Annotated in this window: 52 protein-coding genes, 5 tRNA genes and 1 other RNA gene (2 of these 58 running past the window's edge); 24 read left to right on the top strand and 34 right to left on the bottom strand. The window is 69.9% G+C overall.

The features are described 5' to 3' along the window. A protein-coding gene (locus tag ACQEVY_RS24435) for a hypothetical protein (RefSeq protein WP_432951605.1) crosses the window boundary here: on the bottom strand, positions 1-237 show its 5' portion. 153 nt of this gene lie to the left of the window's left edge; the window shows 237 of its 390 coding nt (coding positions 1-237); its start codon is at positions 235-237; its stop codon lies off the left edge, out of view. An 8-nt stretch (positions 238-245) separates the two neighbouring features. After that, entirely contained in the window at positions 246-1373 is a 1128-nt protein-coding gene (locus ACQEVY_RS24430; RefSeq protein ID WP_432951604.1) for a saccharopine dehydrogenase family protein, read from the bottom strand. A 29-nt stretch (positions 1374-1402) separates the two neighbouring features. Between ACQEVY_RS24430 and ACQEVY_RS24425 the strand changes: the two genes are divergently transcribed. Then, complete coding sequence (locus ACQEVY_RS24425; RefSeq protein WP_432951603.1) at positions 1403-1828, top strand: hypothetical protein; 426 nt, start codon at positions 1403-1405, stop codon at positions 1826-1828. Positions 1829-1982: 154 nt separating this feature from the next. Beyond that, a complete protein-coding gene (locus ACQEVY_RS24420) occupies positions 1983-2624 on the top strand; it encodes a lysophospholipid acyltransferase family protein (protein WP_432951602.1) in 642 nt (213 codons plus the stop codon). A gap of 16 nt (positions 2625-2640) precedes the next feature. Here ACQEVY_RS24420 and ACQEVY_RS24415 read toward each other — a convergent pair whose 3' ends face one another. Beyond that, the gene (locus ACQEVY_RS24415) at positions 2641-3075 is read right to left on the bottom strand and encodes a hypothetical protein (RefSeq protein WP_432951601.1); all 435 of its coding nucleotides are present in this window, start codon (positions 3073-3075) and stop codon (positions 2641-2643) included. A gap of 161 nt (positions 3076-3236) precedes the next feature. On the opposite strand from ACQEVY_RS24415, the gene ACQEVY_RS24410 reads away from it, so the two are divergent. Next, on the top strand, positions 3237-3551 hold the full coding sequence (locus ACQEVY_RS24410; RefSeq protein ID WP_432951600.1) for a hypothetical protein: 315 nt from the start codon (positions 3237-3239) through the stop codon (positions 3549-3551). 636 nt (positions 3552-4187) lie between these two features. Here the strand turns inward: ACQEVY_RS24410 and ACQEVY_RS24405 are convergent. The 3 genes from ACQEVY_RS24405 to ACQEVY_RS24395 all read right to left on the bottom strand — a co-directional run bounded on the left by ACQEVY_RS24405 (position 4188) and on the right by ACQEVY_RS24395 (position 5116). After that, a complete protein-coding gene (locus tag ACQEVY_RS24405) occupies positions 4188-4613 on the bottom strand; it encodes a hypothetical protein (protein WP_432951599.1) in 426 nt (141 codons plus the stop codon). Continuing rightward, the gene (locus tag ACQEVY_RS24400) at positions 4610-4891 is read right to left on the bottom strand and encodes a CopG family transcriptional regulator (RefSeq protein WP_432951598.1); all 282 of its coding nucleotides are present in this window, start codon (positions 4889-4891) and stop codon (positions 4610-4612) included. The genes ACQEVY_RS24405 and ACQEVY_RS24400 overlap by 4 nt, the downstream gene beginning before the upstream one ends. A gap of 137 nt (positions 4892-5028) precedes the next feature. Next, a tRNA-Ser gene (locus ACQEVY_RS24395) sits at positions 5029-5116 on the bottom strand. Positions 5117-5187: 71 nt separating this feature from the next. Between ACQEVY_RS24395 and ffs the strand changes: the two genes are divergently transcribed. Beyond that, positions 5188-5286: signal recognition particle sRNA small type (ffs, locus tag ACQEVY_RS24390), an RNA gene on the top strand. Positions 5287-5378: 92 nt separating this feature from the next. Then, positions 5379-7778, top strand: a complete 2400-nt coding sequence (locus ACQEVY_RS24385; RefSeq protein WP_432951597.1) for a DNA polymerase III subunit gamma and tau — start codon at positions 5379-5381, stop codon at positions 7776-7778. A 499-nt stretch (positions 7779-8277) separates the two neighbouring features. Here ACQEVY_RS24385 and grpE read toward each other — a convergent pair whose 3' ends face one another. From grpE to ACQEVY_RS24360, 5 genes are all read right to left on the bottom strand, one after another. Further along, positions 8278-8751, bottom strand: a complete 474-nt coding sequence (gene grpE / locus ACQEVY_RS24380) for a nucleotide exchange factor GrpE (protein WP_432951596.1) — start codon at positions 8749-8751, stop codon at positions 8278-8280. A gap of 2 nt (positions 8752-8753) precedes the next feature. Beyond that, a complete protein-coding gene (gene dnaK / locus ACQEVY_RS24375; protein ID WP_432951595.1) occupies positions 8754-10652 on the bottom strand; it encodes a molecular chaperone DnaK in 1899 nt (632 codons plus the stop codon). 162 nt (positions 10653-10814) lie between these two features. Further along, positions 10815-12755 carry a copper resistance CopC/CopD family protein gene (locus ACQEVY_RS24370; RefSeq protein WP_432951594.1) on the bottom strand — a complete coding sequence of 647 codons (1941 nt, stop codon included), beginning with the start codon at positions 12753-12755 and terminating at the stop codon, positions 10815-10817. Positions 12756-12890: 135 nt separating this feature from the next. Then, positions 12891-13679 (bottom strand): SDR family NAD(P)-dependent oxidoreductase, encoded by a 789-nt coding sequence (locus ACQEVY_RS24365; protein ID WP_432951593.1) that lies wholly within the window; start codon positions 13677-13679, stop codon positions 12891-12893. 26 nt (positions 13680-13705) lie between these two features. Further along, positions 13706-14197, bottom strand: a complete 492-nt coding sequence (locus ACQEVY_RS24360; protein ID WP_432951592.1) for a cupin domain-containing protein — start codon at positions 14195-14197, stop codon at positions 13706-13708. Between the two features lie 209 nt (positions 14198-14406). On the opposite strand from ACQEVY_RS24360, the gene ACQEVY_RS24355 reads away from it, so the two are divergent. The 4 genes from ACQEVY_RS24355 (at position 14407) to ACQEVY_RS24340 (ending at position 17157) form a co-directional block, all read left to right on the top strand. After that, entirely contained in the window at positions 14407-15024 is a 618-nt protein-coding gene (locus tag ACQEVY_RS24355) for an HhH-GPD-type base excision DNA repair protein (RefSeq protein ID WP_432951591.1), read from the top strand. A gap of 36 nt (positions 15025-15060) precedes the next feature. Then, on the top strand, positions 15061-15921 hold the full coding sequence (locus tag ACQEVY_RS24350; RefSeq protein WP_432951590.1) for a maleylpyruvate isomerase family mycothiol-dependent enzyme: 861 nt from the start codon (positions 15061-15063) through the stop codon (positions 15919-15921). A gap of 189 nt (positions 15922-16110) precedes the next feature. Further along, positions 16111-16407, top strand: coding sequence for a type II toxin-antitoxin system VapB family antitoxin (locus tag ACQEVY_RS24345; RefSeq protein ID WP_003999914.1), 297 nt, complete (start codon positions 16111-16113; stop codon positions 16405-16407). Between the two features lie 102 nt (positions 16408-16509). Continuing rightward, positions 16510-17157, top strand: coding sequence for a LytR C-terminal domain-containing protein (locus ACQEVY_RS24340; RefSeq protein ID WP_432951589.1), 648 nt, complete (start codon positions 16510-16512; stop codon positions 17155-17157). A 39-nt stretch (positions 17158-17196) separates the two neighbouring features. Here the strand turns inward: ACQEVY_RS24340 and upp are convergent, their stop codons facing one another. Beyond that, complete coding sequence (upp, locus tag ACQEVY_RS24335) at positions 17197-17832, bottom strand: uracil phosphoribosyltransferase (protein WP_165339337.1); 636 nt, start codon at positions 17830-17832, stop codon at positions 17197-17199. Between the two features lie 531 nt (positions 17833-18363). Between upp and ACQEVY_RS24330 the strand changes: the two genes are divergently transcribed. The 7 genes from ACQEVY_RS24330 to ACQEVY_RS24300 all read left to right on the top strand — a co-directional run bounded on the left by ACQEVY_RS24330 (position 18364) and on the right by ACQEVY_RS24300 (position 22708). After that, positions 18364-18516 carry a hypothetical protein gene (locus tag ACQEVY_RS24330; RefSeq protein WP_432951588.1) on the top strand — a complete coding sequence of 51 codons (153 nt, stop codon included), beginning with the start codon at positions 18364-18366 and terminating at the stop codon, positions 18514-18516. A gap of 330 nt (positions 18517-18846) precedes the next feature. Continuing rightward, positions 18847-19395: a hypothetical protein gene (locus tag ACQEVY_RS24325; protein ID WP_432955376.1), complete on the top strand. Its 549-nt coding sequence runs from the start codon at positions 18847-18849 to the stop codon at positions 19393-19395. A 59-nt stretch (positions 19396-19454) separates the two neighbouring features. Continuing rightward, on the top strand, positions 19455-19886 hold the full coding sequence (gene tadA, locus ACQEVY_RS24320) for a tRNA adenosine(34) deaminase TadA (RefSeq protein ID WP_432951587.1): 432 nt from the start codon (positions 19455-19457) through the stop codon (positions 19884-19886). An 84-nt stretch (positions 19887-19970) separates the two neighbouring features. Next, positions 19971-20055, top strand: a tRNA-Ser gene (locus ACQEVY_RS24315). 185 nt (positions 20056-20240) lie between these two features. Then, entirely contained in the window at positions 20241-20420 is a 180-nt protein-coding gene (locus tag ACQEVY_RS24310) for a hypothetical protein (protein ID WP_328770439.1), read from the top strand. Positions 20421-20685: 265 nt separating this feature from the next. Beyond that, on the top strand, positions 20686-21558 hold the full coding sequence (locus tag ACQEVY_RS24305; protein ID WP_328770438.1) for an RNA polymerase sigma factor SigF: 873 nt from the start codon (positions 20686-20688) through the stop codon (positions 21556-21558). A gap of 244 nt (positions 21559-21802) precedes the next feature. After that, the gene (locus tag ACQEVY_RS24300) at positions 21803-22708 is read left to right on the top strand and encodes an RNA polymerase sigma factor SigF (protein WP_432951586.1); all 906 of its coding nucleotides are present in this window, start codon (positions 21803-21805) and stop codon (positions 22706-22708) included. A 198-nt stretch (positions 22709-22906) separates the two neighbouring features. Here ACQEVY_RS24300 and ACQEVY_RS24295 read toward each other — a convergent pair whose 3' ends face one another. Further along, entirely contained in the window at positions 22907-23809 is a 903-nt protein-coding gene (locus ACQEVY_RS24295) for a S1 family peptidase (RefSeq protein ID WP_432951585.1), read from the bottom strand. A 213-nt stretch (positions 23810-24022) separates the two neighbouring features. On the opposite strand from ACQEVY_RS24295, the gene ACQEVY_RS24290 reads away from it, so the two are divergent. After that, the gene (locus tag ACQEVY_RS24290; RefSeq protein ID WP_432951584.1) at positions 24023-24793 is read left to right on the top strand and encodes a hypothetical protein; all 771 of its coding nucleotides are present in this window, start codon (positions 24023-24025) and stop codon (positions 24791-24793) included. A gap of 60 nt (positions 24794-24853) precedes the next feature. Here the strand turns inward: ACQEVY_RS24290 and ACQEVY_RS24285 are convergent, their stop codons facing one another. Beyond that, complete coding sequence (locus ACQEVY_RS24285) at positions 24854-25048, bottom strand: hypothetical protein (protein ID WP_432951583.1); 195 nt, start codon at positions 25046-25048, stop codon at positions 24854-24856. Between the two features lie 188 nt (positions 25049-25236). On the opposite strand from ACQEVY_RS24285, the gene ACQEVY_RS24280 reads away from it, so the two are divergent. Together ACQEVY_RS24280 and ACQEVY_RS24275 are read left to right on the top strand one after the other, a co-directional pair. Then, complete coding sequence (locus tag ACQEVY_RS24280; protein ID WP_432951582.1) at positions 25237-25704, top strand: MarR family winged helix-turn-helix transcriptional regulator; 468 nt, start codon at positions 25237-25239, stop codon at positions 25702-25704. A gap of 26 nt (positions 25705-25730) precedes the next feature. After that, complete coding sequence (locus ACQEVY_RS24275) at positions 25731-28196, top strand: MFS transporter (protein WP_432951581.1); 2466 nt, start codon at positions 25731-25733, stop codon at positions 28194-28196. 18 nt (positions 28197-28214) lie between these two features. Here ACQEVY_RS24275 and ACQEVY_RS24270 read toward each other — a convergent pair whose 3' ends face one another. Next, complete coding sequence (locus tag ACQEVY_RS24270; RefSeq protein ID WP_432951580.1) at positions 28215-28604, bottom strand: hypothetical protein; 390 nt, start codon at positions 28602-28604, stop codon at positions 28215-28217. 69 nt (positions 28605-28673) lie between these two features. Between ACQEVY_RS24270 and ACQEVY_RS24265 the strand changes: the two genes are divergently transcribed. Continuing rightward, positions 28674-29144 (top strand): PPOX class F420-dependent oxidoreductase, encoded by a 471-nt coding sequence (locus ACQEVY_RS24265; protein WP_432951579.1) that lies wholly within the window; start codon positions 28674-28676, stop codon positions 29142-29144. A gap of 469 nt (positions 29145-29613) precedes the next feature. Here ACQEVY_RS24265 and ACQEVY_RS24260 read toward each other — a convergent pair whose 3' ends face one another. From ACQEVY_RS24260 to ACQEVY_RS24225, 8 genes are all read right to left on the bottom strand, one after another. Beyond that, the gene (locus ACQEVY_RS24260) at positions 29614-30396 is read right to left on the bottom strand and encodes a TetR/AcrR family transcriptional regulator (protein WP_432951578.1); all 783 of its coding nucleotides are present in this window, start codon (positions 30394-30396) and stop codon (positions 29614-29616) included. Positions 30397-30478: 82 nt separating this feature from the next. After that, the gene (locus ACQEVY_RS24255) at positions 30479-32038 is read right to left on the bottom strand and encodes a DHA2 family efflux MFS transporter permease subunit (protein WP_432951577.1); all 1560 of its coding nucleotides are present in this window, start codon (positions 32036-32038) and stop codon (positions 30479-30481) included. A 154-nt stretch (positions 32039-32192) separates the two neighbouring features. After that, positions 32193-34322 (bottom strand): ArnT family glycosyltransferase, encoded by a 2130-nt coding sequence (locus ACQEVY_RS24250; protein ID WP_432951576.1) that lies wholly within the window; start codon positions 34320-34322, stop codon positions 32193-32195. Then, on the bottom strand, positions 34319-35746 hold the full coding sequence (locus ACQEVY_RS24245; protein ID WP_432951575.1) for a glycosyltransferase: 1428 nt from the start codon (positions 35744-35746) through the stop codon (positions 34319-34321). The genes ACQEVY_RS24250 and ACQEVY_RS24245 overlap by 4 nt, the downstream gene beginning before the upstream one ends. Positions 35747-35796: 50 nt before the next feature. Next, positions 35797-37380, bottom strand: coding sequence for an ATP-binding protein (locus tag ACQEVY_RS24240; protein WP_432951574.1), 1584 nt, complete (start codon positions 37378-37380; stop codon positions 35797-35799). Beyond that, entirely contained in the window at positions 37377-38117 is a 741-nt protein-coding gene (locus tag ACQEVY_RS24235) for a response regulator transcription factor (RefSeq protein WP_328770423.1), read from the bottom strand. The genes ACQEVY_RS24240 and ACQEVY_RS24235 overlap by 4 nt, the downstream gene beginning before the upstream one ends. A 407-nt stretch (positions 38118-38524) precedes the next feature. Then, entirely contained in the window at positions 38525-39409 is an 885-nt protein-coding gene (locus tag ACQEVY_RS24230) for a DUF2797 domain-containing protein (protein WP_432951573.1), read from the bottom strand. A 99-nt stretch (positions 39410-39508) separates the two neighbouring features. After that, positions 39509-39841 (bottom strand): GYD domain-containing protein, encoded by a 333-nt coding sequence (locus ACQEVY_RS24225; protein ID WP_432951572.1) that lies wholly within the window; start codon positions 39839-39841, stop codon positions 39509-39511. 162 nt (positions 39842-40003) lie between these two features. Here ACQEVY_RS24225 and ACQEVY_RS24220 point away from each other — a divergent pair, with 162 nt between their 5' ends. Next, positions 40004-40426, top strand: a complete 423-nt coding sequence (locus ACQEVY_RS24220; RefSeq protein WP_432951571.1) for a hypothetical protein — start codon at positions 40004-40006, stop codon at positions 40424-40426. An 89-nt stretch (positions 40427-40515) separates the two neighbouring features. Here ACQEVY_RS24220 and ACQEVY_RS24215 read toward each other — a convergent pair. After that, a tRNA-Arg gene (locus ACQEVY_RS24215) sits at positions 40516-40588 on the bottom strand. Positions 40589-40785: 197 nt separating this feature from the next. Beyond that, positions 40786-40876: transfer RNA gene (locus ACQEVY_RS24210), tRNA-Ser, on the bottom strand. 225 nt (positions 40877-41101) lie between these two features. On the opposite strand from ACQEVY_RS24210, the gene ACQEVY_RS24205 reads away from it, so the two are divergent. Continuing rightward, positions 41102-41566, top strand: coding sequence for an SSI family serine proteinase inhibitor (locus ACQEVY_RS24205; protein ID WP_432951570.1), 465 nt, complete (start codon positions 41102-41104; stop codon positions 41564-41566). A gap of 240 nt (positions 41567-41806) precedes the next feature. Then, positions 41807-46294, top strand: a complete 4488-nt coding sequence (locus ACQEVY_RS24200) for a PAS domain-containing protein (RefSeq protein WP_432951569.1) — start codon at positions 41807-41809, stop codon at positions 46292-46294. Positions 46295-46409: 115 nt separating this feature from the next. On the opposite strand, the gene ACQEVY_RS24195 is transcribed toward ACQEVY_RS24200, so the two are convergent. From ACQEVY_RS24195 to ACQEVY_RS24165, 7 genes are all read right to left on the bottom strand, one after another. After that, entirely contained in the window at positions 46410-48086 is a 1677-nt protein-coding gene (locus ACQEVY_RS24195; RefSeq protein WP_328770400.1) for a long-chain fatty acid--CoA ligase, read from the bottom strand. Positions 48087-48323: 237 nt separating this feature from the next. Next, a complete protein-coding gene (locus ACQEVY_RS24190; RefSeq protein WP_328770399.1) occupies positions 48324-48878 on the bottom strand; it encodes a SigE family RNA polymerase sigma factor in 555 nt (184 codons plus the stop codon). Between the two features lie 269 nt (positions 48879-49147). Beyond that, positions 49148-50320 (bottom strand): lipid-transfer protein, encoded by a 1173-nt coding sequence (locus ACQEVY_RS24185; protein WP_432951568.1) that lies wholly within the window; start codon positions 50318-50320, stop codon positions 49148-49150. Continuing rightward, positions 50317-50799 (bottom strand): MaoC family dehydratase, encoded by a 483-nt coding sequence (locus ACQEVY_RS24180; protein ID WP_432955375.1) that lies wholly within the window; start codon positions 50797-50799, stop codon positions 50317-50319. The genes ACQEVY_RS24185 and ACQEVY_RS24180 overlap by 4 nt, the downstream gene beginning before the upstream one ends. A gap of 20 nt (positions 50800-50819) precedes the next feature. Next, on the bottom strand, positions 50820-51983 hold the full coding sequence (locus ACQEVY_RS24175; RefSeq protein ID WP_432951567.1) for an acyl-CoA dehydrogenase family protein: 1164 nt from the start codon (positions 51981-51983) through the stop codon (positions 50820-50822). Position 51984: 1 nt separating this feature from the next. Further along, positions 51985-53004 carry an OB-fold domain-containing protein gene (locus ACQEVY_RS24170; protein ID WP_432951566.1) on the bottom strand — a complete coding sequence of 340 codons (1020 nt, stop codon included), beginning with the start codon at positions 53002-53004 and terminating at the stop codon, positions 51985-51987. Beyond that, positions 53001-54164, bottom strand: a complete 1164-nt coding sequence (locus ACQEVY_RS24165; protein ID WP_432951565.1) for an acyl-CoA dehydrogenase family protein — start codon at positions 54162-54164, stop codon at positions 53001-53003. Before ACQEVY_RS24165 ends, ACQEVY_RS24170 begins: the two co-directional genes overlap by 4 nt. 169 nt (positions 54165-54333) lie before the next feature. Here ACQEVY_RS24165 and ACQEVY_RS24160 point away from each other — a divergent pair, with 169 nt between their 5' ends. After that, positions 54334-55203, top strand: coding sequence for a bifunctional DNA primase/polymerase (locus ACQEVY_RS24160; RefSeq protein WP_432951564.1), 870 nt, complete (start codon positions 54334-54336; stop codon positions 55201-55203). A gap of 137 nt (positions 55204-55340) precedes the next feature. Here ACQEVY_RS24160 and ACQEVY_RS24155 read toward each other — a convergent pair. Continuing rightward, positions 55341-55427 (bottom strand) — tRNA-Ser (locus ACQEVY_RS24155). Between the two features lie 58 nt (positions 55428-55485). Beyond that, positions 55486-56742, bottom strand: the 3' portion of a protein-coding gene (locus ACQEVY_RS24150) for a S1C family serine protease (protein ID WP_432951563.1). 195 nt of this gene lie beyond the right edge of the window; only the last 1257 of its 1452 coding nucleotides appear in the window; the start codon falls outside the window, past its right edge; its stop codon occupies positions 55486-55488.

Raw genomic sequence — 56742 nt, 5'->3', positions numbered from 1 at the left:
AAGAAACTCGAGAAAGCGCGTGATGCGCCCGTCGTCGGTCAGGTACTCCTCATTGCCCACGTCACTGAGACCGTTTCCCTGGTTGCCCCGGCTCTCGATCCAGAAGGTGCGCCAGTCGCGCAGCCACTCGATCTCCCGGTAGACCGGGTTGGCTTCGACGTACATCGCGGCGAACGCCATGAACGCGTCCTGGGTCTGGTCGTGCGCGAAGGCGCAGTGCGTGCGATGGATGAACATCGACCAACTCACCTCAGCGGCTCCCAGTCCCCGTCCCCGGTCGCGGTCCACAGGTCGATCCCGCGGTCGGTCAGGGCCGTACGGAGCTCGTCGGCGGTCAGCCATGAGTCCAGCGGGACGAGGCCGGGCGCTTGCAGTCTCCCCGACAGCAACTGTTCGGCGGCGATCCCGGCGAGCAGGGAGGGGATCCGGCCGCCGTCCCGCGCCGCCGTCATTCCGAGCCGTCGGGTCACGGTTCGCCCTTCGCGTTGCCCGGTCACCGAGACGGTGAAGCCGCCCGCCTCGTCGCCGAACCGCCCCACGAACCAGGAGAGGCCTCGCACCAGCGGTATCCAGCGTTGCGGCGTCCGAGGACGGCCGGTGCGTGCGCGCAGGGTGGCGAACAGGCCCAACGCCCGGTTGACGACGGTGAATTCGGTGCCGGCCTTGAAGCTGACCGTGCCGGCAGCGTGGAGTTCGGTGAGGACGTCCAGATCGGCCATCTCGTACACCTGGTGGACGAGCCGGCGGCCGACGGGCGGTGGGAAGCGAGTCCATTCCGGTTCGGACCAGCCATGCACCATGGTCGGCACGCCCCCTCGGGGAGCGGAGAACCGGAGCCCCGCACCGTGCAGCATCGCCTCGAACATGGCCGGTCCCCGGTGCCGCCGGGTGTCGGGAGCCGCACAGCACGCGATCGTGTCGACGCGGTCCAGGCCGGCGGCGAGGTCGGCGACGATCAGCGCTTGGAGCCCGGGTACCACCGAGGCGCCGCTGAGCACCGGCGCCTTCGCCGAACGGGCCAGGTCGGATACGCCGTACCGGAAGGTGTGGTCCTCCGAGATGTCCACGTACGGAACACCGGCGGCCACGGCGGCCCTCAGCGGACCCCACGGGTGGGAGGCGTGGTCACCGACCGCCTGGAAAGGGCCGGCGCAGTGGATGACCGCCGCCGCCCCTTCGACGACGGGGCGCAACCGGTCCTCGTCGCTGTGGTCGCAGCCGACCCAGGTGACGCGGTCGGAGGCGAACTCCGGGTCGGGGCGGTGGCGTGAGACCACGGTGACGCGCACCGCCGGCAGCCGCAGGAGATCAGCGACGACGTACCGCCCGTAGAACCCGCTGCCGCCAATGACCACAATGTTCGCATCAGTCATGTGATCGAATGCTAGAGCAGGATGAAACGGTGCCTATTCCCCATGAACGACTGCACCGCCGCGTCTTCTTGGCCGCCGGCATCTACAACATCGCCTGGGGCTGCTACGCGGCCCTCGATCCCCAATGGCTGTTCCGGTTCGCCGACCTGCCCCCGCAGAACCATCCGCAGATCTTCATGACCCTCGGCATGGTGCTCGGCCTGTACGGCGTGCTCTATCTCGCCATCGCCCACCGCCCGAGCGAGGGCTTTCTCATCGCGGCGGTCGGACTGGCGGGCAAAGTCCTGGGCCCCCTGGGCTGGTTGTGGCTCTACCTCACCGGCCAGTGGCCCCTGGCGACCGGCATCATCCTGCTCACCAACGACCTGATCTGGTGGATCCCCTTCGCGCTCTACCTCCGCGACTCCTGGCCACGGTGGCGGGCAGACGCGGTGGGGGCGGCGTCCCGCGCATAGCGGCTACGGACGGCGGACGCGGGCCGAGCCGTTGACTGCGGCGGGTCTGAGCTGAGCACCAGCAGGCGGGAACATGAGTACGGCGACTCAAGCCGGACGGACGCCCCGCCTTCGACGATGGTGGTCAACGTCGTCGAGACCTGGAGACCGCCCCGTGCTCAGCCGCATAGCCGACCTCCTGGTGCCCGCCTTCGGCCGCTTGACCGTGACCACCGACCCCGGCGCCGACCTGCCACCGGGCAGCATCATCGCCCCGAACCACACCTCGCTCGCCGACCCCGCCGTCGTGATCGCCGCGCTGCACCGCCTCGGCGTCGAACCGGTCATCATGGCCACCGCCGGTCTGTGGCGCGTGCCCGTACTCGGTCGCTCCCTCACCCGCGAAGGACATATCCCCGTACACCGCGGCGATCCACGGGCCTCGGCCGCACTCGACCTGGCCGCCCAGGCCCTTGAACAGGGCAGGTACCTGCTCATCTACGCCGAGGGCGGCCTGCCCGGCCGCAAGGACGCCGCGGAGGCGCCCCCCGGCGACTTCCGCACCGGCCTGGCCCGCCTCGCCGAACGTACCGGCGCCCCCATCGTGCCCGTCGGCCAGGCCGGTTCCCGCCGCGTCACCTCTGGCAGCACGATCAAGCAGATCGCCGGCCTCGCCACAGCCCCGCTGCGCCGACCCAGCCTCCATGTCCACGTGGGCGCCCCGATCGTGCTGACCGGCGACAGCTCCGCAGGCACGGCGCGGGCCCGAGCGGCGGTGACCACCGCGTGGCGTACGGCGGCCACATTCGCCGCATAACGACCCCGCCGCACGCCTACCGGTCGACGTCCGCCCCCAGCACCTGGTCGTGGCGCCCCAGAAAGCGGAACGTGCCGTCGCTGACCTGGTAGAGGAAGCGGGTTCCGTCCGGTTTCAGGGTGTGCGAGTTGTCCTGGGCGAAGCGGATCGGCTTGGCCAGCCCGTCGTAGCCGGTGCGGAAGATGTGTTCGGCGACCTGGCCGGGGTCGATCGCGGCGCCGGTGCCCACAGCGGTGCGGGCGCGGGCGATCAGGCCGACAGCGTCGTACGCCTCGGCGGCCCATCGGCCGGGTGCCGAGCCGTGGCGTTCCCGGTAGGCGGCGGTGAACGCCTTCGCGGCCTTCGTGCCGGCCGACTGCGGTTCGGTGTACGGGGCTTCGACCACCCAGCCCGCGGCCGCATCGCCCGCCTCCTCGAGGAAGGCCGGCCGCAGCACGGGCTCGAAGCCCACGCGTGGACCGGTGAATCCCGCCGCCGAGAGCGCACGGGCGCAGGCCGCGGCGCGGGTGGGGGAGGTCCCGGCGTAGACGACGGCACCCGGGCGGGTGGCCAGGGCCTCGGTGCGATGTCAGGAGGGTGCGGTTGGAGTGCGCCTGCTGGCACCATGCGCACGTGGTTGACCTCGCGCGCATCAAGGCAGAGACCGTGGCGTACTTCCGAACACTCGATGAGGAAGCCACCCTGCGGCATCACTTCCGCCATACCGACGAGGAAGGCGGCTTGTGGTACTTCGAGGCTGTGCCCGACGGCAGCGAGTTGACTGTCGTCAAGCAGGCCGAGTTCACACCGGACGGTGCGCTCCACCGATACAGCTGGGAGCACCTGGAGGACGAACACGGCTTCCTGACGGACCAGGCGCTCAATCCCAAGGAAGACCAACTGGAGTCCATAACAGCCGAGGAGTTCCAACGGCTGTGGGCCCGATGAACGCCCGAGCACCCTGCAGAAGAGAGGCTGGGACGTAGCACGAGTGACCCGCGGTTTGTCGCATGGCCGGACTGCTGCGAACTTGCCCGCCTGCACCGCCGCTGACCCTAGGTGACTGCTGTATCCGGCATGACGTGGCACGGGGCGCTGCACTGGCTGAGCCTGGCGACGCTAGTGCTCACGACTTGCCGGGTACCCGTACCGTCAATCTGGCGCTCGGCGCGGGGGCATGCAGCCATCATCCCGTTCGGTGTCTCATAGCTGCTGGTCGGCTGTTCCGCACAGTCCTTCTCGCCATGCCACGAACAGCCGCCTCGCCTTCCCACCGTGCCCTTGCTGTGCAGCATCGCGTCGTAGGTGTGCTTCACGATGGACACGAGAGCTCCTGAGGTGAGCAGGGCCTGAGGATGCAACGGTAGCCAGAGCCGGGGGATCGGAACAGGACTTGTCACATACAAGAGGGCGGAGACCAAGGAGATGAAGGTCTCCGAATGTCCTTCGCGCTCTCAGCTTGGGAAGCTCGGTTCACCCGGCGTCCGCGGCAGGGCTGACCTGCGACGGAGCTGCGATGCAAACATTTGGCCCGTCGGCCTGGCCCCGTGATTCCCCGTGGTCCTCGCAGATCAGAGCGTGGGGTTACACCTTCTTGACGACGATCGAGTCCGGGACCAGTTGCTCCAGGTCGTCCACGTCCGAGGTGAAGACGGTGACCTGCCCCTTCTGCTGGCGGGCGATGACGGCGAGTACCGCGTCGATCGCGTACTTGTGGCCGTGCAACTTCACGTCGGCCAGGAGCCGGCGGGCCTGGCGGGCCTCGTCCTTTCCGATCTCGGCGACCTTGAGCCGAGAGAGCACCCAGTCCCAGCGCTGCTCGGTGGTCCTGCCGTCGTACGCCTCGACCAGCGTCATCGGAGACGTCACCACCTCGGCTTCGCCTCGAGCCGCGAGGTCGATCCAGGCGATCATCTTGCGGTCGCCTCGCACGGCCAGGGACAGCGCTTCGCAGTCGAGTACGAAGACGCGCAGTGGCCGCTGCTTGTGCTCACCGGCCCGCTTCTTCACGCGGCCTCTCCGGCGTCGCGCTTGCCGACTGCGCGGCGGCGCTCGTGCTCGGCGTCGAGATCCTCCAGGTCCTCGAACGCTGCCGTGCGCTCCTCCTCGCTGAGCGGGCCGTGTTCCTCCTGCAGCCAGTCGGACAGTTCCCGCAGCCGGTCGCGGTCGCGCTTGAAGCGAAGCGCCTCGGCGACGTACGCCGACAGGCCCCGTTCCGCCGCCTCCCCGCGGATCTCGTCCAGGAGATCCTCGGGGATCGTCACCGTCACCTTCTTGGTAGTCGCCATACAGCAGACCATACTCTTGGTGTTGTCACCCATACCAGGGCCCGACTGCGAACTGAGGACGACCGACTGAGACGGACAACGTCGAAGGGCCCCACCGCGAACGGTGGGGCCCTTCGACTTCGTGCCCGGTGAGGCACTGGCGGAGGATACGAGATTCGAACTCGTGAGGGGTTGCCCCCAACACGCTTTCCAAGCGTGCGCCCTAGGCCTCTAGGCGAATCCTCCGCCGGAAACATTACAGGACTCCGGGGAGTGGTCGCGAACTCGTTCGTGCCGGTCAGATCCTGTACCCTGTGCGGAGCCCCTCACGCGGCGCTATCTGACTGAACTCCCCCAGGGCCGGAAGGCAGCAAGGGTAGGTTGGCTCTGGCGGGTGCGTGGGGGGCGCTTGCGTTCCGGGGGAATCCAGAGGGTCCGTACGGGGCTGGCGCCGGGGTTGTTCCGCGGGCGGTCCGGGTTGTCAGTGGGCGCCTATAACCTCGTATGCGTGTCGTCTCTCGCGCTGTACCGCCGTTATCGCCCGGAGTCGTTCGCCGAGGTCATCGGGCAGGAGCATGTAACCGACCCGTTGCAGCAGGCGCTGCGGAACAACCGGGTCAATCACGCGTACCTGTTCAGTGGGCCGCGCGGCTGCGGAAAGACGACCAGTGCGCGCATCCTGGCCCGCTGTCTGAACTGCGAGCAGGGGCCTACGCCCACGCCCTGCGGGGAGTGCCAGTCCTGCCGGGACCTGGCCAGGAACGGGCCGGGGTCCATCGACGTCATCGAGATCGACGCCGCCTCGCACGGCGGTGTGGACGACGCCCGTGACCTGCGGGAGAAGGCCTTCTTCGGGCCGGCAAGCAGCCGGTACAAGATCTACATCATCGACGAGGCGCACATGGTCACCTCGGCGGGCTTCAACGCCCTGCTGAAGGTGGTCGAGGAGCCGCCGGAGCATCTCAAGTTCATCTTCGCCACGACCGAGCCCGAGAAGGTCATCGGAACCATCCGGTCGCGGACGCACCACTACCCGTTCCGGCTCGTGCCGCCGGGGACCCTGAGGGAGTATCTGGCCGAGGTTTGCGGGCGTGAGGGCGTTTCCGTCGAGGACGGGGTCCTTCCGCTTGTCGTGCGGGCCGGGGCCGGGTCCGTACGTGACTCCATGTCCGTCATGGATCAGCTGCTGGCCGCGGTCGGTACGGATGGTGTGACGTATGCCATGGCGACCTCGCTGCTGGGGTATACGGACGGGTCCTTGCTGGACTCCGTTGTCGAGGCCTTCGCGGCGGGGGACGGGGCCGCTGCCTTCGAGGTCGTGGACCAGATCATCGAAGGGGGCAATGATCCTCGGCGGTTCGTAGCCGATCTGCTGGAGCGGCTCAGGGACCTGGTGATTCTGGCGGCGGTGCCCGATGCCGCGGAGAAGGGGCTCATCGATGCTCCCTCCGATGTGGTGGAGCGGATGCAGGCCCAGGCCGGGGTTTTCGGCGCGGCCGAGCTGAGCCGGGCCGCCGACATCGTCAATGACGGGCTTACGGAGATGAGGGGGGCGACCGCGCCCCGGCTCCAGCTTGAGTTGATCTGCGCTCGGGTGCTGCTGCCCGCCGCGTATGGCGATGAGCGGTCTGTCATGGCTCGGCTCGACCGGTTGGAGCGGGGGATCAACTTCACGGGGGCGGGGGCCGGGCCTGCCATGGGGTACGTGCCTGGGCCCGAGGTGCATGGGGGTGCGGTTCAGGGGGGTCCGGTTCACGGGGGTGCGCAGGGCGGCCCGGCGGGGGTGCCTGCTGGTCCGCAGGGGAGCGGGCCGGAGGCGGCTCGGGCGGCGGTGCGGGGGGCGGGGGCTCCGGGATCCGGGGCCGGTGCGGGTGGTGCGGTTGCCGGTGCAGGTGCAGGTGGGGCGGCTGGAAGGGCGCAGGAAGCGGGGTCCGGGCCGGCGGCTCAGGGCGCCGCCGGCCAGCCTCCGGCCGCGCCGGCAGCTCCGTCCCCTCAGCAGCCCCCCGCTCAAGCACCGCCCGCTCAGGCGCCGACGGGCGCTCCCCCGGCTGCATCCTCGGGCGCTTCCTCCACCGGGCAAGCGCCCGGTGCCTGGCCCACCGCGACGGCCGCGGGCAGCGGTCGGCGTCCCGGTGGGTGGCCGACGGCGGCGCCTGCGGGCGGCGGGCAGACTCCGGCCGCGTCGTCACCGCCCCCCACGGCTCCGCCGCCTACGGGCCGACCCGCACCATCCGCCCCTGCGGGCCCTTCCGGCCCTACCGCCCCTTCCGCTCCGGCGGCTCCCGTGAGCGGCGGCCCCGACCCTCGCATGCTGTGGCCGAACATCCTTGAGGCGGTGAAGAACCGGCGCCGTTTCACGTGGATCCTGCTCAGTCAGAACGCGCAGGTCGCGGGCTTCGACGGTACGACGCTCCAGCTCGGCTTCGTCAACGCGGGTGCGCGCGACAACTTCCTGAGCAGCGGCAGCGAGGAGGTGCTGCGCCAGGCATTGGTCGAGCAGTTCCAGGTGCAGTGGAAGATCGAGGCGATCGTCGATGCGTCCGGGGGTTCAGCGGCAGCACCTCCGACGGCCGGGCCCGGGACCGGCGGAGGTTACGCATCCGGCGGGGGTTACGGCTCCCCGAGCGCCGCCAATCCGCCCGCGTCCAGGCCCTCCGCGCCACAGCAACCCGCTGCCTCGACGCCCGGGCCGAGCGCACCCCAGGCTCCGGCCACCCCCGCTCCGGCCCCCGCCGCATCGACGACGCCTCCGCCGCGCCCCTCGGCTCCGGAGCCGCCACCCGTATCCCCGGAGGACGACACCCCGGAGGACGATGATCCCGACCTCGACGAGTCGGCGTTGTCGGGGCATGAGCTGATCGTGCGGGAGCTAGGAGCGACAGTGGTGGAGGAGTTCTCGAACGAGTAGCGAGTCGCCTGTAGCGAGTAGTAGGCAGGCGCAAGCTGTCGGAGGAGGTGACTTCGATGGCGCGGCTGGTTGTCGACGGAGAGGACGTCGTGGTCCGGCCGACCGGGCTGGAAAGGTTCCTTGGTCTGCGCCAAGAGGTCCGGATACCGCTGGCGGCCGTCAGCGACGTACGGATCGAACGGGACTGGTGGCGCACGCTGCGTGGCCGGCGGCGCCACGGCCGGTCGAGCCCCGGCCGCTACTGCCTGGGCGAGTGGCAGCACGCGCAGGGCTGGGACTACGTCGCGGTACGCGCGAACAGTCCCGCGGTCCTCGTCGACCTGCGGCCCTCCGCGCCGTACGCCCGCCTCGCCGTCTCCGTACCCGACCCCGAACCTGTCGCCGAGGCGATCCGGCAGCGACGGGACGAGCACGCCAGGAACCAGCCGAGAGCGCCAGAAGCGGCCCCGACAGCGCCGTCATCGGACCAGGCACCACCGGCGAAACCGCACACCCGAGGTCACCGTTCAGGATCCCCCGGCCCCGTGACAGGCCCTGTCACCTCCACAAAGGCGGGCCGCAGGAGTCGGTCGCCCACGCGGTAGCCGGGCCGGAGGATCTCCGTGCAGGTCAGACCGGGCGCGTCCGGGGAGACGTGGTGCCGGGCCGCTTCGTGGCGCGTGGGGTCGAAGGGGTCGCCCTCCTCGCCGAAGGACTCGAGGCCCAGCGAACCGAGTTGGGTCTCCAGGGTCTCGGCGATGTCCTTCATGCCGGGTGTCAGGGGCTCGTACTTGCGTGTTCGGTCGACGGCGTCCAGTACGGGCAGAAGGGCACGCAGGACGTTGGCCGCCGCGATCTGACGTATGGCCATCCGGTCCCTGCGTACCCGCTTGCGGTAGTTGTCGTACTCGGCCTTCACCCGCTGGAGGTCGGCGGTGCGCTCCTCCAGCAGGCGCTCCAGCTCCTCCTGCGTCCGCGGCCGGGTTCGGTTCATCGTCAGCCTGCCCGTGAACTGTCGCCTGCCCGTGAACTGTCGCCCGTCCGTGAGCTGTCATCGTCGACGATCTCGGCGTCCACCACCTCGTCGTCCCCGCTCGCTCCGGCCTGACCGGCCTGCCCATCCTGCCCAGGCTGCTCACTGCCCGCGCGGGGCTGCTCGTACATCGCCGTGCCGATCTTCTGCGCGGCCGTCGCCGCCTTCTCCATCGACTGCCGGATGGCGGCGGTGTCCTCGCCCTTGAGCTGCTCCTTCAGGTCCACGAGCGCGGCCTCGGTCTCGCTCCGCGCGTCGGCCGGGATCTTCTCCTCGTTGTCCTTGATGAGCCGCTCCGTCTGGTAGACGAGCTGCTCCGCCTGGTTACGGGTCTCGGCGGCCTCGCGGCGCCTGCGGTCCTCCTCCGCGTGCTGTTCGGCCTCGCGGACCATGCGGTCGATGTCGTCCTTCGGCAGCGCGGAGCCACCGGTGACGGTCATCTTCTGCTCCTTGCCCGTACCGAGGTCCTTCGCGGAGACGTGCATGATTCCGTTGGCGTCGATGTCGAAGGCCACCTCGATCTGCGGCACACCGCGCGGCGCGGGCGCGATGCCCGTCAGCTCGAACATGCCGAGCTTCTTGTTGTACGCCGCGATCTCCCGCTCGCCCTGGAAAACCTGCACGGTCACGGACGGCTGGTTGTCCTCCGCGGTCGTGAAGATCTCCGAACGACGCGTCGGGATCGTCGTGTTGCGCTCGATGAGCTTGGTCATGATGCCGCCCTTGGTCTCGATACCGAGGGACAGCGGTGTGACATCCAGCAGCAGTACGTCCTTGACCTCGCCCTTGAGCACACCCGCCTGGAGCGAGGCACCGACGGCCACCACCTCGTCCGGGTTGACGCCCTTGTGCGGCTCCTTGCCCGTCAGCTCCTTGACCAGCGAGGTTACGGCAGGCATCCGGGTCGAACCGCCCACCAGGATCACGTGGTTGATGTCGGACAGCTTGATTCCGGCGTCCTTGACCGCCTGGTGGAAGGGCCCCTTGCAGCGGTCGAGCAGATCACTTGTCAGCTGCTCGAACTGGGCGCGCGTCAGCTTCTCGTCCAGGTGCAGCGGACCCTCCGCGGAGGCCGTGATGTACGGCAGGTTAATGTTGGTCTCCGACGAGCTGGACAGCTCGATCTTCGCCTTCTCCGCCGCCTCGCGCAGCCGCTGCACGGCCATCTTGTCCTTGGCCAGATCCACGCCGTACGCGTTCTTGAACTGCTTGACCAGGTGGTCGACGATCCGCTGGTCCCAGTCGTCACCGCCGAGATGCGTATCGCCGTTGGTCGCCTTCACCTCGATGACGCCCTCGCCCATCTCGAGCAGCGACACGTCGAAGGTGCCGCCGCCGAGGTCGAAGACCAGGACCGTCTGGTCGTTCTCCTTGTCCAGTCCGTACGCGAGGGCCGCGGCCGTCGGCTCGTTGATGATGCGCAGGACGTTGAGACCGGCGATCTCACCGGCTTCCTTGGTCGCCTGGCGCTGGGTGTCGTCGAAGTACGCGGGTACGGTGATCACCGCGTCCGTCACGTCCTCGCCCAGGTACGCCTCGGCGTCGCGCTTGAGCTTCTGCAGGACTCGCGCGGAGATCTCCTGCGGGGTGTAACGCTTCCCGTCGATGCTGCCCTTGTCGGGGAAACGCCACGCGTGGTCCCCCATGTGCCGCTTGACGGACCGCGCGGTGCGCTCGACGTTCGTCACCGCCTGGCGCTTGGCGATCTCGCCGACCAGCACCTCGTTGCTCTTGGCGAACGCCACGACCGACGGGGTCGTCCTGGCGCCCTCCGTGTTCGTGATGACGGTGGGCTCGCCGCCTTCGAGGACCGAGACCACCGAGTTCGTCGTGCCGAGGTCAATACCGACCGAGCGTGCCATCTCTCCCTCCTCGTACGCTGCGGGTTTGGCACAACCTGCCTCACTCTTTGAGATAAAACTTGAGTGCTCTCTTGTCAAGGTGAGGACGCGCTCGGGGGACACTGCGGGTACGTTGTGGCTGGTCGCGCGGTACCGCCCAGCAAACCGGCGGAGCCAACCCGCTCAGGGCGAGATCTGCACCTTCTTCGACACCGTCACCTGGTCGATGTCCGACGTACGGACCGTGACGTTCATGGTCCAGGTTCCGGGGAGCGGAAGGTTGAGGGAGTTGGTGCCCCAGTAGCCGCCCTGGTCGGTGAGTTCGGCGTCGATGGGGCCGATCTTCTCGGCGGGCAGGGTGAAGGTGAGGCGGAGTTCGGGAACCGTGGCGATGACTCCGTCGGAGCGTATGACCACCGCCTGGACCGTGTTCTCGTTGACACGACCCGGCTCCAGAACGATCTGGACCTTGCCCTTGCCGTTCGGAGTGCCGACGTCGAAGGGGATCAGGGTCATCGAGGTCGTGGGCTGACCGGCCGGAGCCGTAGGCGTGTCCGGGGTCTCGGTCGCGGCCCGGCCCGGCTGGGTGCCGGTGAGAACCGTCGTGAGCAGCAACACCATGACGCCTACGACGACTTCGGCCAGTACGGAACGGCGCAGGGCCTGGTGAGGGGGCGGGCTCGCGGCGTGTTCGCCGCCTTCGCCAATGTCGACGGGCTTGCCGGGCTCATCGCGACCGTCGTGCTCCTCAACCCCCTCGGCCTTGCCGGTCTCGTCCCCCGCACCCCCACCCCCGGCACTCGTACTCGCCGCTCCCACCGCCTCCAACTCCCGCACCCGCACCGGCTCTTGAGCCGCGAGCAGCCCCGCCGTCCAGCGCCGCGAGTACGCCGCCGCCCCCAGCAGCAGCACCACCGCGCACACCTTGGCGGCCAGGATCCGCCCGTACGACGTACCGGTGAGCGCCTCCCAGGAACCGAGCCCCCGCCACGACTGGTAGACCCCCGTGATCACCAGGACCACCACGGACGCGAAAGCGAGCCGCGAGAAACGGGCCACCGACGCCGCCGAGGGCAGGGTCTCGTCCCGGCGCAGCGTGGTGAGCAGCGCAACGAGGCCGCCCATCCAGACCGCCATCGCGAGCAGATGCAGTACGGAGGAGACGATCGCCACGGGAACCTGGATCCCCGCGGACGCGTGCTCGGCGGCAGCCCAGGTGACCGCCAGCGCCACGGCGAGCACCCCGCCCGATACGACGACGGCGAGCTTCGGCCGCTCATCCACAAGCACGTCCGTCCGATCGTCCGCCCGCTCATCCGTCCGCACGTCCGCCCGTGACGCATCACGCGCACCCCACAGTCGTACGAGAAAGACCCCCGCCAACCCCACCAGCACCAGCCTCGCCAACAGCGCCCAGCCCGGCCTGCTGCTCAGCGTGTCCTTGAGGAGGGAGAGGTCGAGGAGGGTCGTGGGGCCGGTCCCGCGGGCGTACGGGCCGCGGAGGAACAGGAGCGCGACGGTGGACAGGAGCAGGGTCCACCAGGCGAGGCGGAACAGTTTCCGGAGGGGGCGTACGGCGGGCGGGCGGCAGGCGAGGACGAAGGTGGCGGCGCCGATGAGCAGTGCGCCGGCGGTGTATGCGGCGTACCGGGCCAGGTCGTAGAGCAGACCGGAGGCGGGGTCCACGGCGGGCTCGGCGGAGGCGTTCGCGGTGGTCGCCGAGGGTGCGCCGATGGAGAACGTGAACGCGCCCGAGATGGGGTGGCTATCCGCCGAGACCACCCGCCAGGCCACGGTGAACGTGCCCTCCGGCAGATCGTCCCGGAGCCGTACGCGCACGGTGTCGGAGCCGCCGGCGTGCTCGGCGGGGCCCGCGTTCATGCGTACGTTGTCGGGGCTGAGGACCCGGATCGAGTCGTCGGAGATACCGACCGACTCGGTGAAGGTCATGGTGACCTGCTTCGGGGCGGTCTTGAGAACGGTGCCCTCGCGGGGGTCGGTGTCGCGCACGGAGGAATGCGCGGACGCGGTTCCGGCCCCGCCCAGTAGGAGCAGGGTGCCCAGCATCAGCACGAGGGCCACCGCCCGTCGCGGCGCCGCCACCATCCGCGGTATTCGGCCCACGTTGCCTCTTCCTCTCCCTGCGCCTGCTGCGTATCAGTCCTCCGATGGGGATACGAATGTACGCAGCACCGTGCTCACCTCCGAGCCCCGCGCGCCCCGGCTGTCCTCACGGCACCCGCGCGCCTCCGCCCGACCTCACCACGTAGGTCGCGCCGACACCCCGCCGTCCACGACCAGGTCGTGTCCCGTGATCCACGAGGCCAGCGGGGAGGCGAGGAACACGCAGGCGTCGCCGACGTCTTCCGGGCGGCCCAACCGGCCGGTGGGTACGGCCTGTTGCCAGCGCTGTACGCCGTCCGGCCAGGCCTCCGCGAGGCCTTCGCGGTCGATCAAGCCTGGTGAGACGGTGTTGACGCGGATCCCGTACGGACCGTACTCCAGAGCCGCCGACCGTGCGTGCATGATGACGGCCGCCTTGGACGCGGAGTAGTGGGCGTGCATCGGGGCGGGGTGCGTGCCCTCGATGGAGGCGATATGGGTGATGCTCCCGCGGCTGCCGTCCTTACGGACCCTGCCGTCGCCCTCGCGCATCACCTCCACCGCGGCCTGTGTGCACGCGAACACGCTCGACAGGTTCGCGTCGACCACCGCCCGCCAGTCGGCCAGGGTCATGCCGGGCAGTTGCTGGACCGGCTGTGCGCCCGCGTTGTCGACCAGTGCCGTCAGGGTGCCGCCGCCCCAGTCCGCGGCCTCGCGCACCAGGCGCCGGCACTCGACCTCGTCGGTGAGTTCGGCGTGCATGGCTACGGCGCTGCCGCCCGCGTCCTCGATGAGCCCGACGACCTCGCGGGCCCCCTCCGCGTCCGTACGGTAATGAACGGCCACCGCCGCTCCCGCCTCGGCGAACCGCAACGCGATTCCCCGTCCGATGCCGCCAGAAGCCCCGGTCACCAGCGCAACCTGCCCGTCGAGCAGCCCGCTCACAGCCGCCCCATTCACAGCCGACCCGCTCACGACCGGCTCAGCGCGGAGATCCGCGCCGCCTCCGCCGGGTACCGCGTGGTCAACTCGGCCGCGTCCCCGTGCTCGTACCCGCCGTATGTGAACCCGGGCGCCATCGTGCACCCGAAGAACGACCAGGCCCCGCCCGCCACGACCCGCGCGCCCATCCAGGTCCCCGCGGGCACCGTGAACTGGACGTATTGCCCACCGAGCACATCGGGACCGAGGACAACGGTGCGGGACGTACCGTCCGGGTCGAGCAGCAGCATCTCCAGCGGATCACCGAGGTAGAAGTGCCACACCTCGTCGGTGGGAAGCCGGTGCATCGCGGAGAAATCCCCCGGCTCCGAGGTCAGCAGCACAACGATCGAGGTCCCCTCGGGCCGCCCGTCCGCCCGCTCGGGCCCGGCCCAGAGCTCCCGGAACCGCCCGCCTTCCTTGGGGATCGGCTCCAACTGATAGTGATCGACGAGGTCTTCGGGAGTGATGTCACTGGCCATCCTCCGACCCTAAGGGCCCGCAGGCACCGCAGCACCCACCGCCCGAACGCCTAGTCCACGTCGGCGACTTGGCGAGCCCGGAGCAGCGGTTGCACACCCTGGGGTACTGGTGCGACGGACTGGCGGGACGGGTGAGCGTGGTGTTCAGCGAGTGTGGAGGGCTGGGCGCCGGGCGGGCGTGAAGAGGTGCATGGGGCGATGCTCGAAGTATGGACGTGACCCTTCACCTCGCTCAGCAGCCCGAAGCCGACGAACTCCTCGGGCGCAGTCCGCTGGCCGCGCTGGTCGGCATGCTGCTGGACCAGCAAATCCCGATGGAGTGGGCGTTCGCAGGCCCGTACACCATCGCCCAGCGGCTGGGCGCGGACGACCTCGACGCACACGAGATCGCGGCATACGACCCCGAGGCCTTCGCCACCCTCCTCGCCACCAAACCGGCCGTGCACCGCTACCCCGGCTCGATGGCCACGCGGATCCAGCAGCTGTGCCAGTACCTGGTGGAGCACTACGACGGCGACGCCGCCGCACTCTGGAAGGACGCGGCCAGCGGCACGGAACTCCTCAACCGCCTGAACTCCCTCCCCGGCTTCGGCACCCAGAAGTCCCAGATCTTCCTGGCCCTCCTGGGCAAACAACTCGGCGTACGCCCAGACGGCTGGCGCGAGGCCGCCGGCGCATACGGCGCCCCCGAGTCCTTCCGCTCGGTAGCCGACATCACGGGCCCCGAGTCCCTGGCGAAGGTACGGGCCCACAAGCAGGAGCTGAAAGCGGCGGCCAAGGCGGCAAAGGGATCGGGCAAGCCCTCGGGCAAGTCCCCCAATAAGTAGGGGACTTCCGGCCGCGTGACGCCTAGCGTCGCCCGTATGACCACCCCCTTCGGGCCTGCCATCGACACCCGCCCCCTGTTCGCGCCTGAGCGCCGGGCGCTACTCGACCTGCTCGGCTCGCTGGAGGCCGGGGACTGGGGGCGGCCGACGGTCTGCCCGGGGTGGGACGTGCACGATGTGGTCGGCCATGTCCTCAACGACTACATGCGCCGCCTCTCGGGCCTCCGGGACGGCTGGAGCGGGGCCGTGTTCGCCGACGACGAGACGCTGCCCGCGTACGTGGCGCGCATGAACGGTGTCTTCGTCGAGGCGACCCGCCAGTGCAGCCCGCGCCTGATGACCGAGCTGCTCGCACACCTCGGCCCGCAGCTCGACGAGGTCTGGGCCGGCGCCCGGCTCGACGCCCCCGCCCCCGTCGATGTGTCGTGGGCCTCCACGAACGAGCCGAGTCCCGCCTGGCTGGACATCGCCCGCGAGTACACGGAGTTCTGGGTGCACCAGCAGCAGATCCGCGACGCCGTCGAACGCCCCGGTGCCGACGAGCCGGAGCTGCTCGGCCCGGTGATCGACACGTTCCTGCGCGCCCTGCCGCACACGCTTCGTACCGTGGACCGGCCGCGGGGAACGACCGTACGTTTCGACGTCACCGGCCCCGCGGGCGGCACCTGGTGGGTCATCCGGGACGCCGACCGCTGGCTTCCCAGCGCGTCCGGCGTGCCCGGCGCGTCCGGCGCGTCCGGCGGGGAGGCCGCCGCACGGGTGACGATGGACCAGGACACCCTCTGGCGGCTGGCCAGCCGCGGCATCCTTCCCGAAGAGGCCCGGCGCCGTTCCGTACGGGCGGGGGACGAGGCCCTGACCGCGGCGGCGACCACACTCCTCGCGGTCGTGGCGTGAGCGCCGGACGGCGATGTCCGCCTCGCACGTTTCACGGCGTGTTTCCGGTTTGTTCAGGGCCCGGTCAGTAGGAACACACCAAGCCAGGCTTGCGGAATTACCCTTTCGTTCTGCTTTGCGGCGCGATTTCCCGGGGCCACTACGGCGCCTTGGCTGCGCCCGGAAGGTCATGACCGGTAGGCTTTCCGTGTGATCTTCAAGCGCATCGGAAACGGCCGGCCGTACCCCGACCACGGCCGGGAAAGCACCCGGCAGTGGGCGGATGTCGCGCCGCGCCCGGTCCGCCTCGATCAGCTGGTGACGACCAAGGGCCAGCTCGACCTGGAAACGCTGCTCGCCGAGGACTCGACGTTCTACGGCGACCTCTTCGCGCATGTCGTGAAGTGGCAGGGCGACCTGTACCTGGAGGACGGCCTGCACAGAGCCGTCCGCGCCGCGCTCCAGCAGCGCCAGGTGCTGCACGCCAGGGTCCTCGAGCTCGACTGAGCGCGCCCCCTTCGTGCGCCCGTTGGGCCTTTCGGGTTGGACTGGGCGCCGGGCAATGATCGTCTAGTAGGCATAGCCACCCAGGCGCACTACGCTGCGCCCATGAGCATGCTGACTCCCCCTGGGATGGGCGGCCAGTACAAGATCACGGGGGACAAGTACCCGCGGATGCGCCGCAACCGCGGGCGCCGCAGGCTCGCGTTCGCGGCCGTCGGCTCCGCCGCCGCGCTCGGTCTGCTCGGCTGGGGAACGCTGCAGCTCATCGACGTGTTCACCGGCAGCGGCGACAAGGCCGGAGCGGTGGGCGCGGCCCCGGACTGCACGCCGTCGCCGTCACCGTCCGCCTCGCAGGCGCCGGTCAAGGCCCTCCCCAAGCCCGGCCAGATCACCGTGAACGTCCTCAACGCCACGCCCCGCAGCGGCCTCGCCAAGACCACCGCGGACGAACTCAAGAAGCGCGGCTTCAAGATCGGCGAGGTGGGAAACGCGACGAAGGAGTACGACAAGAAGGTCAAGGGCACCGGGATACTGCTCGGCTCCGCGGCGGCCACCGACAGCGCGCTCCCCGTACTCCGCACCCAACTGGCCGGCGCCCAGCTGAAGACCGACACCCGTACGAAGCCCGCCGAGGTCGACCTCGTCATCGGCAACGGCTTCAAGGCGCTGACGCCGAAGGCGGCCGCCGACAAGGCCCTGACCACACTGGCCGACCCGAAGCCGACCCCGTCACCGACGAAGCAGGGTTGTTAGCCGGTCCCGGTCAGCCGGGCTTTCGGCCCGGTTCGGCTGCTACTCGGCAGACCCGTACATCCGGTCCCCCGCGTCCCCGAGCCCCGGCACGATGTAGCCGTGCTCGTTCAGCCGCTCGTCGACGGACGCCGTCACGACGGTCACCGGCGTGCCGGCCAGCTCGCGTTCCATGACCTCGACGCCCTCCGGGGCGGCCAGCAGCACCACGGCGGTCACATCGTCGGCGCCACGCTTGATCAGCTCCGTGATGGCCGCGACGAGGGTGCCGCCCGTGGCGAGCATGGGGTCGAGTACGTACACCTGGCGGCCGGAGAGGTCCTCCGGCATGCGGTTCGCGTACGTGGACGCCTGGAGCGTCTCCTCGTTGCGGATCATGCCCAGGAAGCCCACCTCGGCGGTCGGCAGCAGGCGCACCATGCCGTCCAGCATGCCGAGGCCGGCCCGCAGGATCGGTACGACCAGGGGGCGCGGGTGGGACAGCTTGACGCCAGTGGTCCCGGCCACCGGCGTCACGATGTCGACCTGCTCGGTACGCACGTCACGGGTGGCCTCGTAGGCGAGCAGGGTGACCAGTTCGTCGGCCAGCCGCCGGAAGGTCGGGGAGTCGGTGCGCTGGTCGCGCAGCGTGGTGAGCTTATGGGCGACCAGAGGGTGGTCGACGACGTGAAGACGCATGCGCCCAGGGTATCCGGGCCCCACCGCCGCGCCCCCGCAAACCCGAACCCGCATCAAACGGCCCATCCGGGGGAAGGTGGCAGGGACGGACTGGGGTGGTGACCTATGCGGAACGGGGAACAGAACCAGGCGACCTCCGGCCGGCCCGGGGAGTCCACGAACAGCTCCGCGCCGCGGGGGACGTCCCGTCGGGGAGCCGGGGGAGAGCCGGCGCGCGGCGCCACGCCCGCCCAGCGAAAGGCCCCCGGGCCCGCACAGCGAGATGCTGGCGCGCCCGCCCAGCGAAGGGCTGCCGGGCCCGCACAGCGCAAGGCCGCCGCACCCGTGCCGCGAAAGGCTTCCGGGTCGTCCGCCGCCGCGCCCGGGAGGACCGGCCGCGCAAGCCCACCGCAAGCTCAGGCCCCGCGGGAAACCGCCCAGAAGTCCGACCCGCCCGAACCCGCCGCCGGAGGCCCGCCACGCCCGGGCGCCGTCACAAGCGCCGGAAGCCCCGAAGACGCTGGCGACACGAGCGGCGCCACAGACCTCGGCGTGGCCGAAAGTGATGCCGAGCGGCGTCGGCGGCGGGCTCAGTTCTTGCGGGACCTCACCGAGGCGCGGGAGTTGCGGGATCGGGTGCAGCCGCGGCGGGTCAAGACGGCGCGGTTGCGGCACGCCATGCGGATGCGCACGTTCCGCTGGTAGGCGAGGGGCCACGGCAGACACGTACAGGCCCGTACACAGCACAACGGAGCGCCACTGGTGGGGCGTACGGGTCGGCACCGGACAGCCGTTGCCTCGCGGAGCACTCATCGGCGTACGATCCCGCTGACGGCGGGCGCCGAGCGCCCAGGTGATGGGCCACGCGTACGGCCGGGACGACGCGACCGGGACACAGCGAGCCGAAGACCTCTCCTGAACGCTCAGTTTCTGCCACGATTCCGAGTGGGCGGGGCTCGGCGCAGCACTCCCCGTCCGCAACCTCCGCCGGGGGGATCCCCAACCGGCACGCCTATGACCAGTGGGAGAGTCACGGTGTACTTCGCCGCACTGCTCGCGCGCACCGAAGACGGGTGGGAAGCGAGCGACACAGAGCTCGACGATGTGGAGACCCTGTCCGACCTGGCCGACCTGGCCCGTGAAGCCTCGACCGAAGACGACACGGTGCTCGTACTCATCGAGCAGGAGGACGCGTGGTTCGGCGTCGTCCGCGTGGACGGCGAGGACGACCCTCGTATCTACGTGTCGGACGCCGCCGCCGCGGCCCGCAGCTCGTACGGCGAGATCCTGCTCACGGACGAACTGCTCGGAAGGGAGCCGGGCGACGACGTCCCGGACCTGGACTCCCTCGACCTCGACGGCACGGAGGACGGTGAACCCGAGAACGACTCCGACGACGACGATGACGTCGTCGGCGGGGCCGCTTCGGGCGAGGCCGTGCCGTCCGGACCCATCGGAGACCGCGAGATCCTCGCCGACCTCGGCGTGGACGAGAAGGAACTGCTCATCCTGGACAGCAATGACGCGCTGAACGAGATCGCCGAGGTCCTGGGCGCGGCGGAGGTCCTGGAGACCGTCCGCTGAACGCTCAGGACGCGCACGAACCCGTAAGCGACCCCGTACGCGACCGCTGGCGGGCCGCGATGCGGCTCGCCCTGGACGAGGCACGACTGGCCGTCCGGGGCGGGGACGTCCCCGTCGGCGCCGTCGTGCTGTCCGCGGACGGTACGACGGTGCTCGCCACCGGACACAACGAACGCGAGGCCACCGGCGATCCCACGGCACACGCCGAGGTCCTCGCCATCCGCCGCGCCGCCGCCGGACTGGGACAGTGGCGGCTGACGGACTGCACGCTCGTCGTGACCCTCGAACCCTGCACGATGTGCGCGGGCGCGATCGTGCAGTCCCGCGTGGACCGCCTCGTCTACGGCGCCCGCGACGCGAAGGCCGGCGCGACCGGCTCCCTCTGGGACGTCGTACGCGACCGGCGCCTCAACCACCGCCCCGAAGTGATCGGCGGCGTACTCGACGAGGAGTGCGCCCGCCTCCTCACCGACTTCTTCCGCGACCGCTGACCCGCCCCGCTGACCTGACCGCTCCCGAACCGGCCCGCAAAACGGATTTCAGCGCACACCCCAACGTGGGCTAGGATCTCTCCCGGTAGCGTGTCCGAGCGGCCGAAGGAGCTCGCCTCGAAAGCGAGTGTGGCGCAAGTCACCGAGGGTTCAAATCCCTCCGCTACCGCTTTGGAAGGGCCCCGTCGAGAGACGGGGCCCTTCGCGTGTGCGGAGTGGGTGCGAGGTGTGTGGGGAAACCTGCCGAAGACAGAATCGGTGGTAGTACAGGTGCCCGAGTTACACTCACCGCCGGCGAGCAGGGGCCCCGGCGGGGCAAACAGGTCGACAAGCAGGTCAACAGGGGAGGCCGCGGTGGCGGTGAATTCGAAGAAGATCGCCGTCTACGCGCTCGCGGTCTTCGTGCTGTACGTGATCATCACCGACCCGGGCAAGGCCGCCGACTACGTGCAAATCGGGTTCGAGGGCATATCGAACGCCGCTCAGGCCGTCGGCGACTTCATGACGTGGCTCGCCAATGGAGCCAACGACTGACGACCGAGACGACTGGCGACTGAGACGACTGACGACTGAGACGACTGGCGACTGAGACGACTGACGACTGAGGCGTACGGCCCCATTCGCCTCGTACGACCCCCAGCCCCCGGCCCACCCCCAGCCCCGTATCGGAATGATGCGGGGCTGAAACGCGCCCTTTCTCCTCACTCCGGAATCAACACCACTCTTTGCGGTGCTTGCACACAGTGGACATGTCTTGTGATGCTATGACCGCTTTTGACGGATGAGTTGCACGGTTTGCATGGGTTGTTTGCAAGGGCTGAAGGACAAAGAGGTGGCGTTGACCGTGTCGGCCAGTACTGCGCCGCCCCAGGAAGAGGCCCCGGCGCCTGCTCCTGCCCCCGAAAAACGTCGCAGCGCCGACACCCGGGCGCTCACGCAGGTGCTCTTTGGGGAGCTGAAACAGTTGCGGCCGGGTACGCCCGAGCACCATCGCGTACGCAGCGCGCTCATCGAGGCCAATCTGCCGCTCGTGCGGTACGCCGCCGCCCGCTTCCGGAGCCGTAACGAGCCGATGGAGGACGTCGTCCAGGTCGGCACGATCGGGCTGATCAACGCGATCGACCGCTTCGACCCGGACCGGGGCGTGCAGTTCCCGACCTTCGCGATGCCGACCGTCGTCGGCGAGATCAAGCGGTACTTCCGGGACAACGTCCGCACCGTGCACGTACCGCGCCGGCTGCACGAGCTGTGGGTGCAGGTGAACAGCGCGACCGAGGACCTCACGACGGCGTTCGGGCGCTCGCCCACCACCGCCGAGATCGCCGAGCGGCTGCGGATCGCCGAGGAGGAGGTACTGGCCTGCCTCGAGGCCGGACGCTCGTACCACGCGACCTCCCTCGAGGCGGCCCAGGAGGGCGACGGGCTGCCGGGCCTGCTCGACCGGCTCGGCTACGAGGACCCGGCCCTTGACGGAGTCGAGCACCGCGATCTCGTACGGCACCTCCTGGTCCAACTCCCGGAACGGGAACAGCGGATCCTGCTGCTGCGCTACTACAGCAATCTCACCCAGTCGCAGATCAGTGCCGAACTGGGCGTCTCCCAGATGCATGTGTCAAGGCTGCTCGCCCGCAGCTTCGCCAGGCTGCGGTCCGCAAACAGGATCGAGTCGTAGCTCGCAGGAGCGAATCGCCCGCACGTCACCTTCCCGGCAGTTCTGAGACGAAAATCGGCCATACCCCCTTCATCCAGGGCCGATTGCCCCTCCCAGAGTCGACAAGTCACTACAGCGTGTTGCCGACATGTGACATTCTTCCGGAAGCGCGTTTGCCGCAGCTCTGCCTCCGGTATTCAGGTGGAGGCTGCGTTCCTTCGACGGGAGCGTCCGCCGCGACCGTCCGCGACCCAAAGGGGGTGGCATGTCCGCAGATCAGGGCAGCTCGAAGGTGCTTGAGCTCGCGCAGAGCGAGTCCGCGCCCGACGTGCTTCACAGTGTCGATGTACCGGTTGTCGATGTAGCGGTCCTCCCGACCCCTCCGGCCCCGGCCCCCCCGACCTCGGAAGCCATCGACACCCGCACCCTGTCCCGCTCCCTGTTCCTGCGGCTAGCCGCACTCGACGAGAACAGCCCGGAGCGCGCCTACGTCCGAGACACCCTCATCGAGCTCAACCTCCCGCTCGTGCGCTACGCGGCAGCCCGCTTCCGCAGCCGTAACGAGCCCATGGAGGACATCGTCCAGGTCGGCACCATCGGCCTGATCAAGGCGATCGACCGCTTCGACTGCGAACGGGGCGTGGAGTTCCCGACGTTCGCGATGCCGACGGTCGTGGGCGAGATCAAGCGCTTCTTCCGCGACACCTCGTGGTCGGTCCGCGTTCCGCGCCGACTCCAGGAGCTGCGGCTCGCGCTGACGAAGGCGAGCGACGAGCTCTCCCAGAAGCTGGACCGCTCGCCGACGGTTCCCGAACTCGCCGCCGTACTGGGCGTGTCCGAGGAGGACGTGGTCGACGGCCTGGCGGTCGGCAACGCGTACACTGCGTCTTCGCTCGACTCCCCGGCTCCCGAGGACGACGGCGGCGAGGGCTCGCTCGCGGACCGCCTCGGCTACGAGGACACGGCGCTGGAGGGCGTCGAGTACCGCGAGTCCCTCAAGCCGCTGCTCGCCAAACTGCCGCCTCGTGAGCGCCAGATCATCATGCTGCGCTTCTTCGCGAACATGACGCAGTCGCAGATCGGCGATGAGGTCGGCATCTCGCAGATGCATGTCTCGCGGTTGCTTACGCGGACGTTGGCGCAGTTGCGGGAAGGGCTGATCTCGGACTAGCGGCTCCGCGCTCCTCGCTCCGCTGGGAGGGCCGGTTCGACGCTGCGGGTTCGTTGTGGCTGGTCGCGCCCACGCGGCGGAGCCGCATATTGACACAGCCCCGCGCTCCTAAAGAGGCCTGCGGCCTCCCTTAGGGGCGCGATGCCTGAGCCCCGTACGTACGGGGCTCAGGCATCGCGCGTCGAAAAAGAGCCGCGCTTACTTGCCCAGCTTGTTCAGCGCCCGCTTGCCCGCCGCCGACTCCTCCATCGTGTCCCACAGCTTCGCGGAGCCGGTGTACGTGTACACGCCGGGAGCGCCCTGTGCCGCGCAGCCGTCGCCGTACGACGTGATGCCGACCTGGAAGACGCCCTTGCGGCCCTGCAGCTTGCGGAAGATCGGGCCGCCGCTGTCGCCCTGGCAGGAGTCCTTGCCCTCGACGCCGGCGCACATGTTGACCTTCGTGTCGTACTGCGGGTACGACGCCTTGCACTCGATGTGCGACACGATCGGCACGTCCACCCCGCGCAGGCGGTCCGGATAGTTCGTCACCTCGGTGTCGGTGTTGCCCCAGCCGATGACGGTGGCCTTGGCGCCCGGACGGATCAACGCGTCCGTGCCCGCGGTCGGCAGGTTGACCGGGGCGATGCCCTCGACGGGCTCGTCCAGCATCAGCAGCGCCAGGTCGTACGCCCCCTCGCCCTCGGCGTAGCGGGGGTGGACGACTATCTCGGCGATGTCGCGCAGCTGGCCCTGGTTCTTCTTGGACAGCACGGTGCGGCCGACGACGGTCTCGATGTCCTTGGGCTTCGTGCCCTCGACGCAGTGCGCGGCCGTCATCACGACGTCGGGCGCCAGCAGGCTGCCGCCGCAGAACTGCCGGTCGTGGGCGTTGCCGGCACCCTTCTGCAGCAGCGCCGCCATGAACGGGTGCTTGCCGTCGGGCTGTTCGGTGCCGCCGATGATGCGGGTGCCCGGCCGGCCGCGGTCCGCCGAATCCGCGGCGTGGGCCGTACCGACGGAGGTGGCGGCGAGCCCGAGGGCCGCACCGGCCGCGAGCACGCCGGTGGTGATCCGCCGGACCGCTGTTCTGTGAGTGGGGGAAATGGAGGAAAGACGCATGTGGGGGTGTCTCCCGACGTTCTGAACTCTGAACTGACCACCCCGGCGGAACGCCCCTCGCGTCCCAACTTGCCCGAACCGCAAGGGAGTCACCCGACGGAAGTGGCATGGCTCTTTGTCAGACGGGATACGAGGGGCGGAGGTTCACTCGCGGGAACACTCAATGCACTTCCGTCCCTTTCTATCTGACGTGGCGTCAGCCACACTGGCGCGATGCGTCAGGTGACTTGGATACGTGGCCGCCGCGGCGCCGTGGCCGGTGCCTCGGCGGCGGTCGTGGTGTGTCTGGGCGGGGTGCTCGCCATGAGCGCGGGCGGCGGAAGCGATGACGACGGGTACGTCGCGGTGGGGGCGGCCGGTGGTTCGCCTCCGGCGTCCGGGGCAGCCCCTACGGGCGAGGTGTCGCTGGTGCCGCTGGAGGGGGCGTCGGGCGGTGCGGAAGATCGCGGTTCGGATGGTGCGCCCGATGGCGGTGGTTCTGGTGGAGCCCGGGAGCCGGGTGCGGAACCGCTGCCTGGTCCTTCCACCTCCGCGGGTCAGGGCGCACCAGAGGGCGAGGGCGGTTCCGGTCGTGCGGAAGGGCGCGGAGAGGGGCGTACAGAAGAGAACCCGGCGCCTTCGTCGTCCGCGGGCGACGGCGGCAGCGACAACGGCGGTGGTGGTACGGCACCCAATGCGCCCGCCGCGCTGAAAGTGAGCGAACCCGAGCGCAAACCCACCGACCAGCGCTGGTGCGAGAAGGTCACCCTCGACTTCCACAACACCGGGGGCAGCGCGGTGCGTTCGGGCACGGTGACCTTTGAGACGCACATCATCGACTCGCTCGGCATCGACTGGGCGACGATCAAGTCGGCCGAGAAGTTGCCCGTGCCGGTCAACGCCGGGGCCCGCAAGGAGAAGACCTGGACGGTGTGCGTCGACGCCTGGCGCGTGCCGCTGGGCATGCACATCGAGACGCAGGACGTGTCCGTGCGGTGGGAGTAGGGCTCCGGCGTACGGGAGTTACGGGGCTTACGGCGTACGGGACTTGTCGCCGTACCCGAGTTACATGAACGCGAGCCAGGCCACGCCGGCCACGATCGCGATGGCCACGACCACGCCTACGATCACGCCGATACGAGGGCCTGCCGAGGCGGCCTGCTGACGGCGGCCCTGCGGCGCCTCGTCGACGAAGGCGCGGAACATCTGGGTGCTGCCCGCGGGGTCGTTGTTGCCCTGGGGGCCCTGGGTGTTTGCCATGGCCCTGGACCCTAGCGAATGCCTCCGGCTTGCCCAAGTGCTGGGGTGCCGTCTGCTTGTGCTGGTCACCCTGACTCGGTGTCGCCGTCACGGGGGCTCCGCCCCTGGGCCCCCATCGCCGACACCCCCTAACTTGCCTGTAGCAACCAAACAACTTATAGTTGCCTAGAGCAACGAAGGAGGGTGTGATGGCCGCCGCTCGCGACCAGTACCAAGAGCTCGCCCGTCAGCTCAGTGCCATCGGAGCTGTGAAGCGCGGGCTCGGGCGGGTGTTGCCGCACGAGTGCCCGGCGGGGGCCGCTGCCGTGCTCACGCTTCTTGAGCGGCACGGGGAGATGCGGATGAGCCGGCTCGCTGAGCTGCTTGCCATCGATATGTCGGTGACCAGTCGGCATGTGGCCCATGTCGCGGAGCGCGGGTGGATCGACCGGTCCCCCGACCCCTCCGACAAACGGTCGCGCATCCTGCGGCTCACGCCCGCGGGGCGGGACATGCTCGCCGAGATCGCCGAGCGGTACACACACGCGCTCGCCCACTACCTGGGGGACTGGTCCGACGACGAGGTCGAAGAGCTCAATCACCTCCTCGGACGGCTGCGCACCAGTTTCGACGTCTGCCGACCGGCGGCGTCCGCCCCCGCACCTGACGTGACATGACGGAACGTAAGAAAAGAAGGAAACCCATGGCCACGACCGCACCGACCGGTGTGCGGGCCTCGCACGCCAAGCACTCATCAGGCCGCTCCCCCGACGACGCTCCGATGACGCACCGGCAGATCATGGAGGCGCTGACCGGGCTGCTGCTCGGCATGTTCGTCGCGATCCTGTCGTCGACGATCGTCTCCAACGCCCTACCCAGGATCATCGGCGACCTCGGCGGCGGTCAGAGCGCGTACACCTGGGTGGTGACCGCGTCGCTGCTGACGATGACGGCATCCACGCCACTGTGGGGAAAGCTCGCCGACCTCTTCTCCAAGAAGCTGCTGATCCAACTCGCCCTCGTCATCTTCGTGCTGGGCTCGGCGGCAGCGGGGCTTTCGCAGAACCCCGGCACGCTCATCGCGTTCCGCGCGGTGCAGGGCATCGGCATGGGCGGGCTGTCCGCACTGGCCCAGATCATCATGGCGGCGATGATCGCCCCGCGGGAGCGCGGCCGGTACAACGGCTACCTCGGCGCCACCTTCGCCACCGCGATGGTCGGCGGCCCGCTGGTCGGCGGTGTCATCACCGACACCAGCTGGCTGGGCTGGCGCTGGTGCTTCTACGTCGGCGTACCGTTCGCCGTCATCGCCCTGATCGTGCTCCAGCGCACCCTGCACCTTCCCGTGATCAAGCGGAAGGTCAAGGTCGACTGGGCCGGTGCCTTCCTCATCACCGCCGCGGTCTGCCTGCTGCTGGTCTGGGTGACCTTCGCCGGTGACAAGTACGCGTGGCTGTCCTGGCAGACGTACGCGATGGTCGGTGGCTCCGTCGTCCTCGGGTTGCTCTTCGTGCTCGTGGAGGCGAAGGCGAGCGAGCCGATCATCCCGCTGCGGCTGTTCCGCAACCGCACCATCACGCTGGCCTCCCTCTCCTCTCTCTTCGTCGGTGTCGCGATGTTCTCGGGAACCGTGTTCTTCAGCCAGTACTTCCAGCTGGCCCGGGACAAGTCGCCGACCATGTCCGGCGTCATGACCATCCCGATGATCGGCGGCCTGTTCGTCGCCTCGACGGTCTCCGGGCAGGTCATCACCCGTACCGGACGCTGGAAGGGCTGGCTGCTCGGCGGCGGGGTGCTGGTGACCGCGGGTCTCGGCCTGCTGGGCACGATGCGGTACGACACCCCGTACTGGCACATCGCGATCTTCATGGCCCTGCTGGGCCTCGGCGTCGGCATGATGATGCAGAACCTGGTGCTCTGCACGCAGAACCAGGTGGACCCCACCGACCTGGGCGCCGCCAGCTCCACGGTCACCTTCTTCCGTTCCCTCGGCGGCGCCATGGGCGTCTCGGCACTCGGCGCGATCCTGGCCCACCGGATCACCGACTACGTCAAGGACGGCCTGACGGGCCTCGGTTCGGGAGCCGCGTCCTTCGGGCACGCCGGCACGGGCGACGGCAGCATCCCGGACCTCGACGCGCTGCCCGCACCGGTCCGCACGGTGGTGGAGAGCGCGTACGGGCACGGGGTAGCGGACGTGTTCCTGTACTCCGCGCCGCTGGCACTGCTCGCCCTCCTCATGGCCCTGTTCATCAAGGAGGTCCCGTTGAGGACGCGGGGCGGGATGGCGCAGGCTGCCGAAGCCGCATCTCCGGCTACGACTCCGGCTCCGATCGAGCAGGAGAGCCCTGTTGCCGGCCCGGTTGCCGCGACTGTCGACGACGCCGCGGAATCCGATCGTGCGGGTGGTGGCATTCCCGTACGCGGCTACGTACGCGGTGCCGGGAGCGCACCCATCGCCCGGGCCGCCGTCACGCTGATCTCCCTCGGGGGACGGCAGTTGGGCCGCTCGGTCACGCACGCGGACGGTGGTTATGCGCTGGACGTGCCGGGGGCGGGGTCGTACGTACTGATCGCCTCGGCCGACGGGTTCCAGCCGCAGGCCTCGACGATCGTCGTGAACGACGAGCCGATCTCGTACGACATCGTCGTGAGCGGTACGAGCGGGCTCAGTGGTGTGGTGCGGGACGCCGCGAGCGGTGCGCCCGTCAAGGACGCCATGGTCGTCGTCACGGACGTACGCGGTGATGTGCTGGCCACCGGAAACACCGGTGAGCAGGGCGAGTTCGAGTTCGCCGAGCTGGTGCCGGGCACCGTGACCGTCGCGGTGAACGCGGCGGGTCACCGGCCTACTGCCCTGCCGGTCGAGGTCGGCGCTGCGGGAATCACCCGAGTCGAGGTCGACCTCACGGCGGGCGCCCGGCTGCGTGGCACGGTCCGGGCGCCGCACGGGCCCCTCGCCGATGCCCGGGTCACGCTCGTCGACGCGGCGGGCAATGTGGTCGGCACCGCTACGACCGGCGAGGACGGGGCGTACGCCTTCGCCGATCTGAACAGCGGGGAGTACACCGTGATCGCGACGGGGTACCCGCCGGTGGCGACGGCCCTGACCGTGAACGGGCGCGGCGTGGACGACCATGACATCGAACTCGGCCATCCCGGCGAGTAGTTCAGCGTCCAGGACCCGCTACATCAGGCCGACCATGCGGGGTGGGGCGAACAGGTGGCGGGCCCGGTGTTCCTCGGCCACCATTTCCGTGCCGGCGCGCAGGTCGGGCGAGCGGTCGGTTCTGGCCAGGGCCTGCTGGTGGCCTGTGCAGGTCGCGCAGGCCGGGTCCCAGTCGGGCAGTTCCTGAGGGTGGGCGTCGGCGAGGTGGCGGCTGAGGCTGATCTGCGTGCCCACGACGCTGTCCATGAAGTCCCAGTCGACGTCGTAGCCCTCGGTCGCGTGCAGTCCGGCGATGACCGCCTGTACGTGCTTCATCGCCTCGTACAGCCGGACGCACTCGGCGCAGTCCCACATCCAGGCGGGTGGCAGCGGCCACTGCTCGTCGGGGCTGAGGTCGTCGGCGGCCATGTCCGCCAGGGTAGGGGCTGCCGCCGTACGCGTCAGGCGTTCGGCGGGCGTTCACCCTAGGCTGCCTCCATGGCACCGAACATCGCTACGAACACGTCCGTGTCCCTCGACGAGCTGCTGGATTTTGTACGTCCTCGGCATCGCGCCGTGCTGCTTACTCGGCGGGCCGATGGGAGTCCGCAGGCTTCGCCGCTGACCTGTGGGGTCGATGACGCGGGGCGGATTGTCGTCTCGACGTATCCCGAGCGGGCCAAGACGCGTAACGCGAAGCGGGACTCGCAGGTCAGTGTCATCGTTTTGAGCGATGACTGGAACGGGCCGTGGGTGCAGGTCGACGGCACGGCGGAGGTCATTGACCCGCCGGAGTCGGTCGAGCCGCTTGTGGAGTACTACCGGAACATCGCGGGTGAGCACCCTGACTGGGATGAGTACCGGTCCGCGATGCTTAAGCAGGGCAAGTCGATCATCCGGATCACGCCGGTGCGGTGGGGGCCGGTCGCGACCGGGGGCTTCCCTGCGCGGCTGGCTCCGCAGGAGTAGGGGGTTTCTTTCCCCAGCCCCGCCCCTTCCCGGCTGTAACAATTTGCGGCTCCGCCGCGTGGGGGGCTGCGCCCCAGGCCCCGCCAGGGGGTGGTGGGTGACACTGCGTGTCGCGGCTGCGGGTGCGTTGTGGCTGGTCGCGCAGTTCCCCGCGCCCCTAAAAGCCTGCGACTGCCCGCACCCGGAAGAGCGGGCGGCCCGGAAAGCCCGCCCGGAGGGAGCCCGCACCCCCATGGCCCCGCAGCCGCCCACGGCGGCAAGGGGACGGGGCGGGGGTGTGCGCCCGCAGCGGCCGGCGCGCCAACACCGGCACCCCCTACCAGCCAACAGCAACGCGCGCCGGTCCGAGGACGGACACCCCCGACGCGGCCCCGCACCCACCACAAACCCAAGCGGCGCGGGGAACGGCGCGACAAGCCACCACGCACCCGCAGACAAAGACGAACCCAACCGCCGGAGGCACCCGCTGTCAGTCACCGGCCTCGCGGAGCGTCATCGTCTCGATGCCCGCCACCAACAGCTCCAGCGCAAACCCAAAGTCCCGCTCCCGCATCTCCGCCACCGTGTCCCCACCCCGCGCTTCCATCAGCTCCGTCGCCTGCTCGAAGCCCTTGGCGAACTCCGGCTGGGAACGGATCGTGTTCATGGCCCGGTGGAAGTACTCGTCCTGCGACAACCCCGCGGCAGCGCACCGCTGCACGAAGTGCCCCTCGATCGTGCCGAAGCCGTACACGAACTGGTAGACGGCCGCGATCGCGCCCATCTGACCGTGCGCCGGCAGGCCGGTGTTACGCATCACCTGCTGCACGCACAGCGAGAACGCCATCGAATGCGGGCCGATGTTGAGGAAGCTGCCGATGAGCGGCGACACCCAGGGGTGGCGCACCAGCAGCGCCCGGTACCCACCCGCCAGCGCGCGCAACTGATCGCGCCAGTCCTCGCCCGACTCCGGATCGGGCAGCTCGAGTTCGGCGAAGACCGAGTCGAGGGCGAGCTCGAGCAGGTCATCCTTGGTGTCCACGTACCAGTAGACCGACATCGCCGTCACGTTCAGCTCGGCGGCCAGCCGACGCATGGAGAACTTGGCCGGCCCCTCGGCATCGAGCAGCCGCACCGCCACCCGGGTGATCCGCTCCCGGTCGAGCCCGGAGGGCTGACCACCCCGAGCCGCCCGCGGCCGCCCCTCCAGCCAGACACTCGTCCGCGCCGGCCCTTTGGCCCGGTCTCGGTCCCGGTCGCCCGCCCTCACCATGGCGCACCTTCCTCGAAGCTCGATACACAGCGCGGCCTGATGCAACGCGGCCCGATGCTATGCGTGCCTCTACGAGACATCGTTACGCAGACTCCGCCGAGCCCACGGACTCCTCCGACTCCACCGCTTCCGCGGAACCCGCAGAATCCGCCCGCTCCGCCCGCCGCAACAACTCCGCCGCAAGCAGCCCTCCGACGAGCACCGCAGCCGCCCCCACCAGCTGACTGGTCTCCAGACCGGAGGAGAACGCGTCCATGATCCGCGCCCGCTCCCCAGCCGACTCCGCCGAGGCGAGCGCGGCCGGCAGCGAGGCCGCGGCGACCGGGAGGATCAGCGCGGCGAAGCGGGCGTTGAGGACCGCGCCGAGGACCGCGACGCCAAGGCCGTTGCCGAACTCGGCGAGCGTGCCGTTGATACCCGCGCCCACACCCGCCTTCTCCGGCGGGATAGCGCTCATGATCGCGTTGGCCATGGCGGGCATGGCGAGCGAGATGCCCGCACCCATGATGACGAGGCCCACCAGCATGCCGTTGTAGTCGTCGCCGCCCAGCAGCGCGATCACCGCGAGGCCTCCGGCGAGCATGCTCATACCGGCCGCGATCGTCGCGGGCGTGCCGAGCCTGGCGTGCAGCTTCGCGCCGACGGCCGTGAGGTTCAGGGCCACGACGGTCACGGCGAGCGGCGCCAACCGCAGGCCCGCCTCCAACGGCTCGTAACCGAGGACGAACTGGAGGTGCTGGGTAAGCAGGAAGAGGGAGCCGCTGAGGCCGAAGGCGACCAGGATCGCGCCCGCCACGGCGCCGATGAAGCGCTGGTTGCGGAAGAAGTGCATGTCCAGCATCGGGTACGGCACGTGCAGCTCCCAGAGCGTGAACGCACCGAGGACCAGTACGCCAACGGCCGCGGCCACCATGACCTGCGCAGACGTCCACCCGTGCTCGGGGCCGGAGATGATCGCGTAGACCACGGAGGCCATACCGATCGTCGAGAGCAGTGCGCCCAGCAGGTCGGGGCGGTCGCCCTGCGGGTTCTTGGACTCGGGGACCAGCTTGATGACGGCGGCGAGGCCGATCAGCGCGACGGGGATGTTGATCAGGAAGATCGATCCCCACCAGAAGTGGTCCAGCATGAATCCGCCGAGCAGCGGACCGGCCGCAAAGCCGAGGGAGCTGGTGGTCGACCAGATGCCGATCGCTTTCACGCGCTCGGTGTCGTCGAAGATCTGCACGATGACCGCGAGCGTCGTGGTCATCAGCAGCGCGCCACCGATGCCCATACCCGCACGGGCGGCGATGAGCTGCGTGGACGACTGCGCGAAGGCCGCGCAGAGCGAGCCCACGCCGAAGAGGACGAGGCCCGCGGCGAGCATCTTCCTGCGGCCGTAGCGGTCGGCGGCGCTGCCCGCGGTGAGCAGCAGTCCGGACTGCACGAGCGAGTACGCGTTGATCATCCACTGAATGTCGGCGGTGGACGCGCCCAGCTCGTCCGTGAGGGAGGGGATCGCGACGTTGAGGACGGTGTTGTCTAGCAGCACGGTGAGGTGGGCGAGCATGATCACAGCGAGGATCAGCCAGCGCTGGGGGTGGCCCTGGGGCTGCGCCTGCCCTTGCTCCTGGGCTTGTTCCTGGGGAGACGTGGTCATGCTATACACCGTAGAACAGTTCCTATACAACGTACAACGCGGTTTCCGGCCGTACGGCAAAGGCGTCGCGCAAGGCGGCGTCGCACGACAACGGCGGTGGCCCGAGGCGCGAACGCACCCCCGGGCCACCGCCCTTGTGAACTTCAGCCGGACGTCAGCTGCTCGTCGGCTGCGTCAGGTCGTAGAAGGTGGACGAACCCACCGTCACCTCCTTGAAGTTCTCCTGCACCCACTCGCTGATCTGGGACGCGGTGCCGGAGCTGTCGTTGCCGCCGCCACCCATGCCACCGCCCGCGATGAAGTAGTGGATCTTGCCGTCCGCCACGTACTGCTTGAACTCGGCCAGTGTCGGCGACGGGTCGCTGCCGTTGAAGCCGCCGATCGCCATCACCGGGTCGCCGGTGACGAGCTGGTAACTCGCGGCGTTCTGGGCGCCGATGGCCGCGGCGACCCAGGTGTAGTCACCGGAGTTCGCCTCCAGCAGCTCCTTGGCCTCGTCGCCGACGGTCGCACCGTTGAGCAGACCGCCCATGCCGCCACCGCCGCCGGTGCCTCGGCCGTCGCCCTGGGCACCGGGCGTGCCGTCCTGCTGGCCCTGCTGCCCCTGCTGGTTCTGCCCGCCGCCGGGCACAGCGCCGGCCGGAGGCCGGCCCGCCTGCCCATTGCCTTTCTGCTGGTTCTGACCGGGCATCCCGCCGGGACCGCCACCCGTGCCACCGGGACCGCCGCCCATACCGCCCCCACCGGGGCCGCCACGGCCACCCGCGACCGCCGGACCGGCCGTGACGATCGAGCCGGTGTGGGCCTCGTTCAGCGTGGTCAGCGTGTACGCCGTCGGACCGGCCAGCGCGGTGACGAAGCTCAACCCGACCACCCCGACGGCCAGTCGACGACCGAGCTTGTTCACGAAGATCAGGCCGAGCGCGGCGGTCAGGCCTCCGACCAGGACCAGCCACTTCAGCCACGGCAGGTAGTCGGAGGAACGGTTGAGGAGGACGTACCCCCACACCGCCGTCGCCGTCATCGCCCCCGCCAGGGTCAACGAGGCCCACATCCGGCCCCGCTCCTCCCAGAGCACGACCGCGCCCATACCGATCAGCGGCGCGATGTAGGGGGCCAGGGCGACGGTGTAGTACTCGTGGAAGATGCCCTGCATGAAGCTGAAGATCACCATGGTGATCAGTAGCGATCCGCCCCAGGCGAGGAACGCGGCACGGGCGCTATCCGTACGCCCGGCCTTGCGGAGCAGGAACACAGCCGCGACGCACATGATCAGCGCCGCCGGGATCAGCCAGGAGATCTGACCGCCGATGTTCGAGCTGAACATGCGGTCCCAGCCGGTCTCGCCCCAGCCACCACTCCTGCCACCGCCGCCGACGCTGCCGGTCTCCTCGCCGTTGATGCGGCCGAGTCCGTTGTAGCCGAAGGTCAGCTCAAGGAAGGAGTTGTTCTGCGAGCCGCCGATGTACGGACGCGAGGAGGCCGGCCACAGTTCGACGATCGCAACCCACCAGCCGCCCGCGACGACCATCGAAAGGCCCGCGAGGAGAACCTGGCCGATGCGCTTGCGGAGGGTTGTCGGCGCGAAGAGTACGTAGATCAGGGCGAGCGGCGGGAGGATCAGGAAGGCCTGGAGGGTCTTCACCAGGAAGGCGAGGCCGACCGCGGCACCTGCCCACACCAGCCACTTCGTCTGCGCCTTCTCCATGGCGCGCAGCACGCAGTAGACCGTGACGGCCATCAGGAGCGCGAGCATCGCGTCCGGGTTGTTGAAGCGGAACATCAGCGCGGCGACGGGCGTGAGCGCGAAGACCGCCATCGTGATGAGGCCGGCCGTGGCGCCGAAGCGCCGGCGCACCGCCCCGTACAGCACACCCGCCGTGGCGACGGCCATGAGCACCTGCGGAAACAGGATCGCGAAGGAGTTGAGGCCCAGCAGCCGCACCGACAGCGCCATCGGCCACAGGGAGGCCGGGGGCTTGTCGACGGTGATGGCGTTCGCCGAGTCGAGCGAGCCGAAGAAGAACGCCTTCCAGGACTGGCTGCCCGCCTGAACGGCCGCGGAGTAGAAGGAGTTGGCGTACCCGGAAGCCGTGAGGTTCCAGGCGTACAGCGCGCCGATCAGCAGCAGCGCACCGAGGAACGCGGGCCGCGTCCAGCGGTGGTCCTCGGGCCGCCCGCGCCACAGGCGGCGTACGAAGGGCTGCTTGGGGCTGCCGTCCTCGGGCGCCACCAGTGGCGTAACCACTGTCTCCGGTACGGCAGTTGGCTGAGTAGTCGTCATCGTGCGTCCCTCGAATCGTGATCGTTCGGGCGCACCGGCTGCATCTGCATGGTCGCGTCCCCCCAGGTTCGGTTGTCGTACGGAGCGTTGCCGTACGGAGAGCTGTCGTACGGAGAGTCAGTCGCCGTCGCGTAGACGGGCGAGGCCGGGCTGTGCGAGGCCACGACCGTCGACGCCGAGTCGTCGCCCCGGTCCGGGAACACCCACGCCCGGAAGAGCAGGAACCGCAGCACCGTCGCCGCGAGGTTGGCGGCGATCAGCACCGCCAGTTCGGTGGAGTGCGCGGGTTCGGTCGTCGCCGCGTTCAGGGCGGCGAGCGAGCCGCTGGTCAGGGCGAGGCCGATGCCGAAGACGACCAGGCCCTGCGCCTGGTGCTGCATCGCCCGCTCGCGACCGCGGACGCCGAAGGTGAGGCGCCGGTTGGCCGCCGTGTTCGCGACCGCCGAGACGAGCAGGGCGAGCGCGTTGGCGAACTGCGACCCCGTGAACGTACGGAAGCCGCTGTAGAGCAGCAGATAGAACAGCGTGGACAGCGCGCCCACGACGCAGAACCCGACGAGCTGGCGGGCGAGTCCCGTCGGTACGCCGGTCAGTTCGCGATCGCGCGGATCGTCACCGAACGGCCGGGCGAGCCGGTCGAGCGGCAGCGAGCCGGTGGCGAGGGCGCGCCCGACGCGCCACACGCCCAACAGGTCGTCGGTCGCGGTCTTCACGAGGTGCACGGTCGAGTCCGGGTCGTCGACCCAGTCGACCGGCACCTCGTGGATGCGCAGTCCGGCCCGCTCGGCAAGCACCAGCATCTCGGTGTCGAAGAACCAGCCGGTGTCCTCGACCAGCGGCAGCAGCACGTGAGCCACTTCCCGCCGGATCGCCTTGAAGCCGCACTGGGCGTCGGAGAAGCGGGCCTGCAGCGAGCCCCGCAGGATCAGGTTGTACGTACGGGATATGAACTCCCGCTTGGCGCCGCGCACGACCCGCGAGGAGCGGGCGAGACGCGAGCCGATCGCGAGGTCGGAGTGGCCCGAGATCAGCGGGGCCACCAGCGGGAGCAGCGCGTTGAGGTCGGTGGAGAGGTCGACGTCCATATAGGCGAGGACCGGGGCGTCGGAGGCGGACCACACGGTCCGCAGGGCCCGGCCGCGGCCCTTCTGCTCCAGGCGGAAGGACCTGACCTCCCCGATCTCCGCCTCCAGCCGCGCCGCCACCAGCGGGGTGGCGTCCGCCGAGGCGTTGTCCGCGATGGTGATGCGGAACGCGTACGGGAAGGTGCGCGCGAGGTGCTCGTGCAGTCGGCGCACGCACGGCTGGAGGTCCTTCTCCTCGTTGTAGACGGGGATCACTACGTCCAGGACAGGCGTACCGGCATTCCCGGCCGGGAGGTGCTCCCGCGCCGGCAGGGAGCCGGGAGAAGGTTCGGTTCGCATGACGACGACTGTCGTCAAGTGCCCTGTCGTACCCGTGTGGTGGTGCTGTGCTACGCCTGTGAGTACGTTTGCGAATTTGTTTCCGGAATGAAGACCTCATGAGAAGGGGCCAATTCCGGTGCCACTGCAGGCAGATGCACGGTAAAGACGGTCCGTCCGGGCACGCTGTCGACCGTCACCGCACCGTCGTGCGCGGCCACGACGGCCTGCACGATGGCCAGCCCGAGACCGGTGGACCCGGAGGCACGCGAGCGCGACGAGTCGCCCCGCGCGAACCGTTCGAAGACACGTGGCAGCAAATCCGGCGAAATGCCGGGCCCGTCGTCCTGCACGTCCAGACACACCCAGGAGCCCCGCCGGTGCACGCGTGCGGTCACCGTGGTGCCGGGCGGCGTGTGCGTACGGGCGTTCGCGAACAGGTTCACCATGACCTGCTGAATACGGGCGGCGTCGGCCTGCACCAGCGCGGGTTCGTCCGGCAGCTCGAGCCGCCAGTTGTGCTCACGCCCGGCCGCGCGGGCATCGCTCACGGCGTCCACGACCAGCGGGGACAGGTCGGTGTGCTCGTAGGAGAGGGGGCGCCCGGCGTCGAGCCGCGCGAGCAGCAGCAGGTCCTCGACGAGCCCGGTCATCCGCCCGGCCTCGGACTCGATCCGGCCGAGCGCGTGCCGCGTGTCGGGCCCGGTCTCTTCTCTTCCGCGCCGGGTGAGTTCGGCGTATCCACGGATGGACGCGAGGGGCGTACGCAGCTCATGGCTGGCGTCCGCGACGAACTGCCGCACCCGCGTCTCGCTCTCCTGCCGCGCGTGCAGCGCCCCGTGAACGTGGTCCAGCATGCGGTTGAGCGCGGCACCGACCTGCCCGACCTCCGTGTGGGGGTCGGTCTCGGACTCGGGGACACGCTCGTTGAGGGTCACCTCGCCGCTGTGGAGGGGGAGTTCGGAGACACGGGTGGCGGTGGCGGCTACTCGGCGGAGGGGGCGGAGGGCGACACTCACGATGGTGGCGCCGGCGAGGGAGGCAGCGACCAGGCCGGCGGCGGTGACGCTGAGCTCGACGATGATGAGGGTGTTGAGGGTCTCTGAGACGTCCTTGGTGGACAGGCCGACGTAGTACGAGCCGTTGATGCCGTACTTGTACTGGACTCGGTACTCGCCGAGGCCCGGAAGGTCGACGGTGTGCTGCTTACCGTCCCGCGGCACGTCCGCGAGGGCCTTTCGCTGAGCCTCGGTGAGCGAACCGGCGTCGACGTCGGGCGCCCCCACGCTGCCCTGTATCTCGTTGCCGACCTTGGCTTCCGTGATGGTGCCGTCCGTGCCGTCGGTGAGCTTCGCGGCGACCGTGCCGATGGGCTGTGGACCTCGTTCGACGAACTCCGACAGCGTCATCTTCGGCTTCTTGCCGTCGGGGGGCTTCTTGCCGATCAGCTCCTCGGGGCCGGCCGCACGCATGGCGGCGTCGGCCAGCGAGTTGTTGAGCTGCTCGTACAGATGTGACCGCAGCGCAATCGTGGTCACCGTCCCGATGACGGCACACACCACCGCGATCAACGCAACAGACGCGACGACAAGCCGCGTCCGCAGCGTCCGAGGCTGTCGGCGCCGCTGCTTCCGCAGCTGTCGTCGTCCGCTCATGACGCCGCGGGCTTGATCAGGTAACCGGCTCCGCGCCGCGTGTGGATCATCGGCTCGCGCCCGGCGTCTATCTTCCGGCGCAGGTAGGAGATGTACAGCTCGACGACGTTGGCCTGGCCCCCGAAATCGTACGACCACACGCGATCGAGGATCTGCGCCTTGCTGAGCACCCGGCGCGGGTTACGCATCAGGAAACGCAGCAGCTCGAACTCGGTGGCGGTGAGGTGGATGTTGTCCCCGGCACGAGACACCTCGTGGCTGTCCTCGTCCAGCATGAGATCGCCGACGACGAGCGTGGAGTCGGAACGCCGGTCGGCGGCACCGGAACGGCGGATCAGCCCACGCAGCCGCGCGACGACTTCCTCCAGGCTGAACGGCTTGGTGACGTAGTCGTCGCCACCCGCGGTCAGCCCGGCGATTCGGTCCTCGACGGCGTCCTTCGCCGTCAGAAAGAGGACGGGAACGTCGGGCAGCTCACGGCGCAGCCGGCCGAGCACGGCAAGCCCGTCCATGTCGGGCAACATCATGTCGAGCACCACGGCATCGGGCCGGAACTCCCGGGCGGTCTGCACTGCCCCGGTCCCGTCACCCGCGCTGCGGATCTGCCAGCCTTCATAGCGCAGGGCCATGGACAACAACTCGGTGATCGACTGCTCGTCGTCCACCACAAGCACGCGGACGGGGCTCCCGTCCGGCCTCAGCAGTTCGGTGCGCCCCTGGGGCGAGGTCGTGGTCATAGCCCACACATTGCTGGGCGGCTCTGAGAACACCCTTGCGGGAACCTGTGAATTACCTGAGAAACACACAGGAGCCACTCAGGGAATGCCTGGGAAGCCCTTGTCCGGCGCCGGGCCGTCGGACCGTCGGGCACGAAGCGAGGCTCACAGCCCGAAGAGCCGCGCCCCGTTCCCGTAACAGACCCCCCTCAGCCAGTCGTCCCCGAGCCCGAGTCCTCCGCTCGGCCGTCTCGCCCTACCCGTTGTTCGCCTCCGTGCGCACGGAGGCGAACACGACGGCGTAGTAAGGCGGTTCATGCGCGGCGGCAGCTGCATGCGCGACGACAGGCGCACCGGATTGATCGCTCATGTCCCCCACTCTCGGCGCGCACCTCGCACCACGTCCAGCACCGTTCCTCCAGCGACCCTCAGAAGAGCCCGTCCTGCAGCCCGTTCCGCTGACCCCCGAACTCCCGCACAGGCACCGTCACCGCACCGGCCGGTTCACCCTGACCGGCGGCACTCAGCTCCCACCCCTTCATCAGCCGCGTATCCAGCACGACGACCCCGCGCTCGCCGGCCAGATGCAGATCGGGCCCTGCGGCAGCCACCAGCTCCCCTCTCACGACGCCTCCCGCCACGAGTTCACTCACCACGCCCACAGCCGGCGGCAACCCGTCGAGCCCGAACGCCCCGACATGATCGACGGCCACGAACGGCATCCGCTCCAGAGCCTCCGGCCACCCACCGAGCCCCACGGCCTTCGCATGCAGCGCCTCGACCTCGCCCGCCCGCACCACCGCCTCCGGCAGCACACTGCGTACGGCCCGCTTGGCGTCGTACGCGATCCGATCCGGCACCCCCAGCGCCGTACGCAACAACTCCTCACTCCGCCGGGCAGCCATCAGGGGCCCCCGCCCGAGCCAGCTGAAGACAACGGCCCCCTGCTCCAGCAGCCGCGCCTCTCCCCGCTCCACTGCGGTGATCCCGACCTTGACCATCCCGCTCCCGAACCACGCGAGATACACGTGATACGGCCGCGGATCATCGGCGACGCTATCGGCGGCAACGGAGTGCGCCCGCTCCAGCCGCGCACACTCCTCACACTGCGCCCCGACGCTCCGCCCGGACACGACAGCCCGCACCGGACAGCTGTTCCCCCGCGCCCCCACACACGTCCGCACACCCCCGTCGACCACCGCGAACGCCACCCGCTTCCCCCACGCCAACGCACTGCTCCGCCCCCCGCCCCACCCGAGCACGGGCCCGCCGACACTCCACCGCAGCCCCGTACATCTCCACACCCGTGCCATCACCAAAAGCGTAAAGGTCACCACTGACAACGAGAGGTCCCCGCGATTCACCGGGGACCTCCCACCTGTGGGTGCCGTTGTCGCGGCCAGGGCTGCCGTCTATGTGGACGAGCCAGGAGCCCGGTACTGGATTTGCCCGGCGGCGCGCAGGGCCTCCAGTGTCTCGTCGACGCTCAGGAGGACGGTCGTCTCGAACGAGCTGAGCGCGCCTCCTCCGCTGATCGCCAGCGCCACCGCGGCCATGGACACGTTGTCCGGTGCCTCCCACAGGTTGTAGCCGTCGTGCGTGCCGAAGGCGTACCAGAAACCGTGGAGCTTCCCGCCGACGGACTCGATGTACTGCTGTGCGGCCTGCGCGCGGTCCTCCGGTTGACCGATCAGCCTCGCCCACGTCTCCGGCGCGTAGCTGAACCTCGTTAGATAGAGCGGCATCACATCTCCCTTTCGTCCCCTCAAGAGATGCCACCGCGGGGAGAGATCCCGCAGCAGGCGCCCCGCGCATCCCACGATCGGCCGCGGGCGCCCCGAAGTACTCAGGCAAAGCTGAGTACTCGCGCTCTGTCCGTTGATGGCGTCAGCCGAAACGCTTGGGACATGAGCCAAGGACCACGGAAACCCGTTCTCCATCTGCTGTCGATCCTCGCGACGGCCGGGGCCTCGATGGCCATGTGGGCTGCCTGGCTGGGCTGGGACCAGCAGTACGACGTGCAGCCTGACGGCACGATGACCGGACCGTACGAGGCCTGGCAGGTGATCGGCCTGGTGCTGACTCTGCTGGTGCCGGTGTACTGGGCGGCGTCCCGGCGCTACTTCGTCGGCGCTGTACTCGGCCCCACGGCCGGCCTGACCGCCGCCGCCTTCTACGACTGGTCGGACGACACCAGCGGCCTCTTCGCGGTCGGCGTCGGCTTGATCATGATGGGCACCCTCGCCGCAACCGCCGTCGTTTCCGCCATCACAGCCGCCATCACTGATCACCGGCAGAGCCCACCTGCGGCTCACTACCTGCCCAGCTGACGGCTGACATCAGCCCGTTGCCGTACTTTGCTGCCGCACGGCCCGAAAACACCAAAGGCCCCGGATCCCTCCGGGGCCTTTGACCTGTGTGCACTCGGCAGGATTCGAACCTGCAACCTTCTGATCCGTAGTCAGATGCTCTATCCGTTAAGCTACGAGTGCTTGTGTGTTCTGTTGTGTTGGCTCTTCCTGGCGGGCTTTTGGGCCCGGTCGGCGTTGCGGGAACAACATTACATGACTGGTGGCGCCTGGCGAAATCCGTTTAGTGAACCCTGCATGACCTGCGAAAACGGCTCTGGAATGGTCGGGGAACGACCGAAGCCCCGGCCAGTCGTGACCAGGGCTTCGGGATCATGAGGCGGAGGCGGAGGGATTTGAACCCTCGATGGGATTGAAGTCCCAAACCGCATTAGCAGTGCGGCGCCATAGACCGGACTAGGCGACGCCTCCAGCACAGCCGCCCCGCGCGAGCGCGAGTGGATGCGTGCAGATGATGACACAGCCCAGCGGGGTGTCACCAATCGCCCCCCACGGTACTAGGCGGAAAGGGCGAAGGGCAAAGGCGTAACGCGGCGCAACGTCGTGGGACGGGCAGCGTTAAAGGGGTGGGGCCTGCGCCCCGGACCAGCGTTTCGACCACAGACCGACCATCCCCCCGCACCCCGTGGAGCCCCCATGTTCCGCCGTCTCGCCCTCACCGCAGTCGCCTCCGCCACCGCCTCCCTCGCCGTACTCGCGGCGGCGCCCCCGGCCGCGTACGCCGAACCGCTTCCCCCTGCGCCGCTTCTCCATATGCCGCCGCCGGCCCCCGAGGGCGACCGCCTCACCGTGACGGTCAGCGACGCGGGGGACGGGCTGGACGGGACGTACGAGCTGGAGTGTCATCCGGAGGGCGGCAGTCATCCCGACGCCGGGGGCGCCTGCGAGCGGCTGGACAGACGGACGGGCTGGGGTGAGGACCCGTTCGCGCCCGTCGAGCCCGGGGGGATGTGCACGATGCAGTACGGCGGTCCGGCCACCGCTCGCGTCACGGGGACGTGGGCCGGGCGGCCCGTCGACGCCACGTACGAGCGCGGTAACGGGTGCGAGATCGCGCGATGGGACGCCATGGTGCCCGTACTTCCGGAGCTCGGTTCCTGAGAAGCAGCTCCCTGCTGAAGGACTAGGGCTGAGGAGAAAGGCTGAAAAGGAGGGCTAAGGAGAAGGACGAGGTCACAGCTTCTGCGTCTTCTCTACTTCTCTTCTGCGTGCGACCTCCCTCTCATCCGGCGTCGCGAGCGCAACCTCTGCCCGTAGACTCCCTCGCGTGACACGTCGCGGACCGGTTGGCAAGATGGCCTCCGCGGTCGGCAAGGTGCGGTAACAGGGAGGAAGCGTCTCGTGAGCAGCAGGCCATCCCGAGGCGCTGCTCGCCTCGCAGCCATACTGGACGCGCTTCCCGATGCGTTGTTGCTGGTCAACGCCAATGGGACCGTCGTCAACGCCAACACCATCGCCCTTGAGACCTTCGAGGCCCCGGGCACGGCTCTGGTCGGTCGCGGACTGCTCGATCTGCTGCCCGAGTTCGACTCCCGGCTGATCCCCGGATCGATGCGCCGGCCCGACAGCATCGACCCGCGCGGGCGGACCAAGCCGCGGCGGATGATGGCCCGGCGCACCGACAGCAGCCAGTTCCCGGTCGAGGTCACGAGCGCGAATCTGGAGAACGGCCAGCAGGCGTACGACAGTTCCGGCTACACCAGCGATGAGCTGCTGATGCTTGTCGTACGCGACCTCTCCGGCACCGTCGACACCGAGGCCGAACTCGCGCGTTCGCAACGGCAGACGGAGATGATTCTGCGGGCCGCCGCCGAGGGCGTGGTCGGGACCGACACCGAGGGGCGCGTCGTCCTCGTCAATCCGGCCGCCGCGCAGATTCTCGGCTTCCGGGCCAGCGACCTGGGCGGGCAGGAACTCCATCCGCTGACGCTGCACTCCCGCGCCGACGGCACCCCCTTCCCGTACGAGGAGTCCCCGCTCGCCGACACCCTCCGCTCGGGGCGCAAGCACCGGGTGCGCGGGCAAGTGCTGTGGTCCAAGAACGGCGACAAGGTGCCCGTAGATCTGACGACCGCGCCCGTACGGGATGGCGACCAGCTCGTCGGCGCGGTGCTGACCTTCACGGACCGGCGGGCGTACGACGCCCTCGTCGAAGAGAAGGACGCGGCTGCTCAGCGGCATCGGGAGGAGCTCGCGCGGGCCGCCGAGGAGCATGCCGCGGCGCTGAACGCGCTGCGGGACGAGCACGGCAGGGAACTCGCCGGGCTGCGCGAGGCACATGAGGAGGAGCTGGCCGCCGGTGACGACCGGTACGCGGCGCTCGCCGAGCGGGAGAAGGACCGGTACGAGGCGCTGGCCGCGCGGCACGAGCAGCTGCTCGCCGTGCTCGGGCAGTCCCTGCGCGGCCCCCTCGACCAGCTACGCGGCGACCTGTCCGCCCTCGCCGCCGACGACGCCGGACAGCTGTGGCCCGAGGCCAACCAGGTACTGCACCACCTCGCGGCCGGCTACTCCCGGATCACCACGCTCATCGACAACGTGCTCGGTTTCCAGCGGCTCGACGCCGGGGCCGAGAACGTCGTACGGACGAAGGTCATGCTCGACGCCGTCGTGGCGGCCGGTGTCGACGGAGCCGTCGAGCTGATCGGGCCCGGGCGTGTGCAGTTCGCCGTGCACGCGCCGCCCATCGAGGCAGAGGTCGACCCGCAGCGGCTCGCGACCGCGCTCGCGCATCTCGTCGCGGACGTCGCGGGCGTCGACTCGACGGGCAACGCCCCGGTCTCGGCCGGTGGCTATATGGACAACACGGTCGTCGTGGCGGCGGCCCAGCGTGGCGAGGTCGTACGGATCGAGGTGCGCGGACCGTATGCCGGGGGAGACCCGGTGCATGAGCCGATCGTGCGCGGGATCGTGCGGGCGCACGGTGGAGTGCTGCAGACGCATGAGGTACCGGGGATGAGCGGCAGTGCGTTTGTGCTCGAGGTGCCCATCGGGGGCGGGGCCGGGGCGGTTTCCCCTCAGGCTCCGGTGCCGGAACTTGGTATGGATGCGGCTGCGGGCTCGGGTGCTTCGCCGGAGGGTGGGCCCGGTTCGGCCGTGGCGCTGCCCGACCAGGTCCCCGCGCAGGCCGGTGGCGGGAGGCGGCGGGCTCGACGGTCCTCGGTGGACGCCTTCCTGGAGAGCGAGGTCACGCACTCGGCCGAGACGGGGGCGGGAGCAGGAACGGGAGCGGAGACCGGGGCGGCCGCGCCCACCGGGCGGCGGCGCAGGCGGGCCACGGCGGATGAGTCGCAGTTGGCGCAGGTGCCCGTTCCGGCGCAGGGGACTGGTGAGGGTTCCCAGGTGTCCGGTGGGACCGGGCGGCGGCGGGGACGGCCGAGTCCCGCGGAGAGCGGCGGCGGGGTTGCCGAGGGTGCGGTCGTGACCGCGGCCGAGCATGCCGCGGGTGCCGCGGCAACCGGGCTGGGGCCGACGGTGCCTCCGCAGGGCGTGCCCGCGCCTGAGGGGCAGCGTCCGCGGCAGATCGGCGGTGAGCGGCAGGCGCTGCCGGCGGCACTGCCGTCGGGCCATGGCGGTGAGGGAGCCGGCCGGCCGGCCGGGCGGCGTCGGCGTGCGCTGGCCGCGGCGGCCGAACGCCAGGCCGCCCAGGAGGCGGAGCCGCGCTCGGTGTTCGCACTGCCGCCGGCGGAGGCGGACCGTGGGCCCGGGTATGCCGCTCAGCAGCCGGCCCAGGGGCAACCCGTCCAGGGGCAGACTGGTCAGGTGCCGGTTGGTCACGGGCAGACCGGTCAGGTTCAGAACGGTCAGCAGCAGGTCGGTCACGGGCAGGCCGGTCAGCAGCAAGTCGGTTACGCGCAGGCCGACGATGGTCGTCATGATGCGGCCCTGCACGATCCTGCCGAGGATCACACTCCGCCACAGCCGCATCCGGTGTCGGCGCCTACCGGGCGGCGGCGGGCTCGGCAGGGGGACGCCACGGGCGCGGGGCAAGGTGTTCCCGGACAGATGGCGCCCGCTCAGGCAGTGCCTCAGGAGGCTCCCGCACAACTCGCTCCCGCTCAGGGGGTTCCCGCCCAGGGTGACGCTTCCCAGGGTGCTCCCGGACAGCCGGTTGCCGCGCAAGGCGTCCCGCAACAGGGAGCTCCCGGCCAGAGTGTCATCGTCCCGGAGGCCGCCGGGCAGGGCATGCCTCAGCCGATGGTCCCGGCACAGGGCGCACCTCCGCAGGGGATTCCCGCGGAGGCTGCTGCCGTTGCCGCGACCACACCTGCGGGCGGTGGCCCTGCTGCGGGTACGACGCCTCAGGGCACCGCCGTCGCGCAGGACGCCCAGCCCCAGCCTCAGCCGCAACCCCAGCCTCAGCCTCAGCCCATGGCGGCTCCGAGCCCTCAGTCCCAGTCGCAGCCCTGGCCTGGCGCGACCGAAGCTCCGGCTCCCCAGGGCGCAACTCCCGCCGCCCAAGCCCCTGCTCCGGCTCCGGCTCCGGCAGAAGCGGACGCGCCCCGCACCGCCCAGCCCCTCCCCGCCGAAGCCCCGACCCCCGCGGCGCCCATTGCCGCCGCGCCCCCCGTGGACCCGAACTCCACCCAGGGCCGCGCCTTCAGCGTGCGCACGCTCGGGCAGGGCGTCGAGTTCGGTCGCCGTATGAGCGACGCCCAGCAGCCCCTGCCGAACCAGCCCACACCCTTGGCGGCTCCCGCGCCGCAGCCCCCGGCTCAGCCTCAGCAGCAAGCCCAGCCTCAGGCTCAGCCCCAAGCCCAGGCCCAGACGCCGCCTCCGCACGCGACCAACGGCTCCGGCCGCCGCCGCAAGCTCGGCACCCGTAACGAAGCCATCCCCGAGACCGCCCCCGTCCCGGAATCCGCCACCGGACAACACGAGATGGCGGCCCGCCCGCACCCTCAGCAGACAGCGCCGCAGCCCCAGCCGACCCCAAGCGCACCTGCGCCCGACCCCCGGCCGGCCGACGCAACCGAGGGCCCCGGCCGCTCGTACGCCATAGGAGCCCCGGACGAGAACGCCGCCGAAGGTCCCGAGCCGCTCGACGGCCCCGGCGGTGCGGTCGAGGTCGCGAACCAGCCCCTGCCGCAGCCGATGGACGACGAGCTGCCCCCGGAGCCTCTGGACAACCCACGTCGGCTGCTGGTCTGGCCCGCGCCGGACGTCGGTACCCAGCAGGCGCTGAGCGACCGCGGTTACCGGCCGGTGATCGTGCACTCGCGCGAGGAGGTGGACGCGCAGATCGCCGCGTTCCCGGCCGCGCTGTTCGTCGACCCGCTGACCGGGCCCATCACGCGTACGGCGCTCCAGTCGCTGCGTACGGCCGCCGTCGCCGCCGAGGTTCCGGTGCTCGTGACGGCGGGACTCGGGCAGGCGACGCGCGAGGCGGCATACGGCGCCGACCCTGCCGTACTCCTGAAGGCGCTGGCGCCCCGCGACAGTGAGCAGCATCCGCCGCGGGTGCTGCTCATCGAGGAGCACGCGGAGATCGCGCTGGCGCTGACCTCGGCACTGGAGCGGCGCGGGATGCAGGTCGCCCGGGCGTCGTCCGACGCGGACGCCGTCACCCTGGCCGCGCAGATGCGGCCGAACCTCGTGGTGATGGACCTGACGCAGGTACGCCGCCGCCGTGCCGGAATCGTCGACTGGCTGCGCGCGAACGGTCAGTTGAACCGCACCCCGCTCGTCGTCTACACCGCCGCCGTCGACCAGTCCGAACTCCCGCGCCTGGCCGCGGGGGAGACGGTCCTGTTCCTCGCCGAACGCTCGACGAGCAGCGAGGTGCAGAGCAGGATCGTGGATCTGCTGGCACGGATCGGCATAAACTGATCGTTTCGCATAGGCGAGTTCGCAGAGTTCGCAGGTATGAGGTGGGGCGCTGTTTCACGTGAAACAGCGCCCCGCCTCACATTCCGGCCCATAGCCGCCAGAACTGTCAGCTCTGTCAGATCTGCGTGATGTCCAGGTCACCGGCGGCGTACTGCTTGCGCAGCACCTTCTTGTCGAACTTGCCGACGCTCGTCTTCGGCACCGCCTCGATGACCGTCCAGCGTTCGGGGAGCTGCCACTTGGCGATCTTTCCCTCCTCGGCGAGGAAGGCGCGCAGGGTGTTGAAGTCGGCGGTGGCGCCCTCCTTGAGGACGACGGTGGCGAGCGGGCGTTCGCCCCACTTCTCGTCCGGGACGGCGACGACGGCGGCCTCGGCGACGTCGGGGTGGGCCATGAGCGCGTTCTCCAGCTCCACCGACGAGATCCACTCGCCTCCCGACTTGATGACGTCCTTGGCGCGGTCGGTGAGGGTCAGGAAGCCGTCGGGGCTGATCGTGCCGACGTCACCGGTCTTGAGCCAGCCGTCCTCGCTGAACTTGTCGGCCGGGCGCAGGACTTCGGTGGCCCCATGGCCGCCGTAGTAGGCGCCCGCGATCCATGGACCGCGTACCTCCAGCTCGCCCGCGGACTCGCCGTCCCAGGGCAGCCGCTCGCCGCCGGGGCCGGTCAGCCGGGCCTCGACGCTCGTGGGGAAACGGCCCTGCGTGATGCGGTACGCGAACTCCTCGTCCGTGCCAATCACATGGGCCGGCGGCCGGGCGATGGTACCGAGCGGGGAGGTCTCCGTCATGCCCCAGGCGTGGCAGACGCGCATGCCCAACTCGTCGAAGGCCTTCATGAGGGAGGGCGGACAGGCGGAGCCGCCGATGGTGACCTGCGTCAGCGAACTCACGTCCCGCGGCTTGGCCTTGAGCTCCCCGAGCAGCCCCTGCCAGATGGTGGGGACGGCTGCGGCGTGCGTCGGCTTCGCGCTCTCGATCATCTCGGCGAGCGGGCCCGGCTGGAGAAAACGGTCCGGCATCAGCATGTTCACACCGGTCATGAACGTCGCGTGCGGCACGCCCCAGGCGTTCACATGGAACTGAGGGACCACGACGAGGGACGTGTCCTGGTCGGTGAGGCCCATGGACTGCGCCATGTTGATCTGCATGGAGTGCAGATAGACGGAACGGTGGGAGAACACGACCCCCTTGGGGTCACCCGTCGTCCCGGAGGTGTAGCACATGGCCGCACCCTGGCGTTCGTCCAGCTCAGGCCAGTCGTACGTCTCCGGCTTGTCCGCGATCAGTTCCTCGTACTCGTGCACCTGGACCGACGCCCCGTCCAGCAGCGAACGGTCGCCGGGACCCGAGACGATCACATGCTCGACCGACTTCAGATGCGGCAGCAGCGGTGCGAGCAGCGGCAGCAGCGAGCCGTTGGCGATCACCACCCGGTCGGCGGCGTGGTTCACGATCCAGGCCAGCTGCTCCGGGGGCAGCCGGAGGTTGAGCGTGTGCAGCACCGCGCCCATGCAGGGGATCGCGTAGTAGGCCTCGACGTGCTCGGCGTTGTTCCACATCAAGGTGCCCGTGGGCTGGCCCTCTTCGACTCCGAGCTCTCGCAGGGCGTGCGCGAGGCGGGCGGCCCGTGCCCCGATCTCGGCGAAGGACCGCCGCTGCGGCTCCCCCTCGCCGGTCCACGTGATCACCTGCGACGATCCGTGGATGGTCGACCCGTGGGTCAGGATTCTCGAGATCAGCAGCGGTACGTCCTGCATCGTGCTCTGCACGGCGTCCTCCCGGGGCGACATTGCCTGCGCGGTGGCATGAAAGGTTTGGGCCTGATTGTGCGCACATACCGCGCGGTATGTCACTAGTACGGGGATGATCGATCACGTACGTGTGCAGGGATTCTGTGCCGAGGCGGGCTATGTGAGGCGGCCGAGGGCCTTCAGCCCGTGGGCGTTCGACGACGAAGCCTCAAGGCCGATACGGGGAGGCCGGTGCGGAGCTCTGAACAACGATCCTGAGCAACGATGCCGCACGCGTCAGCGAACCGGTCCCAGCTCCGGGTCCTCGCGCAGCTTGCCGAGCGCGCGCGACACCGCCGACTTGACCGTGCCCACCGAGACGCCGAGCACCTCCGCCGTCTGGACCTCGCTCAGGTCCTCGTAGTACCGCAGGACGACCATCGCCCGCTGCCGCGCCGGCAACCTCATGATCGCGCGCCACATCGCGTCGTGAAGCGCCTGCTGCTCCGCCGGATCCCCGGCGGGCGGTGCCTGGGGCTCAGGCAGCTCCTCGCACGCGAACTCGTCGACCTTCCGCTTCCGCCACTGCGACGTCCGCGTGTTGAGCAGGGCCCGGCGGACGTAACCGTCGAGCGCCCGGTGGTCCTCGATCCGCTCCCACGCGACATACGTCTTGGTCAGCGCGGTCTGCAACAGATCCTCGGCGTCGCTGGGGTTCGCGGTCAGCGAGCGCGCGGTACGCAGCAGCACGGGCTGGCGGGCCTTCACGTACGACGCGAACGACGGGTACGCGAGGGTCTGAGCCCTTGGCGTAGCGGCGTTCGAAGCGCTGGTGCAGACGGGTGTGGTCATGGCTCCACGCTAGGATCGCCCCCTACTCGAGCGGATCGGCCGGAGGTCCTGAAGCCTTGTCCGCCTCAGGTTGTAGGAGTGGCGCCAGCTCCACCTCCTGGAGGTGGAGGCGACGGCCCGTACCCCTGAGGGTCCACCCCTGAGAGACGCATCCCACAGGAGTAGTGCGGGGGTCCGCGCGGTCCCGATGGAGTACGAAGAGGCTCCGGGTGTGGGCCCTGGTGAGTAGCGGCCCGCCGCGCGCCCGTATTCAGCCTCCGTCATCCGCTTCAGCCTCCGTCGTCCGCCCCCAGGATCAGCCCGGACGTCGGTACCCCCGTGCCCGCCGTGACCAGCACCCGGCGGGCCTCGGGTATCTGGTTCACGGACGTCCCGCGCAGCTGCCGTACCGCCTCCGCCACTCCGTTCATCCCGTGCAGGTACGCCTCCCCGAGCTGTCCCCCATGTGTGTTCAGCGGCAGCCTCTCCTCAGCGACGAAGTCCGCCGCCTCACCCGGCTTGCAGAACCCGAACTCCTCCAGCTGCATCAGCACGAACGGTGTGAAGTGGTCGTACAGAATCCCCACATCCATGTCGGCCGCCGTCAGCCCGGAGGTACGCCACAACTGCCGTGCCACCACGCCCATTTCCGGCAGCCCCGTCAGATCGTCCCGGTAGAAGCTGGTCATCTGCTCCTGTCTCCGGCCGGCGCCCTGGGCCGCCGCCGTGATCACCGCCGGCGGCTGCGGCAGGTCCCGTGCCCGCTCCACGGAGGTGACGATCAGGGCCTGACCGCCGTCGGTCTCCTGGCAGCAGTCCAGCAAGCGCAGCGGCTCGACGATCCAACGCGAGGCGGCATGGTCGGCGAGCGTGATCGGTCTGCCGTGGAAGTACGCCGCCGGATTGGTCGCCGCATACTTCCTGTCCATGACGGCGACCTGCCCGAACGCCTCTGCCGTCAGCCCATACGTGTACAGGTAACGCTGCGCCGCCATCGCCACCCAGGAGGCGGGCGTGAGCAGCCCGAACGGCAGACTCCAGCCGAGCGCCGCGCCCTCGGCCGAAGGCTCCCGCCGCTGCACCCCGGAGCCGAATCTCCGTCCCGACCGCTCGTTGAACGCCCGGTAGCAGACCACGACTTCGGCCACTCCCGTCGCCACCGCGAGCGCGGCCTGCTGAACGGTCGCGCAGGCCGCCCCGCCGCCGTAGTGGATCCGCGAGAAGAAGGACAGCTCCCCCATACCGGCGGCTTGGGCAACCGTGATCTCCGGGCTGGTGTCCATCGTGAACGTCACCATCCCGTCCACATCGGCCGCCGTGAGCCCCGCATCGTCGAGCGCGGCCCGGACCGCCTCCACCGCCAGCCGCAGCTCACTGCGCCCCGAGTCCTTGGAGAACTCGGTGGCCCCGATCCCCACGACCGCCGCCCGTCCGCCGAGCGTGTCCCTCGTCCGTACGCTCATGACCGGCCCACCCCATCGGCGCCGCTCGGGACCGTCAGGGTCACCGTCCCCGTGACGTGCTTGCCGATGCCGTTGGCCCCGACCACCCGCACCGTGACGGTCTTGCCCGCGGCCTCGTCGCCCTCGTCGCCCTCGCGCTCCGCGGCATCATCGCCCTCGAGGTCCGCGGCTCCCTCTGCGTCCTTTACCTCCTCGACTGTGCCGGCCAACACCATGGTGTCGCCGGGGTAGTTGGGCGCTCCCAGTCTGATCGCCACTCTGCGGAGGACGGCCGTGGGACCGAAGTGGTCCGTGATGTAGCGGCCGACCAGGCCATTGGTCGTCAGGATGTTCATGAAGATGTCCGGCGAGCCCTTTTGCCGTGCCAGCTCCGCGTCGTGGTGCACGTCCTGGTAGTCGCGAGACGCGATGGCCCCCGCGACGATGAGCGTGCGGGTGATCTCGATCTCCAACGGCGGCAGCTCATCACCGACCCGCACCACCTGTCCGACACCGGCACTCATGCCGCCCCCGCCCCCTCACCGTCGCCCTCTTCACGCACGATCAACTCCCCCAGCTCCTGGAGCACTTCGCTCCCGCATCCCAGATACGCGTCCAGCTGCCGCCCCCACAGAAAGTGCCGGTGCACGGGATGGTCGAGGTCGGCCCCCATGCCGCCGTGCAGATGCTGGCCCGTGTGCACCACGCGCTGTCCCGCCTCCGAGGCCCACCACGCGGCGGTCAGCGCATGACTGGCGTACTGCAGCCCTTCGTCACGTCGCCAGGCCGCCTCGTACGCCGTGACCCGTATCGACTCCGTGTCCATGTATGCGTCCGCTGCCCTGAGTTGGACCCCTTGCTTGGCCGCGAGCGGCCGCCCGAACTGCTCGCGGGTGTTGGTGTGCTCCACCGCCCGGGCCAGCGAACCCGCGCACACGCCGGCCTGCAGCCCCGCGAAGGCAGTGCGCGCGGTGGCGAGCACGTCGTCGTACGCACGGCTCCCCTTCGCCCCCGCACCGTTCACCTCACGCTTGGACGCCCCGTTCTCGTACGGCCCACCACCGCTCGCCCCGTCCCGGCGCACACCGCTCCCGTACACGCCCTCGCGTCCCGCCCCGTCGCCGAGCCGCTCCGCCGGAGTGCCGTCCAGAGTCAACCGCCCCGCCGACCAGGGCGCCGTCAGCTCGACAGGGACACACTCCGCGTCCACGGTCCGCACCAGCCACAGGCTGCGCTCGTCATCCGCGACCAGGACATGCGTGGCGTCGCGGAGCCAGGGCACCGCGGCCACGGTGCCGGTCAACTCCCCGGAGCCGTCGGCCCGTACGGCCGCGTCGCGCAGCGCCCCGCTCACCACCACCGTCCCGTCCCCGATGCCCGGCAGCAGGCGCTCCCGTTGCTCCGCCGAACCATGTGCCGACACCGCCGACAGCCCGTACACACAGCTCGCCGCGAACGGCACCTGGGCCGTCGTCCTCCCCTGTTCCTCCAGCAGGAGCACCAGCCCGAGGAGCCCTATGTCCGCGACGGCGGCCACGAGTCCGGCCTCGCACAGCGCCTTCCACAGCTCGGCATCACTGCCCGTCCCGGCGGCGGCGAGCCGCTCGGGCGTGGACAGGTCGCCGAAGATCCGCGCGGCCAGCTCACGGGCAGCCGCCTGCTCCTCGGTGGGTGTGAAGTCCATGTCAGCCTCCGCTCCCCTCGACGGCCGCGACGGCACGGAAGACCGGCAGATCCAACTCCTCGTCCGCCCGCTCGAATTCGAGCCGTACCGGCATACCGATGCGCACCTCGTCGTGCGGCACCCCCACTACGTTGCTGATCATCCGCACGCCCTCGGCGAGTTCGATCAGCCCGACCGCGTAGGGAGGATCGAAAGCCGGGAAGGGCGGGTGGTGCATGACGACGTACGAGTACACGGTCCCCTCGCCGCTCGCCTCGACCGTGTGCCAGTCCAGTGACCCGCATGCGTTGCACCCCGGCAGCCAGGGGAAGCGCATTGCCTTGCACCCGTCGCAGCGCTGGATCAGCAGCCGGTGCCGGGCCACGCCTTCCCAGAAACTGGCGGTGTCACGGTTGACGACAGGACGGGGACGCCGGGGCCGCGACTCCTTCGGGGCCTCCGAAACCGTCGCTCCTGTCGACGGTGGCGCCACTTTCGAAGCCGGCATCTCGGTGACCGGTGACGCGGCCTCCGGATCCCTCGGTTTCCGGACCGCGGGTGCGTACTTGAAGATCCGGAAGCGATGTGTCCCCGCCGGCCGCCCCCCTGCCCGTACATCCATCCGCGTCGTGACGAAATAGCCCGTGCCCAGCTTGGTGGTCTTGCACGCGGAGACCGATTCGATCAGCGAGTCGAAGGTGATCTCTTCCCCTGGTCGGAGCGGCCGCAGATACTCCTGTTCGCAGTCGGTGGCGACCACGGAGGTGTACCCGGCGCCGTCGAGCAGACCGAGCAGTTCCTCGTACGCCCGCGACCGGCCCGTATGCCCGGACAGTCCCCCCATGGTCCACACCTGGAGCATGGTCGGCGGAGCTATGGCATCCGGTCCCGCATACGCCGGATTTCTGTCTCCCATCGCCTCGCACCAGTGCCGGATCATCGGCTCGTTGACCAGGTCTTTGCCCACTCCCGCGACCGCTGCCGCCCGCCCCTCGTACGCCTTCAGCCGTGCGTCGAGGTCCCCGCCGGACTCCTCGCTCACCGCCGCCCCCTCGTCATCCCGAGCCGCATCGTCGCCACGATCTCGCGCTGCACCTCGCTCACCCCGCCCCCGAACGTGTTGATCTGCGCCGCTCTGTTCATCCGCTCCAGCTCGCCGCCTTCGAACACACCCGGCGAACCGGAGCGGATCAGCCCGTCCGCTCCCACAATTTCCTGACACATTCGATACACCGCGACCGTCGATTCGGTTCCCGCGAATTTCACGCCGCTGGCATCGCCGGGTGCCAGCCGACCGGCCCCGACATCCCCCACCAAACGCCAGTTGAGCAGGCGTGATGCCGCCAGCCGGGCATGCGCCTCGGCCAGTCTCGATCGCACCCACGGCTCGTCAACTCTGCGCCGTCCGGTCACCGGATCGGGCGTACGGGCCGCGGTCAGCGCGGCGGCGTAGAAGTCCTCGGCCTGCATGCCGATCGCCGCGAGCGCGACCCGCTCATGGTTGAGCTGGTTGGTGATGAGGCCCCAGCCGCCGTTCTCCTCGCCGACGAGATTGCCCGCCGGAACGCGGATCCCGTCGTAGTACGTGGCCGTCGTGGTCAGCCCGCCCACCGTCTCGATCGGCGTCCACGAGAATCCTGGGGCGTCGGTGGGCACGAGCAGGATCGAGATGCCCTTGTGCTTGGGCGCGTCCGGGTCGGTGCGGCAGGCGAGCCAGATCCAGTCGGCGTTCTGCGCGTTGGAGGTGAAGATCTTCTGCCCGTCGACGATCCAGTCCCCGCCGTCGCGCACGGCGCGCGTCCGCAGCGAGGCCAGGTCGGTCCCGGCCGACGGCTCCGTGTACCCGATGGCGAACACGAGGTCTCCGCGCAGAATCCGCGGCAGGAAGAAGTCCTTCTGCTCCTCGGTCCCGTACTTCATCAGCGTCGGCCCGACCGTGTTCAGCGTGACCATGGAAACGGGCGCACCCGCCCGGTAGGCCTCGTCGAAGAACACGAACTGCTCATCGGCGCCGCGCCCTTGACCCCCGTACGCCACCGGCCAGCCCAGCCCCAACCACCCGTCGGCACCGATGCGCCGAAGCAGGGCCCGCTGCCGGCCCGAGTCGGCGGCGCTCGGCGGCCCATCAGGCATCAGGTCCCGGAAGTACGTACGGAGTTCGGCGCGCAGCCGTCGCTGGCGCTCGGTGGGGGCGAGGTGCACGACGACGGCCCTCCCGGACCTCGTACGAACAAGGGTTTCTGACTGTCCGTCAGATTCTGGGCACTGTCAAGGTCACCGGAACCACCCCGCCGAAACCGGGACCCGACCGCCCCCACAGGACGCCCACCCCCCTCTTCCCTTTTTCGAACATACGTACGAACATGGAGTCATGGCCACCATCGACCGGCAGGCCACGACGCTGGCCCTTGCACACGCGCTGTCAGCCGCCGAACGCGGACTGGCCGTCATCCCGCTGTCCCGAACCAAGCTCCCGGCGCTCCGCTCCCCGCACCGCGACGACCCGACGGCGCCGCCCTGCCACGGCGAGTGCGGTCGCTTCGGGCACGGTGTGTACGACGCCTCCACCGATCCGGAACGCATTCGCGAACTCTTCGCCGCCGCCCCCCGGGCCACCGGCTACGGCATCGCCTGCGGTCTTGAGCCACACCACCTCATCGGCATCGACCTCGACACCAAATCGGGCACCGACTCCTCGGCGGCCCTGCGCGAACTCGCCCTGCGCCACCTGTTCACGATCCCGGAGACGGTCGTCGTCCTAACCCCCAGCGGCGGCCGCCACCTGTGGCTGTCCGGCCCACCCGACGTCGTCGTCCCCAACTCCGCGGGCCGCCTCGCCCCCGGCATCGACATCCGCGGCGCCGGCGGCTACCTCGTCGGACCCGGCTCGCGCTCCGCGCACGGCGTCTACAGCACGGCTCCAGGTACGTCCCACCTGGCGCCCGCACCCTGCCCACGCGCCCTCCTGCGCCTACTCACGCCCCCACCCCGAACGCACCACCCCACGCCCTCCTCAGCGGGCGGGCACGGCCAGGGCCTGGTCCAGTTCGTCGCCGCCGCCCACGAGGGCCAACGCAACACCCGCCTCTTCTGGGCAGCCTGCCGGGCGTACGAGAACGGCATCGGCGACGAACTCGTCGAACCCCTGGTGGCCGCGGCCCTCCAGGTGGGCCTTTCGGAACGGGAGGCCCGGTCGACGGTGGGGTCGGCTCGGCGGCTGGTGGGGGGACGGCAGGGGTGAGGGAGGCCGGGGGCAAGCCCGTACCTCCGCGCTGGCCCACAGATGACCCAGACGTACTGGCCAAACCTGGGGCACGGGCGAGTCAGGGTGCATGCGGAAAGGGCGCCACTCCGGAGAGTGGCGCCCCTTCTGACCTGCGGTGGGTGTGGGATTTGAACCCACGGTGACATCGCTGCCACGACGGTTTTCAAGACCGTTCCCTTAGGCCGCTCGGGCAACCCACCCCGCGCCGACCGGAGATCGGCGCGGGATCAAGACTAACCGGTCGGCTGTCGTGGTGGGTCAGCTGTCGCCCTCACGTTCGCCGAGAGTGACCTCGGTCGTGTTGGTCTTGCCGTCGCGGGTGTATGTGAGCGTGACGGTGTCGCCGGGCTGATGGGTCCAGATTTCGCCGATGAGGGCGGGGCCGCTGTCGATCGCGGTGTCGTCGATCTTGGTGATGACGTCGCCCGGCTTGAGACCGGCCTTGTCGGCGGGGCCGCCCTTCTCGACCGCGTCCGCGCCGCCCGCGCCCTCCTCGGTGATCCTCGCGCCGCCGGTGCCCTCCTGGAGAGAGACCGAGGCGCCGATCACCGGGTAGACCGGCTCGCCGGTCCTGATCAGCTGCTGGGCGACGTTCTTCGCCTGGTTGATCGGGATCGCGAAGCCCAGGCCGATGGAGCCGGACTGACCGGTGCCGCCCAGGCCCCCGCTCGCGGACTGGATGGCCGAGTTGATGCCGATCACCGAGCCCTTCGCGTCCAGGAGCGGACCGCCGGAGTTGCCCGGGTTGATCGAGGCGTCGGTCTGCAGGGCGCTCATGTACGAGGCCTTGCCGGTGGAGCTGCCGTCGCTGGAGGCCACCGGGCGGTTCTTGGCGCTGATGATGCCCGTGGTCACCGTGTTGGACAGGCCGAAGGGCGCGCCGATCGCGATCGTCGAGTCGCCGACGGCCACCTTCTCGGAGTCGCCGAGCGGCAACGGCTTGAGGTCCTCGGGCGGGTTCTTGAGCTGGATGACCGCGACGTCGTAGCCCTGTGCGTTGCCGACCACCTCGGCGTCGTACTTCTTGCCGTTGGGGAAGGTCGCGGAGAGCTTGCCGCCGTCGACGGCCTCCGCCACGACGTGGTTGTTGGTGAGGATGTGGCCCTGCTTGTCCATGACGAAGCCGGTGCCGGTGCCGCCCTCGCCGCCGCCGCTCTCCGCCTCGATGGTGACGGTGCTGGGCAGCGCCTGGTTGGCGATCGCCGCGACCGTCCCCGCCTCCCGCTTGAAGTCGCCGCCGCTCTGCGAGGCGGACACCGTCGTCGAGCCCGTGGAGGAGTCGTTGCTGTCGGCCGCCCAGTAGCCGATGCCGCCGCCCACGCCGCCCGCGACGAGCGCGGCCACCAGGACCGCGGCGATCAGGCCGCCACGGCCGCCACCGGACTTGGGCGCGGGCTGCTGGTACGTGGATCCCCAGCCGGCACCCGAGCCTCCGTTCGCATACGCGGGCGTGGCCGGCGGAGGCGGAGGGGGCCAGGCGCCCGGCTCCGCACCATGGGCCGCATGTGTGCCGTC

It is taken from the genome of Streptomyces sp. CA-288835 (assembly GCF_050936385.1).
Taxonomy (GTDB): Bacteria; Actinomycetota; Actinomycetes; order Streptomycetales; family Streptomycetaceae; genus Streptomyces.
Note: the sequence above shows the minus strand (reverse complement) of the source record. Positions and strands in the feature narration are given on the sequence as shown.

Coding starts and splice junctions, on each gene's coding strand:
- ACQEVY_RS24190 (WP_328770399.1), bottom strand. CDS start 48,878: ATGACCACACCCGTCTGCACCAGCGCTTCGAACGCCGCTACGCCAAGG.
- ACQEVY_RS24285 (WP_432951583.1), bottom strand. CDS start 25,048: ATGGCAAACACCCAGGGCCCCCAGGGCAACAACGACCCCGCGGGCAGC.
- ACQEVY_RS24245 (WP_432951575.1), bottom strand. CDS start 35,746: ATGCGAACCGAACCTTCTCCCGGCTCCCTGCCGGCGCGGGAGCACCTC.
- tadA (WP_432951587.1), top strand. CDS start 19,455: ATGCGGCTCGCCCTGGACGAGGCACGACTGGCCGTCCGGGGCGGGGAC.
- ACQEVY_RS24185 (WP_432951568.1), bottom strand. CDS start 50,320: ATGAGCGTACGGACGAGGGACACGCTCGGCGGACGGGCGGCGGTCGTG.
- ACQEVY_RS24260 (WP_432951578.1), bottom strand. CDS start 30,396: ATGGTGAGGGCGGGCGACCGGGACCGAGACCGGGCCAAAGGGCCGGCG.
- ACQEVY_RS24290 (WP_432951584.1), top strand. CDS start 24,023: ATGCGTCAGGTGACTTGGATACGTGGCCGCCGCGGCGCCGTGGCCGGT.
- ACQEVY_RS24280 (WP_432951582.1), top strand. CDS start 25,237: ATGGCCGCCGCTCGCGACCAGTACCAAGAGCTCGCCCGTCAGCTCAGT.
- ACQEVY_RS24255 (WP_432951577.1), bottom strand. CDS start 32,038: ATGACCACGTCTCCCCAGGAACAAGCCCAGGAGCAAGGGCAGGCGCAG.
- ACQEVY_RS24355 (WP_432951591.1), top strand. CDS start 14,407: ATGGACGTGACCCTTCACCTCGCTCAGCAGCCCGAAGCCGACGAACTC.
- ACQEVY_RS24430 (WP_432951604.1), bottom strand. CDS start 1,373: ATGACTGATGCGAACATTGTGGTCATTGGCGGCAGCGGGTTCTACGGG.
- ACQEVY_RS24220 (WP_432951571.1), top strand. CDS start 40,004: ATGAGCCAAGGACCACGGAAACCCGTTCTCCATCTGCTGTCGATCCTC.
- ACQEVY_RS24205 (WP_432951570.1), top strand. CDS start 41,102: ATGTTCCGCCGTCTCGCCCTCACCGCAGTCGCCTCCGCCACCGCCTCC.
- ACQEVY_RS24360 (WP_432951592.1), bottom strand. CDS start 14,197: ATGGCCAGTGACATCACTCCCGAAGACCTCGTCGATCACTATCAGTTG.
- ACQEVY_RS24240 (WP_432951574.1), bottom strand. CDS start 37,380: ATGAGCGGACGACGACAGCTGCGGAAGCAGCGGCGCCGACAGCCTCGG.
- ACQEVY_RS24305 (WP_328770438.1), top strand. CDS start 20,686: ATGGGTTGTTTGCAAGGGCTGAAGGACAAAGAGGTGGCGTTGACCGTG.
- ACQEVY_RS24270 (WP_432951580.1), bottom strand. CDS start 28,604: ATGGCCGCCGACGACCTCAGCCCCGACGAGCAGTGGCCGCTGCCACCC.
- ACQEVY_RS24275 (WP_432951581.1), top strand. CDS start 25,731: ATGGCCACGACCGCACCGACCGGTGTGCGGGCCTCGCACGCCAAGCAC.
- ACQEVY_RS24300 (WP_432951586.1), top strand. CDS start 21,803: ATGTCCGCAGATCAGGGCAGCTCGAAGGTGCTTGAGCTCGCGCAGAGC.
- upp (WP_165339337.1), bottom strand. CDS start 17,832: ATGCGTCTTCACGTCGTCGACCACCCTCTGGTCGCCCATAAGCTCACC.
- ACQEVY_RS24195 (WP_328770400.1), bottom strand. CDS start 48,086: ATGTCGCCCCGGGAGGACGCCGTGCAGAGCACGATGCAGGACGTACCG.
- ACQEVY_RS24400 (WP_432951598.1), bottom strand. CDS start 4,891: ATGGCGACTACCAAGAAGGTGACGGTGACGATCCCCGAGGATCTCCTG.
- ACQEVY_RS24265 (WP_432951579.1), top strand. CDS start 28,674: ATGGCACCGAACATCGCTACGAACACGTCCGTGTCCCTCGACGAGCTG.
- ACQEVY_RS24235 (WP_328770423.1), bottom strand. CDS start 38,117: ATGACCACGACCTCGCCCCAGGGGCGCACCGAACTGCTGAGGCCGGAC.
- ACQEVY_RS24295 (WP_432951585.1), bottom strand. CDS start 23,809: ATGCGTCTTTCCTCCATTTCCCCCACTCACAGAACAGCGGTCCGGCGG.
- ACQEVY_RS24230 (WP_432951573.1), bottom strand. CDS start 39,409: ATGGCACGGGTGTGGAGATGTACGGGGCTGCGGTGGAGTGTCGGCGGG.
- grpE (WP_432951596.1), bottom strand. CDS start 8,751: ATGAACCGAACCCGGCCGCGGACGCAGGAGGAGCTGGAGCGCCTGCTG.
- ACQEVY_RS24250 (WP_432951576.1), bottom strand. CDS start 34,322: ATGACGACTACTCAGCCAACTGCCGTACCGGAGACAGTGGTTACGCCA.
- dnaK (WP_432951595.1), bottom strand. CDS start 10,652: ATGGCACGCTCGGTCGGTATTGACCTCGGCACGACGAACTCGGTGGTC.
- ACQEVY_RS24175 (WP_432951567.1), bottom strand. CDS start 51,983: ATGGACTTCACACCCACCGAGGAGCAGGCGGCTGCCCGTGAGCTGGCC.
- ACQEVY_RS24340 (WP_432951589.1), top strand. CDS start 16,510: ATGAGCATGCTGACTCCCCCTGGGATGGGCGGCCAGTACAAGATCACG.
- ACQEVY_RS24225 (WP_432951572.1), bottom strand. CDS start 39,841: ATGCCGCTCTATCTAACGAGGTTCAGCTACGCGCCGGAGACGTGGGCG.
- ACQEVY_RS24160 (WP_432951564.1), top strand. CDS start 54,334: ATGGCCACCATCGACCGGCAGGCCACGACGCTGGCCCTTGCACACGCG.
- ACQEVY_RS24350 (WP_432951590.1), top strand. CDS start 15,061: ATGACCACCCCCTTCGGGCCTGCCATCGACACCCGCCCCCTGTTCGCG.